Raw genomic sequence first — 55,725 nt, 5'->3', positions numbered from 1 at the left:
GATCACCCATTGCGTGAAGCGCTCGCAGACTATCGCGGCTTCATCGCGTAGTCCGAGGCGCTGCTGCGCCCAGTTCAGCGAACCTGGCGTTGCGGCCGGAACAATGCGGTCAACCATGGTGTTCGGCAACGCCACCTCATCGTGGATGCGCCGGGCCAGCGCCGGATCGACCTGCGACGCGTACTGAGTCAGCAGCTTGCGCAGCGTATCGCCGTTGTCGGCCATGTTGTCGCAGCAGACAACGCTCAGCGGCGCACTGGAAGGCCGGCGGCGTATCCCTGCCGCCAGCACGCCGAGCGTACTGCGCGGCGCGTCGGGATGGGCCAGGTCGTGCCGGATATCCGGATCGCTGGTGTCGAGGTCGGATGTCGACGGATGCCGGCTATAGCCCTTTTCAGTGACGGTGCAGGTCACGACCGAGGCGGCGGGATCGGCGATGGCGTCGATCACCTGCTGCAGGGCATGCGGCGCATACAGGGCCTGCACCAAGGCACCCACGATGCGCGCCGTGGCCTCGGCGTCCTGCCGCTCGATGAGCGCGAACAGGCAATCCTGCGCGGTCAGCACGCGCGCCATGCGCGGTTCCCGCAAGCTGACGCCCACGATGCCCCAACGCGCGTCGCCATCTTGGATCGCCGCCTCGGTGTACAGCGCCTGGTGCGCGCGGTGAAAGGCGCCAAGCCCGATATGCACCACGCCGCGCGACAAGCGGCTGCGGTTGTAGTCGGGCCGTTGCACTGCAGTGTCGGCGCTGCAAACGGTACGCTGCGCCAGCCTCATGCCCTGCCCCTTGATCGTTTGTGTTGCGACATCGTGCGTGACATCCGTGCTGTGGACGATGACAAAACGTACCATCGGGGAATGCTGCAGACGTGCGGCCGTTTCGCAAGATTTGTGCAGCACATGCGCTTTCCCGCTGCAGAATCCACTCATATCCGCCCTGCCCTTCGCGAGGTAACCTGCTTCGCATCCCTTCCCATGACGTCAGACCCATGCGAGCCCCGCATGCGATGACGCAGAAGTAGAAGCGCGCAACCGCCGGAGCACGTCTTGAAGATCGAACGGATACAAACCATCGTCACCTGCCCGGGCCGCAACTTTGTCACGGTCAAGGTGATGACGGACCAGGGCGTCTACGGACTTGGCGATGCCACGCTCAATGGCCGCGAGCTTGCGGTCAGCGCTTACCTCGACGCACATGTCATTCCCTGCCTGATCGGCCGCGACCCGCGCTGCATCGAAGACATCTGGCAGTACCTGTATCGCGGCGCCTACTGGCGGCGCGGGCCGGTCACGATGACCGCGATCGCCGCGATGGACATGGCGCTGTGGGATATCCTCGGCAAGCTGGCAAACATGCCGGTGTACCAGCTGCTGGGCGGCAAGAGCCGGCAACGGCTGCTGGTCTACGGGCACGCCAACGGGCGCGACCACGAGGAAGCCATTGATGCCGTCCACCGGCTTATCGCGGATGGCTGCAAGGCGATCCGTGTGCAATCCGGTGTGCCGGGGCTCTCGAAGGTGTATGGCGTTGGCAAGCAACCCGGCCACTATGAACCCGCGGAAAAGGGTCTCCCTCCGGAAGAGCCGTGGGACACCGCCCTCTACCTGCGCCACACGCCGGAACTGTTCCGCAAGGTGCGCGATGCCATCGGCTTCGGGCCACACCTGCTGCATGACGCGCATCACCGGCTGACGCCGATCGAAGCGGCCCGACTTGGCAAGGCACTCGAACCGTTCAGCCTGTTCTGGCTGGAAGACGCCACGCCGGCCGAGAACCAGGACGCCTTCCGCCTGATCCGCCAGCACACCACGACGCCGCTGGCGGTGGGAGAAGTCTTCAATTCGATCTGGGATTGCAAGGACCTGATCGGCAACCAGCTGATCGACTTCATCCGCACCACCATCGTCCATGCCGGCGGCATCACGCATGTGCGGCGCATTGCGGACTTCGCCGCGATGCACCAGGTGCGCACGGGCTTCCATGGCGCCACCGACTTGTCGCCGGTGTGCATGGCGGCAGCGGTCAACTTCGGACTGTGGGCGCCGAATTTCGGCATCCAGGAACTGATGCCCCACAACGCGCTGAGCGACGAGGTGTTCCCGCACAAGTATCGCCTTGAAGACGGCCATCTGGTCATGGATGAAGTGCCCGGGCTTGGCGTCGACATCGACGAAGCGCTGGCTGCCAGGTACCCCTATGAGCGTGCCTACCTGCCCGTGGCAAGGCTGCACGATGGATCGATGTGGAACTGGTAGCCCGGCACGCCATAGATGACGTTCACTTCCACACAACGCCGTCCCTCATGCCACCTGCACCCCACATGTTGAGCATTGCCGTCAACCAACCCCACAGCCTGGCCTTATGCACAAGGCCCATCCCCACCCCCGCTCCCGGCGAAGTCCGCCTGCGTGTGCACTATGCCGGCATCTGCGGCTCCGACCTGCACATCTTCCAGGGAAAGAATCCGTTCGCGGCGTACCCTCGCGTTATTGGCCATGAATTCGTGGGTAGTATCGACGCCGTGGGCGCAGGCGTCAGCGCGCAGCGCATCGGCGAACGCGTGGTGGTGGATCCGGTCATCAGTTGCGGCCAATGCCACGCCTGCCGCATCGGGCGGCGCAACGTCTGCAGCCGCATGCAGGTAATCGGCGTGCACCGCGATGGCGGTTTCAGCGAATACACCTGCGTGCCTGCGTGCAATGCCTACGCCGTGCCGGCTGGCCTGCCGGCGACGAGCGCGGCAGTGATCGAGCCCTTCGCCGTCGCGGCAAACATTACCCACCGCACCGGCGTGCTGCGCGAAGACATTGCGTTGGTCTATGGCGCAGGTCCGATCGGACTGAACCTGATGCAGGTACTCAAGCGCGTCTACGGTGTACGGGTTCTTATTACCGACCAGCTCGACGAACGCCTGGCGCTGGCCCGCCATTGCGGCGCCGATGCGGAAGACGTCATCAACACCTCGCATGAGGACATCGAGCAGGCCCTGGCAAAGCGCGGCGTGGCGGAGGGCGCGACCCTAATCTATGATGCGGTCTGCCACCCGTCGATCCTGGAGGAAGCCGTGCGCATTGCCGCGCCGGCGGGACGCATCGGCATACTGGGTTTTTCCGCGACACCCTCGGCCGTTCCGCAACTGGAGCTGACCCGGAAGGAACTCACGCTCTATGCCTCCCGCCTGAGCTGCGACATGTTTCCCACCGTGATCGACTGGATCTCCCAGGGGTTGGTCGACCCCGGCTGCATCGTCACGCACCGGATCGATTTCCACGATGTCGCCGATGCACTGGACCTTGCCGAACACAAGCCACGAGAAAGCTGCAAGATACTGCTCGACTTTGGCGAGCCTGCCTGATATGCCACCAATCTTCGATATCGTCGCCCTCGGCGAGGCGATGGTGGAATTCAACCAGACCGGCCGTGACGGCGGCCGCAGCTACCTGCAGGGCTTCGGCGGCGACACCTCCAATGCCGTGATCGCGGCCGCACGCCAGGGCGCCCGTTGCGCCTATGTCACGCGTCTCGGCAATGACGATTTCGGTCGTATGTGCCTGGACCTATGGCGCCGCGAAGGCATCGATACCAGCGGCGTCGCGCTCGATTCGTCCGCGCATACCGGCGTCTACTTCGTCCGGCACAGTAACGCTGGGCATGCGTTCAGCTATCTGCGCGCAGGCTCGGCAGCCAGCCGCATGCGGCCTTCCGACCTTCCCCTTGGCTTGCTGCGGTCGACCCGGTATCTCCACGTCTCCGGCATCAGCCAGGCCATCGGCGCCTCGGCGACCGATGCAGTCAGTACCGCCATCGAAATCGCCGCCAAGGCTGGCGCCAGAGTAGCCTATGACCCCAACCTTCGACTCAAGCTGTTGCCTCTCGAGCGCGCGCGCGAAGTCATTCTCGCAACGATACCGTACTGCGATCACTTCCTGCCGAGCCTGGACGACGTGCGCTTGCTTTCCGGACGCAATGCGCCCGCCGATATCGTTGCGTGGTGCCATCACATGGGCGCACGTCAGGTGGTGTTGAAGCTGGGTAGCCAGGGTTGCGTAGTGTCGGATGGCGCGCAATTGTCCTTCGTACCGCCCTTCCCCGTGACGGCCGTTGATGCGACCGGAGCTGGCGACTGCTTTGATGGCGCTTTCCTGGCGCGGCTGGCTGCAGGCAAGGATCCTGTATCAGCGGCCCGATGGGCTGGCGTGGCGGCGGCGTTGGCAACGAAGGGATATGGCGCGGTCGAGCCGTTGCCAACCCTCGAGGCAGTGCGGGATGCTATGGGTGACTGGGAAGCGGGATGACGGCGGCGCGGGCATCGCTCTGGATGCACTACCCCAAATGAAAATGGCCTCCCGAATCGGGAGGCCATTTGTATTCCTGGTGCCGGCTGCAGGACTCGAACCCGCCACCTGATGATTACAAATCAACTGCTCTACCTGATGAGCTAAGCCGGCATGTCTGGTGCAGACCGCGATTCTACTGCATCGCGGCCCAGTTTGGGGTGGCTTACTTCACCACCTTCAATGCAGGCTTCTTGCCGCCGATACGAGGCACCGGAGGCGGTGTTTCGTCATCGCCCGGGCCGGAGTCGGCAGTGGTGGCCGGCGTTTCGGCTTCCACCGGTGCCAGCTTGGGGGGCGGGTTGTTTTCGCGTTCGGTGGCAGCTTGCGTTTCCGGCAGGCTGCGCTCGACCGGGAAGGCCATGCCCTGCCCGTTTTCGCGGGCGTAGATAGCCAGCACGTTCTCGACGGGAACGTCGATCTTGCGCGAGACACCGCCGAAGCGTGCGCTGAAGGTGATCCACTCATTGCCCATATCCAGGCCGCTGGTGGCATCGAAGCTCACGTTGAGCACGATCTCGTTGTTCTTCACGAACTCGCGCGGCACGTTGGTGTTGGCATCGACGAACACGGCGACGTATGGCGTGAAGCCGTTATCCGTGCACCACTCATAAATGGCGCGGATCAGGTAAGGCTTGGTGGAGGTTTCAGGCATTGTGCTTCCAGTGGCGCCGTGTGGCCCGACGGCGGGATGCCTTCGGGCCGGTGCCGATTAGCGGCGCATCACCTTCTCGGAGGGAGTGAGCGCTTCGATGTACGCGGGACGGCTGAAAATGCGTTCAGCATACTTCAGCAGCGGCGCGGCGTTTTTCGACAGCTCGATGCCGTAGTGGTCCAGGCGCCACAGCAGCGGTGCGATGGCGACGTCGAGCATCGAGAACTCTTCGCCCAGCATGTACTTGTTCTTGACGAAGATCGGCGCGAGCTGCGTCAAACGGTCGCGGATCGCGGCACGGGCGCGTTCGTGGTTCTTCTCCGCAGCCTTGCCCTTTTCATTCTCGAGCGTATACACGTGCGTGAACAGTTCCTTTTCGAAGTTGAACAGGAACAGTCGGGCGCGGGCGCGCTGGACCGGGTCGGCCGGCATCAGCTGCGGGTGCGGGAAGCGCTCGTCGATGTATTCGTTGATGATGTTCGACTCATACAGGATGAGGTCGCGCTCGACCAGGATGGGCACCTGGCCGTAGGGGTTCATCACCGAAATATCTTCGGGCTTGTTGAACAGGTCGACGTCGCGGATTTCAAAATCCATGCCCTTTTCGAACAGGACAAGGCGGCAACGTTGGGAAAACGGGCAAGTCGTACCCGAATACAACACCATCATGGTTGGATTCCTTGGGCTTAGCCGGAGCTGGGTCGGACGGTAAGGTCTGCTATTCTGCCAAAAGCGAACACCGAAAAGCAAATAAGTGGCACTTGATCCACTTATCAAGTCATATTTCGTCACTCCGGCCCAATGAAAAAGGCCAGAGCGATGCTGCTTCCGCAACGTCCGCATCTGGCCTTCGGCGTGGCTGCCCGCCTCCGGGCCGCCACCAGCAAGACTTACTTCACATCCTTCCAGTAGGCCGCGTTCAGGCGCCAGGCGAAGACGGTGAACATGCCCAGGAACAGCAGCACCCACACGCCAAGGCGCTTGCGGTGATTCTGAGCGGGCTCTGCCATCCAGTCCAGGAAGCCGACCAGATCAGCAGTGGCCTGGTCATATTCGACCTTGCTCATCTTGCCCGGGCTCAGTTGCTCGAAGCCGGCGAACTTATGCACCTTCTGGCCATGCTCTTCCACTTCCGTGAACTTGGCGGCGCGCTGGCCTTGCAGTTCCCACAGCACGTGCGGCATGCCGACGCTCGGGAACACCAGGTTGTTCCAGCCCGTGGCGCGGCTGTCGTCACGGTAGAAGGTGCGCAGGTAGGTATAGAGCCAGTCGTCGCCGCGGGCACGCGCAATCACCGACAGGTCCGGCGGCTGCGCGCCGAAGAAGGCCTTGGCTTCCTTCGACTGCATGGCGATGGTCATGGTCTCGCCGACCTTGTCAGCGGTGAACAGCAGGTTCTGGCGGATCTGGTCGTCGGTGAGGCCAATGTCCTTGAGCCGGTTGTAGCGCATCATCGATGCGCCATGGCAGTTCAGGCAGTAGTTGACGAACAGCTTGGCGCCGCGCTGCAGCGACGACAGGTCGGCAGTGTTCACCGGTGCCGGCTCCAGCGGGAAGCCTCCCTCTGAAGCCATGGCAGGCGCGCCGGCAAAGCAGGCGCCGGCCAGCGCGATGATCGAAAGCAGCTTTTTCATCTTGTGTCCTTGTGCTCTTGTCGGGGTTCGCGTCGCTCAGTGCGGATGGAACGTGACACGCTCAGGCACCGGCTTGAACTCGCCGGCACGGCTCCACAGCGGCATGGTCAGGAAGAAGGCGAAGTACAGCAGCGTACCGAGCTGCGACACCTTCTCGCCGACCGGCGACGGCGGTTGCACGCCGAGATAGCCGAGCACCAGGAACACCACCACAAAGACGATCAGGATGGTCTTGTGGAAAGCGGGACGATAGCGCATGGACTTGACCGGCGAGCAGTCCAGCCACGGCAGGAAAAACAGGATCACGACCGAGCCGCCCATCACCAGAACGCCCCAGAACTTGGCGTCGATGAAGTAGAAGCCCACGGCCAGGATCACGGCGGTGGCGATCGCACCGATCTTGACGCGCGCATCCTTGCTGCGCACGAACACCATGCCGAGCAGCAGCGCGAAGAACACCCACAGGATCGGCAGGAAGTTCGACGTGGTGGCACGCAGCATCGAATAGAACGGCGTGAAGTACCAGACCGGCGCGATATGCGGCGGCGTCTTCAGCGGATCGGCCGGGAAGAAGTTGTTGTGCTCCAGGAAATAGCCGCCCACTTCCGGGAAGAAGAAGATCACGGCCGAGAAGATGAGCAGGAAGCCAGCCACGCCGAGCGTGTCATGCACGGAGTAGTACGGATGGAACGGGATGCCGTCCAGCGGAATCCCGTTCTCATCCTTCTTCGCCTTGATCTCGACGCCGTCGGGGTTGTTCGAGCCCACTTCGTGCAGCGCGATGATGTGCGCGATCACCAGGGCCAGCAGCACCAGCGGCACCGCGATGACGTGGAACGAGAAGAAGCGGTTCAGCGTGGCATCGCTCACCACGTAGTCGCCGCGAATGAACAGCGACAGGTCCTGACCGATCACCGGAATCGCCGAGAACAGGTTCACGATCACCTGCGCGCCCCAGTACGACATCTGGCCCCACGGCAGCAGGTAGCCCATGAAGGCTTCCGCCATCAGGCACAGGAAGATCAGGCAGCCGAAGATCCAGACCAGTTCACGCGGCTTGCGGTACGAACCGTACAGCAGCCCGCGGAACATATGCAGGTAGACCACGACAAAGAAGGCCGAGGCGCCGGTCGAATGCATGTAGCGCACCAGCCAGCCCCACGGGACTTCGCGCATGATGTATTCCACGCTGGCGAAGGCCACGGGAATGCCGGCGGCGTTGAGCGTGCCATCCGGCTTGTAGTTCATCACCAGGAAAATGCCCGTGACGATCTGGATCACCAGCACCAGCAGCGCGAGCGAACCGAAGAAGTACCAGAAGTTGAAGTTCTTCGGCGCGTAGTACTTGGAAAGGTGATCTTCCCACAGTTGCGTTGCCGGGAAGCGGGCGTCGATCCAGCCCATCAGGCCGGTCGTCTTGACTTGTTTTTCGGCCGCCATGATCAGGCTTCTCCTTTCTCATCCTTGCCGATCACGATCTTGGTGTCAGTCAGGAACTGGTAGGGGGGAACATCGAGATTTTGCGGGGCCGGCTTGTTCTTGAAAACGCGCCCGGCCAGGTCGAACGTAGAGCCGTGGCAAGGGCAAAGGAAACCGGGATCGGCGCCGAGTTGGGGATTGGCACCGGAAGCGAAGGGGCCGGAAGGCGAGCAGCCAAGGTGGGAGCAGATGCCGACCACGACCAGGACGTCCTTGTGTTCTGCGCGCGAACGGGTTTCGTTCCTGCAGTAGTCCGGCGTCTGCATGGTGAAAGGAATCTCGGAATTCGGATCGGCCACCTCGCCGTCCGTCTTCTTCAGCGATGCCAGCTGTTCCTCGGTCCGCTTCATGATCCAGACCGGTTTGCCGCGCCATTCGACAGTCATCATCTCGCCCGGCTTCAGCGCACCGATATCTGCTTCGACTGGCGCACCCGCGGCCTTGGCTTTCTCCGATGGTGCAAAGGTACTGACGAAAGGAACCGCTACCGCTACGCCTCCGACGCCGCCGGCGACGGATGTCGCGATCAACCAATTGCGGCGACCTTTATCCACGCTCTTCACGTCTTGCTGGTCACTCATTCCAAACCCCAGGGGAAGTCAATTTAGATTTTGCGTCAACCATAAAGTGTACCTTAGACATCTGCGCACTAGATAGGCGCAAATTGCCTTGTTCATGCTCGATAATCGGACATGCGAGCCGGAAATCCGCCACCAGACTTGCTTTCCGGGCAGCGATGCGGCAGGCTGACAGCTTGATACCGTTCATCGCTAGCAACAAGAAGGAGAACCCCCCATGGGCATGATCTCGGAATTCAGGACCTTCGCAATGCGCGGCAACGTCATCGACCTCGCGGTCGGTGTGATCATTGGCGCTGCATTCGGAAAAATTGTGGATTCAGTGGTCAATGACCTGATCATGCCGGTAGTGGGCCGCGTTGTCGGCAAGCTGGACTTCTCTAGTATGTTTGTCATGCTGGCCGATCCACCGCCCGGAACGCCGTTGACGCTGGATGCATTGAAGAAGGCTGGTGTACCCGTATTTGCCTATGGCAATTTCCTGACTATTGTTGTCAACTTTCTGATCCTGGCCTTCATCATCTTCATGATGGTGCGTGCGTTCAACAAGATGCGCGAGAAAGAACCGGCTCCGCCGCCGGCGGCACCGCCTGAGGAAGTGGCGCTGCTGCGCGAGATCCGCGACGCCCTCAAGGCGCGCTGAGTCCAGAACGATAAAACGGCCCCGATGGGGCCGTATTGTTTTGCGTCAGACTGGATTGGGAACATCGATGAACGTATGCCGCAAGCCGAAGCGTTGCGCCACATGTTCGCCCAGTGAGCGGATGCCATAGCGTTCGGTGGCGTGATGGCCGGCGGCCAGATACGCCACGCCGCTCTCGCGCGCGAGGTGCGTGGTCTGCTCCGAGACCTCGCCGCTGAGATAGGCATCGACGCCCGCGGCCACTGCCGCATCGAAATAACCTTGCGCCCCACCAGTGCACCAGCCGATCGTGCGGATCATCTGCTCCGGCTCGCCAATTGCCAACGGCTCGCGCCCGAGCACGCCGCCGACGTGTGCCGCCAGCGCGGACAGCGGCATTGGCGCGGGCAAGGTGCCGGTCCAGCCGAGCTGGTCATCGCTGAAACGCCCGGTCGGCGTGAAGCCGAGTTGCAGCCCGAGCTGCGCGTTGTTGCCGAATTCCGGATGGTTGTCCAGCGGCAGGTGAAAGGCGAACAGGTTGATGTCTGCGCCGAGCAGCCGCTTCAAACGCGCGTGCTTCTGCCCGACCACACGCGCATCTTCGTTTTTCCAGAAATAGCCATGATGGACCAGGATGGCATCGGCGTCGGCTTCGGCCGCGGCCTCGACCAGTGCCAGGCTCGCCGTGACACCAGTGACGACGTGAGTGATTTCCGGGCGACCTTGCACTTGCAGCCCGTTGGGACAATAGTCCTTGTAACGGGAAACCTCCAACAGGTCGTTCAAGTACAATTCAAGCTCTTTTGTTTTCATTTTCTGCTCAAAACTCCAATATGTTGCGGCGCTTTTGGCTGTTCTTTGCCCAGGCTGTCACCGTCGTGCTGGCGGTCTGGTTCGTCGTGGCAACGCTCAAGCCTGATTGGCTCCAGCGGGGGCGCGTCGCGGTCCAGTCCGGGTCGCCCATCGTGGCGCTCAAGGAGGTGGTGCCGAACGTGTCCGGCCCTGCCGCCGAAGGGTCTTACAGTGAAGCCGCACAGTCCGCCATGCCGGCGGTGGTGAATATCTTTACCAGCAAGAACGGCAACAAGCGCTCGCCCAACCCGCAGGCCGAGGATCCGTGGTTCCGCTTCTTCTTTGGCGACCGCCTGCCTGAACGGCAGGAGCCGGTGTCGAGCCTGGGCTCAGGCGTAATTGTCAGTTCCGAGGGTTACATTCTAACCAACCACCACGTGGTGGATGGCGCCGACGAGATCGAGATTGCGCTGACCGATGGTCGCAAGGCCAACGCCAAGGTGGTCGGCTCCGACCCCGAGACCGACCTGGCCGTGCTGAAGGTGACGCTGAAGGACTTGCCCGCGATCACGCTGGGCCGGCTGGAGAACGTCAAGGTGGGCGATGTGGTGCTGGCGATCGGCAACCCGTTCGGCGTGGGCCAGACGGTGACCATGGGCATCGTGTCGGCGCTGGGGCGCAGCCATCTCGGCATCAACACCTTCGAAAATTTCATCCAGACCGACGCGGCGATCAACCCGGGCAACTCGGGCGGTGCGCTGGTTGATGCACAGGGCAACCTGCTGGGCATCAACACGGCGATCTACTCCCGTTCCGGCGGTTCGCTCGGGATTGGCTTTGCGATCCCGGTATCGACGGCCAAGCAAGTAATGGAGTCGATTATTTCTACCGGCAGCGTCACGCGCGGCTGGATCGGCGTCGAGCCGCAGGACATGACGCCGGAAATCGCCGAATCGTTCGGCCTCGATGCCAAGGAAGGCGCACTGATCGCCGCGGTAGTCCAGGGCGGCCCGGCGGACAAGGCCGGCGTGAAGCCGGGCGATGTGCTGACCAAGGTGGATGGCTCGTCGATCACCGACACGACAGCACTGCTGAATGCCATCGCCCAGCTCAAGCCGGGCGTCGACATCAAGATGACGGTGATCCGGCGCGGCAAGCCGACCGAACTGATGGTAACGATCGGCAAGCGGCCGCCTCCGCCGCGCCGGGCGCTGCCGTTCGATGAGGAGGAGTGAGGCCGAGTCGTCTACGGCCCGCATGCAAAACCCCGCCAGCGATGGCGGGGTTTTTTGTTGGGCTCCGGGGGAGGAACCGACCGGACCGGAACTGACGGACAGCGGCCACTAGCCACTGGGCAAGGCTATGGAACAAATACGCCAAAGCCAATGCCATGCGCTTTCCCGATGCACGCAGCGGAGCCGGCGGACACTCAACCGGTTCGGAGCCCGGAGCCCGGAGCTCTGTGCCAGGTGCCAGGTGCCAGGTGCCAGGTGCCAGGTGCCAGGTGCCAGGTGCCAGGTGCCAGGTGCCAGGTGCCAGGTGCCACCGTACCTTGCCCTGCGACCCTGCCCGCGCAATAGTACAAGTCGCAACGCTGCACAGACAGCCCAGCTGGCTTCACCCGGCATCCTCGCCAGCCCGGCCCCGGCGCCGAGGCTCCAGACAAGACAAAAGGCCGGCATCCTTGCGGACACCGGCCTTCTGCAAGCCAATCTCAAGCGAGCTTACGCCCGCATCAGATTAGAACTTGTGGCGCAGACCAACCACAGCACCGAACTGATCCTTGTTCGGCTGAACGTTGGTGGTCGTGGCGGTGTTGAAGCCGTTCACGCCCAGGGCCGAGCCCTTGTCGTTCAGAGCGTACGACAGCGAGGTGTACACGTCGGTACGCTTCGACAGCGCGTAGTCGGCCGTGATCACGAACTGCCACGGATCCGCGTCGCTCTTGCGGAAGTCCTGGTAGTAAGCAGCGCCCGACAGCGAGAACGCCGGGGTCAGCTGGTAGCCCAGACCCAGCCAGTACAGGTTCGACGAGGTCGACGTGGTGACAACACCGTTGTCAACCGTCGTGCCGCCCGTCAGAGCGGCGCCGTCAAAGGCCTTGGCCCAGCGATAGCCAGCGTAGACCTTGGCCGGACCGAAGGCGTAGTTAGCGCCAACCGTAGCACGGCGGGTGCGCTGACCGCTCTGGTCAACACCAGCGGCCGACACGGTGCCGTGGATTTCGTCGTAGGCAGCACCAACCGAGAACGGGCCGGCTGCGTAGTTCAGCAGCGCGCCGTACTGTTGGCCGCGGCGGAACGCACCAGCGGTTTCCTGGCCGTTGTTGTTGAAGCTGTAGAAAGCGTTAGCGGTCAGGCCACCGAACGTGCCGATGTACTTGACGGTGTTGTCAGCGCGCGCGGCGAACTGGGAGTCTTGCGCCAGAATGCCATAACGCGACGAGATGGCCATCGGGTCATAGATCAGACCGAAGTCATAGAACGAGGTCTGTTGACGGCCCAGCAGCAGCGAACCGTACTGGCTTTGCACGCCGACGTAGGCTTGACGACCGAACAGACGACCGCCTTGGGCCGAAGTACCGTTGTCCAGTTCGAAACCGCTTTCCAGAACGAACACGCCCTTCAGACCGCCGCCCAGATCTTCTACGCCACGCAGGCCCCAGCGCGAACCGGACTGGTTGCCCGACGCCATACGGAACAGGTCGTCGCCAGCGGCGTTAGCATTGGTGTTGTACTCGAGGCCGACGTCAGCCACGCCGTACAGGGTCACGCTCGATTGGGCATACGCGCCACCAGCGGCCAGAGCGGCGACGGCAGCAGCAAACAGTTTCATCTTCATATCGACACTTTCCTTGTCAACTGATTGGGAAATCTTGGTTGCCCAAGTGCTTGGGCGACGTATTTACATTCACGTCTGCTGCGTATTATGTGCCAGCCCCCCCAGCCCTCAGAAGGCTTTTTCGGCGTAAACCACGCTTACCGGCGGTTTTTGTTGTGATCGAACAACACGATCAGGCAAAAAAATCCCCGTTTTGGTGCAAAAACGGGGCGATTGGCTCGGGATACCTACCTCAGCGGCATTAGTCCGTCTGCGTTTCCCCTGAAGCCTCGGCTTGCGCTGCCGGGCGGCCGACGAAGCGCGCCATGATCAGCCCGAGTTCATAGAGCAGCACCAGCGGCACAGCCAGCAACAACTGCGACAGCACATCCGGCGGCGTCACGATGGCGGCAATGATAAAAGCCCCGACGATCACATATGGGCGGATCTGCTTAAGCTTTTCCAGTTCGACCACGCCGAATCGAACGAGCACGATCACCACCACTGGCACCTCGAAGGTGATGCCGAATGCCAGGAAGGTGGTCATGGCAAAGCTGAGGTACTTGTCGATATCGGTGGACATGTCCGCACCCAGTGGCGCGTTGTAATGCGCCATGAAATGGAACACTGTCGGGAACACCAGGAAGTACGCAAACGCCACGCCGCACAGGAACAGGATGTAGCTGCTCGATACCAGCGGCAGGATCAGCCGCTTCTCATGCTGATACAGCCCGGGGGCGACGAACTGCCAGACCTGGTAGAGCACCCATGGCAGCGCGATCAGGAACGCCACCAGCAACGTGACCTTCATCGGCACGAAGAACGAGCCGGTGACATCGGTCACGATCATCTTGCCGCCCTTTGGCAGCGACTCCATCAGCGGCGCCGCGAACAGGTTGAAGATGACCGGCGCCCAGTAGACCAGGCAAACGAAGACCAGGATGATCCCGGCCACCGCCTTGACCAGGCGCTGGCGCAGCTCGATCAGGTGGGAAATAAAGGTTTCCTGCTGCGACTCGTCTTGCGGGTCTTGGGGATCTGGGGACCGGGTGTCGCTCATGGCGTGGACCGCTCAGCCGCGCAGGCTGGCAAGGTGGGATCGATGATGCCGCTCGGCGCGGCGCGGTTGGACGGGCATGGCGATGACGGCGGCAGACCTGGCATGGGCCGGCAACCCGCCGCCGCGCACCGTGCTCACTCGAAGAAGGAACGGGACGGCCGGCTGGCCGGGCGGTGGCGCTTCACGCGCGCGGCGCCCGACTGCACCCAGACCCGGACATTGTGCTGGCGCTTGAACCACAGCGGCCGCGCGCCCTGCTTCACGCGCCAGCTCTTGCGGCCGTTGTGCGCCTTGTGCGCCGCGTCCCAGCTGGGCACGAAGCTGTCGCCGCCGGCGCTGACGCCCCCGGCGTTCGCTTCGGTGCCGCCGAGCGCTTCGTTCAGCGCCTGAGTCTGCTCGCTGACTTCCTTGTGGATCGTGCGCTCGACGTCGCGCGCTGCATCCTCGAACTCAGAGCGCATCTTGCGCAATTCTTCCAGCTCGACTTCGCGGCTGACCTCGGCCTTGACGTCATTGATATAGCGTTGCGCGCGGCCGACCAGGGCGCCAACGGTACGGGCGACCTTGGGCAGCCGCTCGGGACCGATCACGATCAGTGCCACGGCACCGATCAGCGCCAGCTTGGAAATGCCGAGATCAATCATGCGGACATCATGCGGAAGACAGCGGAAACGCGGGGCTGCGCACAGGCAGCCACGATCGCGGGATGGGGATGGCGCACCGCCGGCTTACTGCTGCTGGCGCGACTTTTCCTTGGCCTCGACGTCGATGGTGGTGGAGTCGCGCAGTTCCTTGGATTGGGCGGCCTGGGCCGACTTTTCCTTGTCTTCGCCGTCCTTCATGCCATCCTTGAAACCCTTGACCGCGCCGCCCAGGTCCTGGCCGATATTGCGCAGTTTCTTGGTGCCGAACACAAGCATGACGATCACCAGCACGATCAGCCAGTGCCAAATGCTAAACGAACCCATCTCTTGCTCCTGGTGAAGCCTCGGGCGTAGTCATAGTCGCCCAGACCCGTTGTTCCGTCCCGTTATGGCCGCGCCGGGCGACGGTTGCCGGCGCAGCATTTGCCCCGGCGTTGCCGCCGCGGGCGCTCCCATGCCAAGGCTGCCCGTTCAGGGCAGCGGTCCCTTCCACTCGTGGCGCGGCCCACCAAGCACATGCAGGTGCAAGTGGTAGATTTCCTGACCGCCGTCCGGCCCGGTATTGATCACCGTCCGGAAACCGTTGCCACAGCCTGCCGCGCGCGCCAGTTCAGGCACCTTCAGCATCATTCTAGCAAGCACCTCCCCTTCGCCGGCGCCGCAATCGGCCAGCGAGTCGACATGCGACTTGGGGATGACCAGCAAGTGTACCGGGGCCTTGGGATGGATATCGTGGAAGGCCACCATGTCGTCGTCTTCGTACACCTTGCGCGACGGTATCCGGCCGGCCACGATCTTGCAGAAGATGCAATTATCCTGAGCGTTCATGAACATTTCATTGCGGCGAACCCTGCACCCTGGGCCGGGTCCTTCCCGGCATCAGAACTGCTGATCCGGGTACATCGGCTTGCTGTCGTTGAGGTACAGCCAGCCCTTGACGATACGATACAGCATCCACAGCGACAGCACGCCCCAGACCGCGAACGCCAGGGGCATCAGCACCACGGTGGCGAACAGCACGCCGCCCAGGACCGCCCACACCACCGACCACCAGAACGAGCGGATCTGCCATGCAAAGTGGGACGCGTACAGCGAACCGCGCGCGTCGTCGCGCTTGACGTAGTCAATGACGATGGCGATCAGCGCGGTGATGCCGCCGGTCAGCCAGAAGATCGCGTACAGCGCGTACAGGATATGCAGCAGCTTGCGCAGGCTGCTCTGCTGTTCGCCGCTGGGACCGGTAACCTGCGCGGTGTAGTCGTTCGCCATGTTTGCCCTTGTTCTGCGATGGCCTGCCTCGCGGCAGACGGGAGACTGGCCAGCACAGCGACTGGTCAGCCGGTCAGCCCTCTTCCTTGCGCCGGGCCTTTTCTTCCAGACCGGAGAGCCCTTCGCGCCGTGCCAGTTCGTTGACCACGTCGTCCGGCCCCAGCCCGAAGTTTGCCAGCAACACCAGGGTGTGGAACCACAGGTCCGCCACTTCATAGACCAGCTTGCCGGCCTCGCTGCCGGTCTGGCCGGCGGCGCGTGCGTCCTTGGCCGCCATCACGGTCTCGGTGGCTTCCTCGCCGATCTTCTTCAGGATGGCGTCGTCGCCCTTGCTGTACAGCTTGGCAACATAGGATTTGGCGGGGTCGCCGCCATTGGCTGGCTTGCGCGATTCGAGCACTTCGGCCACGCGTGCCAGCACATCGCTGCCGCTCGGTTGGGAGTCGCTCATGGCTTGGTATAGATCTGTGCAGGGTCCTTCAGCACGGGTTCGACGGTCTGCCAGTCGCCCGCTTCCGCGTCGCCCTCGAATTTCTGGAAGAAGCAGGAATGGCGCCCGGTATGGCAGGCGATGCTGTCGACCTGCGTGACCTTGAGCAGCACCACGTCCTCGTCGCAGTCGAGGCGGATCTCATGCACCTTCTGCACGTGGCCGGATTCTTCGCCCTTGTGCCACAGGCGCTTGCGCGAACGCGACCAGAACACGGCCTCGCCCAGTTCCACCGTGCGCTGCAGCGCGTCGCGGTTCATGAACGCGAACATCAGCACGTCGTTCGAACCGACTTCCTGCACGATCACCGGTACCAGCCCGTTATCGTCCCACTTGACCTTGTTGAGCCACTTCTTTGCCATGATCAGATCCGCACGGGAATGCCCTCGCGGGCCATGAATGCCTTGGCTTCGCCCACGGTATGCTGGCCGTAGTGGAAGATGCTGGCGGCCAGCACCGCGTCGGCGCGGCCCTTGGTGATGCCGTCGGCGAGGTCCTGCAGCCCGCCGACGCCACCCGAGGCGATCACCGGCACCGGCACCGCGTCGCTGACGGCGCGGGTCAGTTCCAGGTCGAACCCGCTCTTGGTGCCGTCGCGGTCCATGCTGGTCAGCAGGATCTCGCCGGCGCCGCGCGCGGCCATTTCACGCGCCCATTCGACAGCGTCCAGGCCGGTAGCCTTGCGCCCGCCGTGGGTGAAGACTTCCCATCGCGACGGCTCGCCCGGGGCGGAGCTGCGCTTGGCGTCGATCGCCACTACGATGCACTGAGAACCATACTTGGCCGTGGCGTCGGATACCAGCTGCGGATTGGCAATGGCCGAGGAGTTGACGCTGATCTTGTCCGCGCCGGCATTGAGCAGGCGGCGCACGTCTTCGACCGTGCGCACGCCGCCACCCACCGTCAGCGGGATGAAAACCTGCGAAGCGACGTCCTCGATGATGTGCAGCATCAGGTCGCGCCCGTCGCTGGTGGCGGTGATGTCGAGGAATGTGATTTCGTCGGCGCCCTGCTCGTCATAGCGGCGCGCGATTTCCACGGGATCGCCCGCATCGCGCAGCTCGACGAAATTGACGCCCTTGACCACCCGCCCGTTGGTCACGTCCAGGCAGGGGATGATACGTTTGGCTAGCATGAGAGTCCTTGTCCGCCGACGCGCCGGCATGGCACCGGCGCGACAGCGGCTGCGCCCGAGGCGCGTTGGCTTGCGTTGGGCTCGCGTTGGCCTTATTGGCCGTCGCGCAGCTTGTCGGCACGGGCCTGCGCATCGGCAAAGTTCAGGTCACCGGAGTAGATCGCGCGGCCGCAGATGACGCCTTCCACACCCTCGCCCTCGACCGCGCACAGGTTGTCGATATCCGCCAGGTTGGACAGGCCGCCGCTTGCGATCACCGGGATCGACATCGACTGCGCCAGCTTGACGGTGGCGTCGATATTGATCCCCTGCAGCATGCCGTCGCGGCCAATGTCGGTATAGATGATGGCTTCGACACCGTAGTCTTCGTACTTGCGCGCCAGGTCCCCCACTTCATGCCCGGTCAGCTTGCTCCAGCCGTCGGTGGCGACCTTGCCGTCCTTGGCATCGAGGCCCACGATGATGTGGCCACCGAAGGCCGAGCAGGCGTCCTTCAGGAAGCCGGGGTTCTTCACCGCCGCGGTGCCGATGATGACGTACGACAAGCCATCGTCCAGCCAGCGTTCGATAGTGTTCAGGTCGCGGATGCCGCCCCCCAGTTGCACCGGGATCTCATCGCCGACCTCGGCGATGATGGCCTTGATGGCCGCCTCGTTGCGGGGCTTGCCCACGAACGCGCCGTTCAGGTCCACCAGGTGCAGGCGCCGCGCGCCCTGCTCCACCCAGTGGCGTGCCATGGCGGCGGGATCTTCGGAAAAGACGGTGGCCTGGTCCATGTCGCCTTGTTTGAGGCGTACACACTGACCGTCCTTCAGGTCGATGGCCGGAATGAGCAACATATGCGTGACGAGCGTGGTTGAGTAAGTGAGGTTGAGCGAGACCGGCTAGGCCGGTCAGGTCGGGTCGATGTTCTATCGGGAACTGGTCGCTTGACGGGTTGCGTGAAGGGTCCGGTGACGGGTCTGTCTGGTTCTCGGTTGAACAATCGTCAAACTAGCGATTCGGGGTGTCCGGTGCGCCTTATGGATTCCAGTGGACGAAGTTCCGGTACAGCTGCAGGCCCAAGGCCGCGCTCTTCTCGGGGTGGAACTGCGTCGCGAAAATATTATCGCGGGCTACCGCGCTGGTAAACACGACTCCATACTCCGTTTCGCCGGCGATATGGGCCGGATCCTGCGCCTGCACATAGTAGCTGTGGACGAAATAGAACCAGCTGTCGTCGGGAATCCCGGCCCACAGCGGGTGCGGCTTCGCCTGGCGCACCCGGTTCCAGCCCATCTGCGGCACCTTGAAACGCGAGCCGTCGGGCTGCGTCATGCCGTCCAGCGCAAAGCGCACCACCTGGCCGGGCATCAGGCCCAGCGCCGGTGTGCGGTCCGCGCCAGCACGACTTTCGGTGCTGAACTCGAACAGCATCTGTTCGCCGACGCACACACCCAGCATCGGCTTGCTGCCGGCGGCCTCGACCACCGCTTCCTGCAGGCCCGAGGCGCCCAGCGCCGACATGCAGTCCGGCATCGCACCCTGGCCGGGCAGCACCACGCGATCCGCGCCGCGGATGCCTTCAGGGGCATCCACCACCCGCACGTCCGCTTCCGGAGCCGCGGCACGCAGCGCCTGCGCCACCGAGCGCAGATTGCCCATGCCGTAATCCACAATTGCTATGGTAGTCATGATTTCAAAACAGGCAACAATGTCTTCAGCCCGTCCACAATGAATTCAACGGCCAGCGCCGACAGGATCAGCCCCATCAGGCGCGTGCCGATATTGATGCCGGTGCGGCCGATGACCCGGGCGATCGGGTCGGCCGCGCGGAACACCAGGTACACCACCGAGCCCAGCAGCGCGCCGATGCCGACCAGGATCAGCAACTGGTACCAGTGCTGGGTCTTGCCGGCATAGACGATCACTGTGCTGATCGAGCCCGGCCCGGTCAGCAGCGGCAGCGCCAGCGGCACCACCGCGATGCTGGACTTTACCTCGGCCTCATCCTCTTCTTCCGGCGTGGCCTTGGTACGGCTGGTCTGCGCGTTCAGCATGTTCATGGCCATCATGATCATGATCAGACCGCCACCCACCTGCAGCGATGCCACCGAGATATTGAAGAACTCGATGATCTGCTGCCCCAGCAATGCCGACACCGCCACCACGATCGCCACCGAGATCGACGCGATCTTGATGGTACGCAGCTTTTCCGCTTCGGTCTGCTGGCTGGTCAGGCTGATGAAGAACGGGATCGCCCCGATCGGGTTGATCAGCGCCAGCAGCGAGATAAACGACTTGAGCGTATCCATCGGTTGCGGGTTGCCAGCATCGCTGGCCGTATTCAGGCTGAAGAGGTGGGCGGGCGCCGCAACCAGCCGGCACGCCTACGGATTAAGGAAGCTCAGAGCGTACCCTTGGTCGACGGGATCGTGTTGGCCGCGCGCGGATCCAGTTCGACCGCCATGCGCAGTGCCCGGCCAAAAGCCTTGAACACGGTTTCACACTGATGGTGGGCATTGATGCCGCGCAGGTTGTCGATATGCAGGGTCACGCCCGCATGGTTGACAAAGCCGCGGAAGAACTCGATGGTCAGGTCGACGTCGAAGCTGCCCACGCGCGCACGCGTGAACGGCACGTGGAACTCCAGGCCGGGGCGGCCCGAGAAGTCGATCACCACGCGCGACAGGCATTCGTCCAGCGGCACGTAGCTGTGGCCATAGCGGGTGATGCCTTTCTTGTCGCCAATGGCCCTGGCGACGGCCTGGCCGAGCGTGATGCCGACGTCTTCCACCGTATGGTGGTCGTCGATATGCGTGTCGCCGGTGGCTTCGACCTCCAGGTCGAACATGCCATGCCGGGCGATCTGGTCGAGCATGTGGTCGAGGAACGGCACGCCCGACGCCAGCTTCTGGCGGCCGGTGCCGTCGAGATTCAGGGAAACGCGGATTTGCGTTTCCGAAGTATTGCGGGTGACCTCTGCAACACGCATGGTGTTAATCCTGCAGCGACGCTGCGAATGCCTCAAGGAACTGCGCGTTTTCTTCGGGCGTGCTGACCGTGACGCGCAGACAATTGGCCAGCAACGGGTGCATTTTACTCACGTTCTTGATCAACACCTTCCGCGCCAGCAGGCGGTCGAAGGTCTGTGCCGCATTCGGCACGCGCACCAGCAGGAAGTTGGCGGCGCTGGGGAACACCGTGACGCCTGCATGCGCGGCCATGCCGTCGGCCACGCGGGTACGCTCGGCGCGCAGCTGCGCGGCCTGTTCGTCCAGCACCGACACATGCTCGAGCGCGAACAGCGCCGCGGCCTCGGTCAGCACGTTGACGTTGTAGGGCGGACGCACCTTGTCGATCTGCGCCAGCCACTCCGGCGCGCCGGCCAGGTAGCCCAGGCGGATGCCGGCCAGGCCGAGCTTGGACACGGTGCGCATCACCAGCAGGTTGCCGAAGTCGGTCAGGCGCGGCATCCAGCTTTGCTGCGCGAATGGCTGGTAGGCCTCGTCGACCACCACCAGGCTGTTGCAGACATCGCCTTGCGCGGCACGGAGGATGGCCTCCATGTCGGCCGCGTCGAACAGATTGCCGGTGGGATTGTTCGGATAGGCCAGGTAAACGATGGCGGGCTGATGCTGGGCCATCGCCGCCAGCATGGCATCGCGGTCGAGCGTGAAATCCGCGCGCAGCGGCACGCCGACGAACTCGAGGCCGGCAAACTGCGCCGACATCGCATACATGACAAAGCCCGGCACCGGCGCCATCACCTTGGCGCCCGGCTTGGCCGCCGCCAGCGCCAGCATGCTGATGATCTCGTCCGAGCCGTTGCCCAGCAGCACGTCCATGCCGACGGGCACCTGCATCACATCCTTCAGACTGGCGCGCAGCGCTTCGCTGCTGGGCACCGGATAGCGGTTCAGCGCCACCTCGCCCAGCCGCGCGGCGAGTTGCTGGCGCAGCTCCTGCGGCAGGCGGTATGGGTTCTCCATCGCGTCGAGCTTGACCAGACCGTGCGAATCCGGCACGTGGTAGGCGCCCATGGCGCGCACGTCGTCACGGATAATGCGTTCGATCAGGGAGGGCTCTACGGCTGACATGGAAGCTCCAGGTTTGACTGCGTTGGTTCAGTAGATCAACTGCGCTTGAAACGGTATTCCGCGCTGCGGGCGTGGGCCTGCAGGCCTTCCCCGTACGCCAGCTCGGCGGCGATCTGGCCGAGCATCTGCGCCCCGCCCTCGCTGACCTCGATCAGGCTCGAGCGCTTCAGGAAGTCATAGACGCCCAGCGGCGACGAGAAGCGCGCGGTGCGCGAGGTCGGCAGCACGTGGTTGGGGCCGGCGCAGTAGTCGCCCAGCGACTCGCTGGTATAGCGGCCGAGGAAGATGGCGCCGGCGTGGCGGATCTTCTCGCTCCACTGGCGCGGGTTCTCGGCGGAGACTTCCAGGTGCTCCGGCGCGATCGCGTTGGCGATCTCGCAGGCTTCTTCCATGTCGCGCACCTTGACCAGCGCGCCACGGCCGGAGATCGACGCGGCGATCACATCGCGGCGCGGCATGGTCGGCAGCTGGCGCTGGATGCTGGCTTCGACGCGGGCGATGTATTCGGCGTCCGGGCACAGCAGGATCGATTGCGCCAGTTCGTCGTGCTCGGCCTGCGAGAACAGGTCCATCGCCACCCAGTCGGGATCCGTGGTGCCGTCGCAGATCACCAGGATCTCGGACGGCCCGGCGATCATGTCGATGCCGACGGTCCCGAATACGCGGCGCTTGGCCGCGGCCACGTAGGCATTGCCCGGGCCGACGATCTTGTCGACCTGCGGCAGCGTCGCGGTGCCGTAGGCCAGCGCGCCCACGGCCTGCGCGCCGCCGATGGTGAAGACGCGATCGACGCCGGCGATCTGCGCGGCGGCCAGCACCAGCTCGTTGCGCACGCCGCCGGGCGTGGGCACTACCATGATGATTTCCTTCACGCCGGCCACGCGCGCCGGAATCGCGTTCATCAGCACCGACGACGGGTAGGCGGCCTTGCCGCCCGGCACGTAGATGCCGACGCGGTCCAGCGGCGTCACCTTCTGGCCCAGCATGGTGCCGTCGGCCTCGGTGTACTCCCAGCTGTGGCTGCCGCACTCGATCTTCTGCTTTTCGTGGTAGGCGCGCACGCGCGCGGCGGCGGCTTCCAGCGCGGCGCGGCGCTTGGGTTCGAGGTCTTCGAGCGCGGCCTCGAGCTCGGCCTGCGACAGTTCCAGCGCCGCGATCGACGGCGCTTCCATGCGATCGAAGCGTTTGGTGTATTCCAGCACCGCGGCGTCGCCGCGTGCCTTCACGTCGGCCAGGATCTGTGCCGCGGCGCGGTCGATGGCTTCGTCCTCGCCGGCCTCAAAGGCCAGCACCTGGCGCAGCGCCTCGGCAAAGCCCGGCTCTCTGGAATCAAGCCGGCGGATCGGCAGGTTTTCCATTTCGGATGCGGTTGCGTTCATGACTACTTTTCCTTCTCAGTCGGCACCGGCCTGGTGTGGCCCGATCTGGCCTTACACCAGCGCCGCCGAAGCGCGTTCGAAAGCATCGAGGATCGGCGCCAGCCGCTCGCGCTTGAGTTTGAGCGCGGCCTGGTTCACCACCAGCCGCGACGAAATTTCCACGATCTCTTCCACTTCGACCAGGTTGTTGGCGCGCAGCGTGCTGCCGGTGCTGACCAGGTCGACGATGGCATCGGACAGGCCCACCAGCGGGCCCAGCTCCATCGAACCGTACAGCTTGATCAGGTCGACGTGAACGCCCTTTTTCGCAAAGTGCTCGCGCGCGGTCTGCACGTACTTGGTGGCCACCGCCAGGCGCGCGCCCTGGCGCACCGCGCTGGCGTAGTCAAACCCGGCCGGCACCGCCACCGACATGCGGCAGCGGGCGATGTTGAGGTCGATCGGCGCGTACAGGCCGGCCATGCCGTGCTCCATCAGCACGTCCTTGCCGGCCACCCCGAAGTCGGCGGCGCCGTACTGCACGTAGGTCGGCACGTCCGAGGCGCGCACGATCACCACGCGCACGGCGGGGTCCGAGGTCGGCAGGATCAGCTTGCGCGAGGTCTCGGGATCCTCGGTCACCTGGATGCCGGCGGCTTCGAGCAGGGGCAGCGTTTCGGTAAAGATGCGGCCCTTGGACAGCGCCAGCGTCAGCTGGTTGGGCGAAGCATTGAAAGTGGGGCTCATCGGCGTCAGTCCTCGTGCTCAGGCAATGCGGCGGATCTTGGCGCCCACTGCAGACAGCTTGTCTTCCATGCGGTCGTAGCCGCGGTCCAGGTGATAGATACGGTCGATCACGGTGTCGCCCTCGGCGACCAGGCCGGCGATGACCAGGCTGGCGGAGGCGCGCAGGTCGGTGGCCATCACGCTGGCGCCGGACAGGCGCGGCACGCCGCTGACCACCGCGGTATTGCCTTCGACGGCAATGTCGGCGCCGAGGCGGTTCAGTTCCTGCACGTGCATGAACCGGTTCTCGAAGATGGTCTCGGTCACGCGCGCGGTGCCTTCGGCCACGGCATTCAGCGCCATGAACTGCGCCTGCATGTCGGTCGGGAAGGCGGGGTATTCCGAGGTGCGGAAGCTCACCGCCTTCGCGCGGCGCGGCATCGCCAGGCGGATCCAGTCGGTGCCCGTCTCGATGCGGGCGCCGGCTTCGCGCAGCTTGTCGAGTACGGCGTCGAGCAGGTCCGGGCGCACGTCGCGCAGCACCAGCTCGCCCAGCGTCGCGGCCGCGGCGCATAGGAAGGTGCCGGCCTCGATGCGGTCGGCGATCACGCCATGGCGGGCGCCGTGCAGCTTGTCGACGCCCTGCACCACCAGCCGGTCGGTGCCGATGCCGTCGATCTTCGCGCCCATCTTGACCAGCAGGTGGGCCAGGTCGCTGACTTCGGGCTCGCGCGCGGCGTTTTCCAGCACGGTCTCGCCCTCGGCCAGCGTGGCAGCCATCAGCAGGTTCTCGGTGCCGGTCACGGTGATCATGTCGGTGACCACGCGCGCGCCCTTCAGGCGGCGGGCGCGGGCATGGATAAAGCCATGCTCGATGCTGATCTCGGCGCCCATCGCCTGCAGGCCCTTGATGTGCTGGTCGACCGGCCGCGCGCCGATGCCGCAGCCGCCGGGCAGCGAGACCCGGGCCTCGCCGAAGCGCGCCACCAGCGGACCCAGCACCAGGATCGACGCGCGCATGGTCTTGACCAGCTCGTACGGCGCCTCGAGCGAGTTGACGTCGGCGCCGTTGAGCGCGACGGTGGCGCCGTCCTGCTCGGCGCGCATGCCCATCAGGCGCAGCAGCTTGAGGGTGGTGCGCACGTCCTGCAGGTTGGGCACGTTATCCAGCGTGACGGTATCCGCCGTGAGCAAGCCCGCGCACAGGATCGGCAGCGCGGCATTCTTGGCGCCCGAAACGCGGACTTCGCCCCGTAGCGGACCGTTGCCCTGGATCTGGAATTTGTCCATGTTGTGTCGGTTCTGGCCGGGCCTGGGCCCGGCGTCGTTGTTTTCAACCGCGCATGCAGCGCGGTGCGGCACGGCCAGCTACTTGCCCTCGCCCGCCTGCCACTCGGCGGGCGTCAGCGTCTTCATCGACAGCGCATGGATCTCGGCGCGCATGCGGTCGCCCAGCGCGGCGTAGACCCGCTGGTGGCGCTGGATCAGCCGCTTGCCTTCGAACTCGGCGCTGACGATGGTGGCAAAGAAGTGCTGGCCGTCGCCCTCGACTTCCAGATGTTCGCAGGGCAATCCTTGGGCAATGTATTCCCTGACTTGTTCCGGTGTAGGCAGCATGGGGTTCTCTTCAGCGTATTCAGTAAGTGCGCAGTGTCGGTGCGGCCGCGCTCAGTGGCGCAGCTTGTAGCCGGACTTCAGCAGCCGCAGCGCCAGCGCCGCCAGCACCACGAAGGCCGATCCCACCACCGCCAGGCTGAACAGCGGCGACACGTCCGAGACGCCGAAGAAGCCATAGCGGAAGCCGTCGATCATGTAGAAGAACGGATTGGCATGGGACACCGCCTGCCAGAAAGCCGGCAGCGAATGGATCGAATAAAACACGCCCGACAGGAAAGTGGCCGGCATGATCAGGAAGTTCTGGAACGCGGCGAGCTGGTCGAACTTCTCCGCCCAGATGCCGGCGATCAGGCCGAGCGTGCCGAGGATGCCCGCGCCCAGCAGCGCGAACACCACGATCCAGCCGATGTTGGCGAAATGCAGGTTGGCAAACCATGCCGTCACCAGCAGCACGCCCAGGCCCACGGTCAGCCCGCGGATCACCGAGGCCAGCACATAGGCGCCGAACATCTCCCAGTGCGACAGCGGCGGCAGCAGCACGAAGACCAGGTTGCCGGTGATCTTGGACTGGATCAGCGACGACGAGCTGTTGGCGAAAGCGTTCTGCAGCACGCTCATCATCACCAGCCCGGGCACCAGGAAGGCGGTGTAGCTGATCTGGTCGTAGATCTTGACGCGGTCTTCCAGCACGTGGCCGAAGATCAGCAGGTACAACACCGCGGTCAGCACCGGCGCGGCCACGGTCTGGAAGCTGACCTTCCAGAAGCGCAGCACTTCCTTGTACAGCAGGGTCCGGAAGCCGACCAGGCCGCCAACGGCCATCGGGCCCAGGCGGGCGTCTTCCACCAGTTCGATTTCGCCAGGCTGCTTCATGCCGCGGCCTCCATGGCGGGGTCGGGCAACGCACCGGGCATGTGGCCCTCGCGGCGCATGATCTGGACAAACACGTCTTCGAGGTCGGCCTTGTTGATTTCCATGTCTTCGATGTCACAGCCGGCTTCGCGGCAGGCGGCCAGGATCGGCTCGACCGCCTGGTAGCCGGACAGCCGCAGCCGCACCGCGCGCTCGCCCGGGTTGGCCGGCATGCGCAACGGCTCCAGCGCCTGCGGCAGGGTGCCCTGTGCGAAAGTCAGCACCAGCTGCAGCCCGGCGAACTGCGTCAGCAGGTTGCTGGTGCGATCCAGCGCCACCACTTCGCCGAACTTGAGCATGGCGATGCGGTCGCACAACGCCTCGGCCTCTTCCAGGTAGTGCGTGGTGAGGATGATGGTGTGGCCTTCCCGGTTCAGCCGCGAGATGAATTTCCACAGCGTCTGGCGCAGCTCGACGTCGACGCCGGCAGTGGGCTCGTCCAGCACGATTACCGGCGGGCGGTGTACCAGCGCCTGCGCCACCAGCACGCGGCGCTTCATCCCCCCCGACAGCTGGCGCATATTGGAATCGGCCTTGCTGGTCAGGTCCAGGTTGGCCATGATCTCGTCGATCCAGTCGTCGTTGCTGGTCAGGCCGAAATAGCCGGACTGCAGCCGCAACGTCTCGCGCACCGTGAAGAACGGGTCGAACACCAGCTCCTGCGGCACCACGCCAAGCATACGCCGCGCCATCCGGTAGTCGGATACGACATCGTGACCCAGCACACGGACGCGGCCGGAGTCGGCGCGGTTCAGGCCGGCGAGGATCGAGATCAGCGTGGTCTTGCCGGCGCCGTTCGGCCCGAGCAGGCCGAAGAATTCGCCGCGTTCGACGGTGAAGCTGACGCCCTTGAGCGCCTGCAGGTTGCTGTAGCGCTTGCGAACGTCGTGGATTTCAATGGCTTTCATGGCCGATTGTGTGTGGCGTGTCCGGCCTTTATTGGGGGCCAGCCGCCTGAAATGGGGGAGCTGCTGAGTGCCCGGATTTCCTGGGCCGGCTTTGCATGCACCGGAATCAGGCGGGGGGAGGGCGAATAACCCGGGATTATAGGGGATGCGGGGTAGGTCCCGCTTGATCCCCCACCGGACCGCCCGCTGGGCTCGGCGACCGCACCAGGCCGTCGCCGGGGCATCGCGTTCGGACGCAATCGCTGCGCCCGGCGATGCCGGATCAATGTCGGTGGTGGTGGTCCGGACGGGAGAGCGGGTCGTCGCCGTTTGCCAGGCCCAGCAGGCCGTCGACACCGTACAGGTTGGCCAGCTGCGACAGTTGCGCCGGCACCCCGCGCAGCGACAGCGCCAGGTTGCGCGCGGCTGCGGCACGATGCCACGCCAGCAGCACGGCAACCGCGGAGGAATCTACCTGCGCCAGGTCCGTGCAGTCGACCTGAAGCTTGCCCTGCACCCCGCCCTGCTCTACGCGCGCCAGCCCGTCGCGCAGCACGGCGGCGGCGTTCTGGTTGGTCAGCGAGGTACCCAGCGAAAGCATGGTGGCGTCAGGAAGTCGTCGGTATGAGGAGAAAATGCTGCGGCGGAACGGCGCAAACAAGAACTCCCGCGCTGAGGCGGGAGCCAGTGCCGCGAACGGCCATTGTAGTGCAAGATCGGCGCGCCGTGCTGCATTGCAGCGGCGCGCGCTCGCCGCGGCTTAGCTCTTGGCGTTGGCCAGCTGGCGGTTGCGGTCCTGCAGCGTCTTGATCACGCCCTCGACGCCCTGCTGGCCGACGATGGTGTTGAAGCTGCCCTTGTAGGCCTCGGTCAGCCACGCGCCCAGCACGTTGATGTCGTAGACCTTCCAGCCGTTCGCGGTCTTCTCCAGGCGGTAGTCCATCTGGATCGGCTCGCCCTTGTTGATGACCTGGGTGCGGATGGTGGCATCAGTGTCCTCAGGCGTGCCGCGGTACGGGCGGTATTGCACGGCCTGGTCGCGGATCTGGGCGATGGCGCCGGCGTAGGTGCGGATCAGCAGGGTCTTGAACTCTTCGGTGATCTGCTTCTGCTGCTCGGGCGTCGCCTTCGACCAGTTGCGGCCCATCGCGATCTGCGTGGTCTTCTGGAAGTTGGCGTTTGGGATGATCTTTTGCTCGACCAGCGCGGTGATCTTGGCGATGTTGCCGGCCTGCATGTCCTTGTCGGCCTTGACGGTCGTCATTACGTCGTCGACCACGGCCTTGACCAGCCCGTCCGGGGTGGCCGCGTCCGTGCCCGACACCTGTGCATGGGCAGCGCCGGCAAAGGCTACTACCGTAAGAAAGGGGACCAACAGTCGCTTAATCATGGATTTTTCCTTCTTTCTCAAAGACGTTTGCCGGCGAGGTCCACCGGACGGCCGCCGCCTGGCGGCAGCGGCCTTGCGGTGATTGGAACATAAGCACGGCTCGCGGGTTGCACGCTCCGGCGCCTTCCCCGCCACTTACAAACAAATTGTTTCAGCCCTGACAGGACTTTCACAGCCTGGCGCCAGCCCGTCGGGACTGGCGCAACAAGGCACTCAGCGAATCCGGATCACGCCCGGGACAATACGCTGCATCGGCTCCACCGTTGGCACCGGCAGGCTCTGGCTTTCCGGCTGGATGTCGCCCTTGGGCGGCGTCGCGGCAGGCGCGGAGGCATCGGCCGGCGGCGTGGCCGCGGGCGCGGACGCATCCGCCGCTTGTGCGGCGGGCGCCGGCGCCGCAGGCGTGGTGGCGCCGGCGGGCTTCTCGCCCTCGGCGTCCCCCGGGGCAGTCGGCGCTGCGGGTGCGGCGCCATCGCTGTCCGCGTCGCCGTCGGCAGGAGGATTGCCGTCGTACACCAGGTACTGGCGCCGCTGCAGGTAGGAGTCGCGCAGGAACGAGTACTTGTCCAGCGCAGCCTGCTCCAGCAGGTTGCTGGCGCCCAGCAGCTGCGCGCGGCCCGCGACGATGCGCACTCCGGTCAGCGAATTGCGCAGCGATACCGGGTCAATATAGGCCGACGGGTCGAACTGGCGATCCACCAGCATGCCGCCGGTGTCGCGCACCGAACTCGGGCCGAACAGCGGCAGCACCAGGTACGGGCCTGGCGGCACGCCCCACACACCCAGCGTCTGGCCGAAGTCTTCCTTGTACTTGGGCAGGCCGGCCGGCGTGGCGATGTCGATCAGGCCGCCCAGGCCCAGCACCGAGTTCATCGCGACCCGCATCGAATCCTCGGCGGCGCGCGTGGGCTTGCCCTGCAGCAGGTTGTTCACCGCCGAATACGCATCGCTGACGTTGGAGAAGAAGTTCTCCACCGCGCGCTGCACCGGCGTCGGCATGTAGTCGGCGTACATCTCGGCCACCGGGCGCAGGATGCCCTTGTCGAAGTCCTCGTTGATCTTCGAGACTTCGCGGTTAAAGGGCTCGAGCGGATCCTTCGGGTTGGCCGTGGGGCCGGTGGCACAGCCGGCGAGCAGCGCAGCGGCTGCCGCCGCGGCCATCAGCCCAGCCACCGGGCGGCGCGCGGCGCGGCCCGGCTTGACGGGGGGAACAGCACTCATTTGGCATCCCCACCCAGCGCCGGCGCGCTGGCGCCGGCTGCAGGCGAGCCGCTGGCACCACCGGCATCCGCCGCCTTGTTGTACAGGAACTGTCCGATCAGGTTTTCCAGCACCACCGCGGATTGCGTCATGGTGATGCGGGCGCCATCGGCCAGCATCGCGGTGTCGCCACCGGCTTCCAGGCCGATATATTGCTCGCCCAGCAGGCCCGAGGTCAGGATCTTGGCCGAGGTGTCCTTGGGAAACTGGTAGCGCTTCTCCAGGTTCATCTCGACGGTGGCCTGGTAGGTCTTGTCGTCGAAGCGGATCGCCGCGACGCGGCCGACCACCACGCCGGCGCTCTTGACCGGCGCGCGCGGCTTGAGCCCGCCGATATTGTCGAAGCGGGCCTGCACGCTGTAAGTGTCCTGGAAGGTGAAGGCGCTCATGTTTCCCGCCTTGAGGGCCAGGAACAGCAAGGCCACAAACCCCGCCGCCACGAACAGGCCCACCCAGAAATCGAGTGTGATCTTTTTCATCGGATTCTCTTCTTCAACCCCGTAGTGTCTTGTCGCTGTCTTTTTTATCAGTATTGCCCGCGCCCTGGTCCAGCCTCAGTTGCTGAACATCAGCGCGGTCAGCAGGAAATCCAGCCCCAGTACCGCCAGCGATGCGATCACCACGGTGCGGGTGGTCGCGCGCGAGACGCCCTCGGGCGTCGGCTTGGCCTCGAAGCCCTGGTACAAGGCAATGAACGTCACGGCGATGCCGAAAATAAAGCTCTTGATCACGCCATTGAGCACGTCGGCACGCACGTCGACGCCGCCCTGCATCTGCGACCAGAAAGCGCCGGCGTCGACCCCGATCAGCTGCACGCCGACCACGTAGCCGCCCAGGATGCCCACCGCGCTGAAGATCGCCGCCAGCACCGGCATGGCGATCACGCCCGCCCAGAAACGCGGCGCGACCACGCGCTGCAGCGGATTCACCGCCATCATTTCCATCGCGGTCAGCTGCTCGCCCGCCTTCATCAGGCCGATCTCGGCGGTCAGCGAGGTGCCGGCGCGGCCCGCAAACAGCAGCGCGGTCACCACCGGCCCCAGTTCGCGCACCAGCGACAGCGCCACCAGCAGGCCCAGCGCCTGTTCCGAGCCGTAGCGGTTCAGCGTGTAATAGCCCTGCAGGCCGAGCACGAAGCCGACGAATAGGCCCGACACGGCGATGATCACCAGCGACAGGTTGCCGACGAAGAAAACCTGGTCTGTCACCAGCCGGAAGCGGCGCAGCAGCGCCGGCGACAGGCCCAGCACGGTGAGGAACATGCGCGTGGCATGGCCCAGGCCAGTCACGCTGCGGCGCACGGCCGCGCCGATGGTGGCAAAGAAACCGATCACCGCGCACCTCGGGCAAAGTCCTCGGCCAGCGACGGTCCCGGGTAGTGGAACGGCACCGGGCCGTCGGCCTCGGCGTGGACGAACTGGTGCACGAACGGGTCGGTGGAGGCGCGCAGCGCCTCGGGCTCGCCCTGCGCGGCGATGCGCCCGTCGGCAATGAAATACACGTAGTCGGCGATCTGGAAGGTCTCGTGCACGTCGTGCGAGACGATGATCGTGGTCGCGCCGAGCGCGTCGTTGAGGCTGCGAATCAGGCGGGCGGTCAGGCCGAGCGAGATCGGGTCGAGGCCGGCGAAGGGCTCGTCATACATCAGCAGCGCGGGATCGAGCGCGATCGCGCGCGCCAGCGCCACGCGCCGCGCCATGCCGCCCGAGATCTGCGACGGCATCAGGTCGCGGGCGCCGCGCAGGCCGACCGCGTTCAGCTTCATCAGCACCAGGTCGCGGATCATCGAATCCGGCAGGTCGGTATGCTCGCGCAGCGGAAAGGCCACATTGTCGAAGACCGACAGATCGGTAAACAGCGCGCCGAACTGGAACAGCATCCCCATCTGGCGCCGCACCGCATACAGGCCGCGGGTATCGAGCCGGTGGATATCGGTGCCGTCGAAGCGGACCGTACCCGCCTGCGGCCGCACCTGGCCTCCGATCAGCCGCAGTACCGTGGTCTTGCCGCACCCCGAACCGCCCATCACCGCGATCACCTTGCCACGCGGGAATTGCATGGTGAGGCCGGACAGGATGGGCTTGCCGTGGTCCGCATAAGCGAAATCCACCGCATTGAGTTCGACGAGGTTTTGAGCAGGGTCGGTCACGTTGGCACCGGTCGGGACAGGGGCGCATTATAAGGTGTACTACCTAGCCCTGCTGGTACCCGTGTGTGTCGCGCGCGACATCGCTGCCGACCGACGCAATAGAACAGCGTCTGATTCTGTCAGCGAAAGTTCTCCGTTCAGGGTTCCTGCACCTGGCTGACGTCCCGCAGGATCACCTGCCACTGGATCGATTCTGAGCGGATGGCCGTGGCAAAGGCCTCCGGCGAATCGCGCAACGTCGTCAGGCCGGCGGCCTGAAGCCGTGAGCGCACCTCGCGCTCGGACATCACCGCATCGAGCTCGACGGCCAGCCGCGAAACGATCGCCCGCGGCGTCTTGGCGGGCGCCATCACGCCAAACCAGGCCGCGGCCGCGTACCCTTCCAGCCCGGACTCCTGCAGCGTCGGCACCAGCGGCGCCAGCGGCGAGCGCGCCATGCCGGTCACGCCAACCAGCCGCAGCGCGCCGCTGCGGACCTGGCTCTGCACCGCGGCGAACGAACAGAAGCAGGCGCTGATGCGGCCGGCGAGCATCTCCTGCACCACCGCGGCTTCGCCCTTGGCGGTGACCAGCGGCACGCCGTTGCGGATGCCGCGCACGGCGTACTCGGCGTACAGGTGCGATGGGCTGCCCGGCTGGCCGTAGCCGTAGCTGTAGGAGGCCGGACTGGATTTCACCGCGGTCATCCATTGCTCCGGCGTACGCATCGGCAGCCGGGCGTCGATCACCAGGAACAGCGGCGTGGTGGCGACCCGCGCCACCGGGGTGAAATCGCGCACCACGTCATAGGGCACCGGCTCCAGCCCCGGCTGGATCAGCATATTGGCCTGGTGGAACAGCAGCGTATGGCCGTCCGAACTGGACTTGGCGACGACATCGCCGGCGGTGGTGCCGGCTGCGCCGGGGCGGTTGTCGACTTCCATCGGCACGCCCAGCCGCTCCGACAGGCGCTCTGCCAGCAAGCGGGCGACCGCGTCGGCCACGCCGCCGGCCGGGAACGGCACGATCAGTCGCATCGGGCGGTTCGGGAACGACATGCTGCGCACCAGCTGCGGCCCGGCTACCGCCGGCGTCGCGGGCACGGCGAGCGCGAGCGTGGCACAGCCCAGGACATACAGGCACAGGAAAGTCTTGAGCCAGCGCCGGAGCAATACCCATGTGGATTGCCACGACGCGAACTTTGCTTTACCTCGCCAAAGCTGCGGCATATTGCGCACTTCGGTCATCAATTTCCTCCCACCCATCCCCTGAGGGGACGGCGAGCTGGTTCTGGGGAAAAAGGATTCGCGAGGCGGTTTCCGTGAGTTGTTTTTTGAAAATTGTAAGTACATTGCCCGGACGGCCACAGGCACGTAAACCATAGCCGGGAGAACCCTGAAGGCCTTGTCCAGCCTTGCCAAACGCGACATTGCCCGGTCCGGCGGCAGTCCCGGCTCCACCGCGAACCGGCATGGGCCGCCGGCTATAATCGCGCGATGACGATGTTTCCCCTGCGGCCCATGGTGGCCGCCGACCTGCCCGCCGTGATGGACGTGCAGGCCGCCTGCTATACCGAGGTGCTGCTGGAAAGCCGCGACGCGCTGGCGAGCCGGCTGGCGCTCTCCCCCACCACCTGCTGGGTCGCCGACGATCCGCACCGGCCCGGCACCCTGGCCGCCTACCTGTTCACCCACGCCTGGCCGGAGACCAGCCTGCCCCCGCTCGATGGCGTGCTCGACGACGGCTGGCGCCAGGCGCCAGCGCCCCTGACATGGTTCGTCCACGACATGGCCGTGGCGCCCGCCGGCCGCAGCGGCGGGCTGGCGCCACGCCTGTACACGGCAGCGCAGGCGGCCGCGTTGGCGGCCGGGCTGAAGCATTCGCGGCTGATCGCCGTACAGGCGGCGGCGCCCTGGTGGCGCCGGTTCGGGTACGCACCGGTGGCAGCGGAGACCGCGGCGCGGCATGTGGACAAGCTGGCGGACTATGGTGCCGCCGCGGTCCTGATGGAAAAGACGCTGGCCGGCTGAGGCCCGCCGCCGCGCCGCTGCCGCAACGAAAAAAAGCCCGCCGGCTTGCGCCAGGCGGGCTTTTTGTTGCGGCAGTGACCTGCGGATCAGCGCGGCAGGTCGGTATGCCCCATCAGGAACGAATCGACCGAACGCGCGGCCTGGCGGCCTTCGCGGATGGCCCACACCACCAACGACTGGCCACGGCGCACGTCGCCGGCGGCGAATACCTTGGGCACGTTGGTGTGGTAGGCGCGCTCGCCTTCCGTCGATGCCTTGGCGTTCTTGCGCGCATCGGTGTCGACGCCGAAGGCTTCCAGCATCGAGCCCACGGGGTTGGTGAAGCCCATCGCCAGCAGCACGAGGTCGGCCGGCAGGATGAACTCGCTGCCTTCCACTTCCTGCATGCGGCCATCCTTCCACTCGACGCGGCAGGCCTTCAGTGCGGTGACCTTGCCGTTCTCGCCGATGAATTCCTTGGTGGCGACCGACCAGTCGCGCTCGCAGCCTTCGTCGTGCGACGACGAGGTGCGCAGCTTGATCGGCCAGTACGGCCACACCAGCGGCTTGTTCTCTTCCTCCGGCGGCTGCGGCAGCAGTTCGAACTGGGTCACCGAGGTGGCGCCGTGGCGGTTGGACGTGCCCACACAGTCGGAACCGGTATCCCCGCCACCGATCACGATCACGTTCTTGCCTTCGGCGCGGATGTCGTTGGCGCCATCGCCAGCCACTTCCTTGTTCTGCGGAATCAGCATTTCCAGCGCGAAGTGGATGCCGTTCAGGTCGCGGCCCGGCACCGGCAGGTCGCGCGGCACTTCCGCACCGCCCGCCAGCACCACGGCGTCGAACTGGTCCATCAGGGCCTGGGCCGAGATGGTTTCACGCGCATAGTTCTTGATGCCGGCCGGCAGCTCGCCATCGGTCACCATCACGCCGGCACGGAAGGTCACGCCTTCTGCCTGCATCTGTTCCATGCGGCGGTCGATCAGCGACTTCTCCATCTTGAAGTCGGGGATGCCGTAGCGCAGCAGGCCGCCGATGCGGTCGTTCTTCTCGAATACGGTCACGTCATGGCCGGCGCGTGCCAGCTGCTGCGCGGCAGCCATGCCGGCGGGGCCGGAGCCGACCACGGCGACGGTCTTGCCGGTCTTGTGGCGCGGCAGTTGCGGTGCAACCCAGCCTTCTTCCCAGGCCTTGTCGATGATGGCGTGCTCGATCGACTTGATGCCCACGGGCAGCTCGTTGATGCCCAGCGTGCAGGCGGCCTCGCACGGTGCCGGGCAGATGCGGCCGGTAAACTCGGGGAAGTTGTTGGTCTGGTGCAGCACCTCGATCGCCGACTTCCAGTCCTGGCGGTACACCAGGTCGTTGAAGTCGGGGATGATGTTGTTGACCGGGCAGCCGTTGTTGCAGAACGGGATGCCGCAGTCCATGCAGCGCGCACCCTGGAGCTTCGCTTCGCTGTCGGACAGCGCGAACACGAATTCCTTGTAGTGCTTCACGCGCTTGACTACCGGTTCGTAGCCCTCATTCTGGCGCGGAAATTCGAGAAAGCCAGTCGCCTTACCCATGTTGCGTCCTTGGTCATGCTGCGCGGGACCGGCGGCTTCGCCGGCCCTGCGGTGGGGTCAGTATCTTGTCAGGGCCGCCGCGGCTTGCCGCGACCCGTCGCTACGTTGGTTTGCTGCTGCGCTCAGGCCGCGATGGCTTCGCGGTCGCTGTCGCGGGCTGCCTGTTCCTTGGCGTACATCTCGCCCAGCGCGCGCTTGTACTCGGTCGGGAAGACCTTGACGAACTTGCGGCGTGCCGTGGTCCAGTCAGCCAGCAGCGCCTTGGCGCGCTCGGAACCGGTGTAGCGGAAGTGCTGCTCGATCAGGTTGCGCAGGATGACTTCATCCAGCACGCGCTTGCCGTCAACCTTGTGCCACGAAGCCTGGGGCTGGCCCTTCTCCTGGTCGGCCGAGGCCAGCACGGCTTCCAGCGCCACCATCGAGGTGTTGCAGCGCTTGTCGAACAGGCCGTCCTCGTCATAGACGTAGGCCACGCCGCCCGACATGCCGGCCGCGAAATTGCGGCCGGTACCGCCCAGCACCACCACCGTGCCGCCGGTCATGTACTCGCAACCGTGGTCGCCGGTACCTTCCACCACCGCCACGGCGCCGGAGTTGCGCACCGCGAAGCGCTCGCCGGCGACGCCGTTGAAGAACGCTTCACCGGCAATGGCACCGTACAGCACGGTGTTGCCGACGATGATGTTGCGGGTCGGATCGCCGCGGAACTCGTGCGGGGCACGCACGATCACGCGGCCACCCGACAGGCCCTTGCCGACATAGTCGTTGCCGTCGCCCACCAGGTCCAGCGTGATGCCGTGCGCCAGGAACGCGCCGAACGACTGGCCGGCGGTGCCTTGCAGCTGGATGTGGATGGTGTCGTCGGGCAGCCCCTCGTGGCCGTGCTGCTTGGCGACCACGCCGGACAGCATCGCACCGACGGTACGGTTGACGTTCTTGACCGGCTGGATGAACGACACGCGCTCGCCCTTTTCGATCGCCGGACGGGCCTTGGCGATCAGCACGTGGTCCAGCGCCTTGCCGGCTTCCACCGACAGGCCGTGGTCCTGCACGTCGGTGTGGTACAGCGGCACGTCCGCGCCCAGCGACACCTGGTGGAAGATGCGGCTGAAGTCCAGCCCGCGTGCCTTCCAGTGCTCGATGCCGGCCTTGGTGTCGAGCAGGTCGGCCCGGCCGATCAGCTCGTCGAAGGTGCGGATGCCCAGCTGGGCCATGATCTCGCGGGCTTCCTCGGCAACGAAGAAGAAGAAGTTGACCACGTGCTCCGGCTTGCCCTGGAACTTCTTGCGCAGTTGCGGATCCTGCGTGGCCACGCCCACCGGGCAGGTGTTCAGGTGGCACTTGCGCATCATGATGCAGCCCTCGGCAACCAGCGGTGCCGTGGCGAAGCCGAATTCGTCGGCACCCAGCAGCGCGCCGATGACGACGTCGCGGCCGGTCTTCATCTGGCCGTCGGCCTGCACGCGGATGCGGTTGCGCAGGCCGTTGAGCAGCAGGGTCTGCTGCGTTTCGGCCAGGCCCAGCTCCCACGGCGTGCCGGCGTGCTTGATCGACGACCACGGCGAGGCGCCGGTGCCGCCGTCATGGCCGGCGATCACGACGTGGTCGGCCTTGGCCTTGGACACGCCCGCGGCCACGGTGCCGACGCCCACTTCGGACACCAGCTTGACCGAGATATCCGACGACGGGTTGACGTTCTTCAGGTCGTGGATCAGCTGCGCCAGATCCTCGATCGAGTAGATGTCGTGGTGCGGGGGCGGCGAGATCAGGCCCACGCCCGGCACCGAGTAACGCAGCTTGCCGATGTAGTCCGAGACCTTGTGGCCCGGCAGCTGGCCGCCTTCGCCCGGCTTGGCGCCCTGCGCCATCTTGATCTGGATCTGGTCGGCGGAAGCCAGGTACTCGGCGGTCACGCCGAAGCGGCCCGACGCCACCTGCTTGATCTTCGAGCGCAGCGAGTCGCCATCCTGCAGCGGCAGGTCGGCCTCGATCACATCGCCCAGCAGGCTCTTCAGGCTGTCGCCCTGCTTGATGGGGATACCGCGCAGTTCATTGCGGTAGCGCTTCTCGTCTTCGCCGCCTTCGCCGGTGTTCGACTTGCCGCCGATGCGGTTCATGGCGACAGCCAGCGTGGCATGGGCTTCGGTCGAGATCGAGCCGAGCGACATCGCGCCGGTGGCGAAGCGCCGCACGATCTCCTTGGCGGGCTCGACTTCTTCCAGCGGAATCGCCTTGGCCGGATCGACCTTGAACTCGAACAGACCGCGCAGCGTCATGTGACGCTTGCTCTGGTCGTTGATGATGTTGGCGTATTCCTTGTACGTCTGGTAGGCGCCCTTGCCGTCGTCGGCGCGCACCGAGTGCTGCAGCTTGGCAATCGAGTCCGGGGTCCACATGTGCTCTTCGCCGCGGATGCGGTAGGCGTACTCGCCGCCGGCGTCCAGCATGTTCTCCAGCACCGGGCTGTTGCCAAAGGCGTCCGTGTGCAGGCGCAGCGCTTCCTCGGCCACCTCGAAGATGCCGATGCCCTCGACGTTCGACGGCGTGCCGTGGAAGTACTTCTGCACCAGCTCGCGCGACAGGCCGATGGCTTCGAAGATCTGCGCGCCGGTGTACGACATGTAGGTGGAGATGCCCATCTTGGACATCACCTTGAACAGGCCCTTGCCGACCGCCTTGACGAAGTTCTTGACCGCCTTCTCGGGCGACAGGTCGCCCGACAGGCCGCTGGCCATATCGGCCAGGGTTTCCATCGCCAGGTACGGGTGCACGGCTTCGGCGCCGTAGCCGGCCAGCAGCGCGAAGTGGTGCACTTCACGCGCGGTGCCGGTCTCGACCACCAGGCCGGTGGACGTGCGCAGGCCCTTCTCCACCAGGTGGTGGTGGATGGCGGAGGTGGCCAGCAGCGCGGGGATGGCGACATGGTCGGCATCCACCGGGCGGTCGGTCACGATCAGGATGTTGTAGCCCGAACGCACCGCATCCACGGCTTCCGCGCACAGCGAGGCCAGGCGCGCTTCGATGCCTTCCTTGCCCCAGGCGGTCGGATAGCAGATGTTCAGTTCGTACGAACGGAACTTGCCGCCGGTGTAGTGCTCGATGTTGCGGATCTTGGCGATGTCCTTGAAGTCCAGCACCGGCTGGGACACTTCGAGACGCATCGGCGGGTTGATGTTGTTCAGCTCGAGCAGGTTCGGCTTCGGGCCGATGAACGACACCAGCGACATCACCATGTTCTCGCGGATCGGGTCGATCGGCGGGTTGGTGACCTGCGCGAACAGCTGCTTGAAGTAGTGGTACAGCGTCTTGTTCTTGGACGACAGGATCGCCAGCGGCGAGTCGTTGCCCATCGAGCCGGTGGCTTCTTCGCCGGCAAGCGCCATCGGCGCCATCAGGAACTTGACGTCTTCCTGGGTGTAGCCGAAGGCCTGCTGGCGGTCCAGCAGCTTGGCCACCGGCTTCTTCTCGGCGGCAACGTCTTCCGGCTTGGCATCGATCTCGTCCAGCTTGATGCGGACGGCGTCGATCCAGCTCTTGTACGGCTTGGCGTTGGCCAGGTTGTCCTTGAGCTCCTTGTCGTCGATGATGCGGCCCTGTTCCATGTCGATCAGGAACATCTTGCCCGGCTGCAGGCGCCACTTCTCGACGATGCGCGACTCGGGGAACGGCAGCACGCCGGCTTCGGACGCCAGCACCACGACGTCGTCCTCGGTCACGTAGAAACGTGCCGGGCGCAGGCCGTTGCGGTCCAGCGTGGCGCCGATCTGGCGGCCGTCGGTGAAGCAGATCGCGGCGGGGCCGTCCCACGGCTCCATCATGGCGGCGTGGTACTCGTAGAAGGCGCGACGGTTGTCGTCCATCAGCGTGTGCTGTTCCCAGGCTTCCGGGATCATCATCATCATCGCGTGGACGAGCGGGTAGCCGGCCATCGTCAGCAGTTCGAGGCAGTTGTCGAACGATGCCGTATCGGACTGGCCCGGGTAGATCAGCGGCCACAGCTTGGGCAGGTCATCGCCCAGCACCGGCGACGAGATCGCGCCGGTACGCGCGTTGATCCAGTTGACGTTGCCCTTGACCGTGTTGATTTCGCCGTTGTGGGCGACCATGCGGTACGGGTGGGCCAGCTCCCAGGCCGGGAAGGTGTTGGTCGAGAAGCGCTGGTGCACCAGGGCCAGGGCCGACACGGCGCGCTGGTCCTGCAGGTCCAGGTAGTACTCGCCGACCTGGTTGGCCAGCAGCAGGCCCTTGTACACCACGGTACGGGCCGACATCGACGGCACGAAGTATTCCTTGCCGTGCTTGAGCTTGAGCGCCTGGATGGCGTGGCTGGCGGTCTTGCGGATGACGTAGAGCTTACGTTCCAGCGCGTCCGTGGTCATGATGTCGCGGCCGCGACCGATGAAGATCTGGCGGATCACCGGCTCGGTCTTGCGCACCGTCGGCGACATCGGCATGTTGCAGTCCACCGGCACGTCGCGCCAGCCCAGCACGACTTGGCCTTCCAGGCGGACCGTGCGCTCGAGTTCCTGCTCGCAGGCCAGGCGCGACGCGTGTTCCTTCGGCAGGAAGATCATGCCGACGCCGTATTCGCCGGCGGGCGGCAGGCTCACGCCCTGCGCGGCCATTTCTTCGCGGTAGAACTGGTCCGGAATCTGGATCAGGATACCGGCACCGTCGCCCATCAGCGCGTCCGCGCCGACCGCGCCCCGGTGGTCCAGGTTCTCCAGGATCTTCAGGCCCTGGGAAATGATCTCGTGGGACTTCTTGCCCTTGATGTGCGCGACCATGCCGACGCCGCAGGCATCATGCTCGTTGGTCGGGTCGTACATGCCTTGGGCCTGCGGACGCAGGTCGAGGGCGGAGGAAGACTCGCTGATTTGCTCGCTGGTCTGCGCTTGGGCCGAAAGGTTCTTCATTTGGTCCACGGGCTGAATTCCGGTGAAGGCTGCGCGAACTGCTGGACTACCGGAACGGGGACCGCGCGCTTTCTTTATATCCACCCAAACCGGTGGACCGGCGGGAAGGGAAATGGGGACGAAGCTGTCTGCGGGCCGCAGCGGCGTACACGAGCGTGACGCGCCGCACAATGACTGTGGGTGGAGCAACTATATGGGAATCCTGAAAACCCCGCAAAAATTTTAAATGGGGTCAGAACACATTTAATATCGCACCGTTTCGGTGATCATCTTAAATGGGGACACATTATTTCTGCGTGGCCGGCATCACGTCGACCAGCTTGGATTGCACCTTTTTGGGGCGTCCTTTCGGCAACGGCTGAACCCGTCGCGTGGCACCACGCTCAAGTTGCGCCAGGAATGCCTCCTCGCCAAGAGGCCATCCGCTGTGGGCATGGCTTCGAAGGCTCTGGAGCGTGCGGCCGGAAAGCCCTTCGGCGGTCAGCATGCGGTAGTTGGACTGGCGCTCGAACGGGGTATTGCCCAGTTCCCAATACGCGGAGTGGTCGCTCACAAATGGGCTGGCCTCGATACCGGCGTGATGGCGGTAGCTGCTCCAGCGGTCCGCCTCGGGGGTAGACACCTCTCCCGCGCGCAGCGCGTTGCCTTCGACATACAGCATGGCCGGCAGCATCCATGGCGCCGGCTCGAATACGGCCGAGCGGAAGCGCCCTTCCCACAGCGTGCCGGTGCGATTGGCGACGCGATTGAAGTAGCGCGCATAGCGGCGGCCGACCGCCTGCATGGTCAGGCTGAGCGAATCCGGACCCTTGGGAGTGGCCACAAGATGGACATGATTGGGCCGCAGCGCATAGGCATGGACCGCCAGGTCATGCTCTCGCGCGGCCATGCGCAGGCAGTCGAGGTAGTGCAGGTAGTCGTCCGGGCCGAGGAAGACGTCCTGGCGATTGTTGCCTCGCTGCAACACCAGGGTGGGAAATCCGGCGGGGGAGAAACGGGGAAGGCGGGCCATGGCGGGTCATGCGAGCGTCGATGCCCGCATGATAGCCTGATCCGTCCCCAATTATCCGAAAGGCCCAGGCCCTTCCTTGCGTGTCAGTTGCCCTCGCTGACCGCAAAGATGCGCCGGTGCTCGCGGATCGCATAGCGGTCCGTCATGCCAGCGATGTAATGTGCGATCAGCCGCGACTGGTCGGCGCCGTGGCCCGCCTGGTACTGAGGCGGCAGCAGGCGCGGATCGGACATGAAGGCCCCGAACAGGTCGCCGACAATGCGCTGGGCCTTGGCCGACATCCGCATGACCAGGTAATGGCGGTACAGGTGCCGGAACAGGAAGCGCTTCAATGCCGCGGCTTCCTCATGCAGCTGGGGACTGAAGCCCACCAGGGGGCCGGCGGCCCGCACCGCGTCGATATTGCGCGGGTTGGCTGCGGCGATATTGCGGCTGGTGGTCTCGATCAGGTCGACGATCAGCGTATTGATCATGCGCCGGACCGTTTCGTTGATCGCGCGCCGGCCATTCACGCCGGGGAAGGCATCGGCCACCTCGGCGCGGTGGCGCGCCCACATCGGGACTTCGTCGAGCTGTTCCAGCGTCAGCAGGCCGGAGCGCAGGCCATCGTCGATATCGTGGTTGTTGTAGGCGATCTCGTCGGCCAGGTTGGCCAGCTGCGCCTCCAGCGACGGCTGCGTGCCCTCCAGGAAGCGCCGGCCCAGTTCGCCCAGCGCCGCGGCATTGACGCGCGAGCAATGCTTCAGGATGCCCTCGCGGGTCTCGAAGGTCAGGTTCAGACCGTTGAAGCCGCCATAGCGCTCCTCCAGCTCGTCCACCACAAGCAGACTCTGCAGGTTGTGCTCGAAGCCGCCATGATTCTTCATGCAGGCGTTGAGCGCATCCTGCCCGGCGTGGCCGAAGGGAGTATGCCCAAGGTCGTGCGCCAACGAGATGGCTTCGACCAGGTCTTCGTTGAGGCGCAGGTTGCGCGCGATCGAGCGGGCGATCTGCGCCACCTCCAGGCTATGGGTCAGCCGGGTGCGGAACAGGTCCCCTTCATGGTTGACGAAGACCTGGGTCTTGTACTCGAGCCGCCGGAACGCGGTGCTGTGGATGACCCGGTCCCGGTCGCGCTGGAATTCGCTGCGCGACTGCGACGCGGGTTCAGCATGCACCCGCCCGCGCGTCTGCGCGGAGCGGGCGGCGTACGGGGCGAGGTGGCTTTCAAAGTCGGTCATGCGGCAATCCGTTGGCTGGAGGTTTGGGGGCCTGGGTTGCGAGGCATAACCGGTCAGTCAAGCGACCGTGGCCTCGGTGGGAGGTTTAAGCACCGCGTGCTGCAGTGTGGCACGCAGGTCGGCGTCCGGCACCGTGGTGATGAACGCCTCGCCGAGCTTCTTCAGCAGGATGAACTTGATACTGCCGGCCTCGGCCTTCTTGTCGACCTTCATCATTTCGATATAGCGGTCGGTGCCCAGGTCCGGCGCCACCACCGGCAGGTTGGCTGCCAGCGTCAGTTCGCGGATGCGGGCGCGGGTCTCGGTGTCGATGAAGCCCAGCCGGTGCGACAGGTCGGCGGCCATCACCATGCCGCAGCCCACCGCCTCGCCGTGCAGCCAGGCACCGTAGCCCATGCCAGCCTCGATCGCATGGCCGAAGGTGTGGCCAAAGTTGAGGATGGCACGCAGGCCGCCCTCGCGCTCGTCCTGCGCCACCACGCCGGCCTTGATTTCACACGAACGTTGCACCGCCACCGCCATCAGCTCAGGGTCGCAGTCGTTCAGCGCCTTGATATTGCGCTCGATCCAGGCAAAGTACTCGGCGTCGGCGATGGCCCCGTGCTTGATCACCTCGGCCATGCCGGCGGCCAGTTCGCGCGGGGGCAGCGTGCGCAGCGTGTCGATATCGGCGATCACCGCGTTGGGCTGGTGGAACGCGCCGATCATGTTCTTGCCGAGCGGATGGTTGATGCCGGTCTTGCCGCCCACCGACGAATCCACCTGCGACAGCAGCGTCGTCGGCACCTGGATGAACGGCACGCCGCGCATATAGCAGGCGGCGGCAAACCCGGTCATGTCGCCCACCACCCCGCCGCCCAGCGCGACCAGCGTGGTCTTGCGGTCGGCGCCGGCCTGCAGCAGCGCGTCGAAGATCAGGTTCAGCGTTTCCCACTGCTTGAAGGCCTCGCCGTCGGGCAGCGTGACCGTGCGCACGGTCTTGCCGAGCGACTTCAGGCTGGCCTCGACGCGCGCCCCATAGAGCGGCCCCACGGTCTCGTTGGTAACGATGACGGCGTGCTGGCCGCGCACGTGCGGGCGCAGCAGCTCGGCATTGTCGAGCAGGCCGGTACCGATATGGATGGGGTAGCTGCGCGCTCCCAGGTCGACTTCAAGCGTGATCATGGATGGGTGGGGTCCTGCGGCGCCGGTTGCGCGGGGTCGATCGCAAAGCCGGCCATTTCGAGTTGCATCAACACCATATTAGCAAGCTGCGCCACCGAAGGCTTGCCGGTTTCGATAATGAAATCCGCCACTTCGCGGTAGAGCGGGTCGCGCTGGGCGTATAGCGCCTCGAGCTTGCCCTTGGGGTCTTCGGTCTGCAGCAGCGGGCGGTTGCGGTCATGCCGGGTACGCAGCCACAGGTCGTGGGGACTCGCGCGCAGGTAGACCACGGTGCCGCGGGCTTTCAGCACCTCGCGGTTTTCGGCGCGCAGCACCGCGCCGCCGCCGGTAGCCAGCACGATGCCCTGGCGCCCGGCCAGTTCGCGGATCATCGCTGCCTCGCGGTCGCGGAAGCCGGCTTCGCCCTCGACCTCGAAGATCACCGGGATGCGCACGCCGCAGTGCGCCTCGATCTCGTGATCGGAATCGAAAAACGGATAATGCAGACGCCGCGCCACCGTGCGGCCCACGGTAGTCTTGCCGGCGCCCATCAGGCCGACGAAAAAGAGATTGGGTCGATCGGATTCCGGTCGGTCGGATTCTTGTCGATCGGGGTGCAGGCGCGATGCCGACCCTGTCGCAGAGGCTGTCACGGGGCTGTCGTTCGGGAGCGCGGCGCCTGGGCCGCCCTCCCCGGTTAGGAACTGCATCATCTTCTTATGTTGTGGTGCGCACGGCAAGTGCCGGATGCAGCATCAGCCACATCCCCGCCTCCCCTGCCGCGCATGCCGGCCTCCTCCTGGCCCTGGCTGGCCACCAGCCTCGGCCGGCGGCAACAAAAAAGGCCGCATCGGTCGATGCGGCCTGCCAGTCTACTGTATCCGGCGTCGAACCCCCGGTGCGATCACCGCAATGACACGTTGTCGTTCAGGATCCGCGGCGTCAGGAACACCAGCAGCTCGGTCCGGTTGCGGACCTTGGCGTTGTTCTTGAACAGGTAGCCCAGCACCGGGATATCACCCAGCAGCGGCACCTTGTCGGTGTCGTTGGACTCGGTCTGCGTGTAGATGCCGCCAATCACCACGGTGCCGCCGTTTTCCACCAGCACCTGAGTCTGCACATGCTTGGTGTCGATGGCAAAGCCCGACGTGGTCTGGATACCGACGCTGTCCTTGTTCACGTCCACGTCCAGCAACACATTGCCTTCGGGCGTGATCTGTGGCGTCACTTCCAGCTTCAGGTTGGCCTTGCGGAACTGCACCGAGGTGGCGCCGCTGGAGGTGGCGGCCTGGTATGGCAGCTCGGTGCCCTGCTCGATCAGCGCCTTGATGTTGTTGGCCGTGACCACGCGCGGGCTCGAAATGATCTTGCCCTTGCCGTCCGCCTCGAGCGCCGACAGCTCCAGCGCCAGGAAACGGGTGGCCGCGCTGTTGAACAGGCTGACCGCGATGTTGGCCGGATTGGTGCCGTTGATCGAGGCGGCCGGCAGGCTCAGGAACGGGCCGTTGTCCGAGGTCGCGCCCGGCAGCACGTTGTTATAGGTGTTGCCGACTTTCGCGTTGTTGTACTGCCCGGCAAAGCCCAGCTTCACGCCGAGGTTGCGGCTGAAGGAATCGGTGGCCTCGACGATGCGCGCCTCGATGATGACCTGGCGCACCGGGATGTCGATCTTGCCGATAAAGCCCTGCACCTCTTCCAGCTTGCTGGCGATATCCGACACGAACAGCTGGTTGGTGCGCGCATCGGCGGTCAGCGAGCCGCGCTTGGACAACATGCGCGCACTCGCGCCCGCGCCGCCCGCCGCGCCGGCCGGGGCCGCCGCGCCGCCGCCGGCACTCACGCCCAGCAGCATCCGGCGCACGTCTTCGGCGCGCTGGTAGTTGAGCTGGAACACCTGACTGCGGATCGGCTCGAGGTCATTGATCTGCTGCTGCGACTCCAGCTCGAGCTTTTCCTTGGTCTGGAGTTCCGCCTTGGGCGCCACCCACAGCACATTGCCATTGCGGCGCGATGCCAGCCCCTTGGCGTCCATCACGATCTGCAGGGCCTGGTCCCACGGCACATCCTTCAGCCGCAGCGTGATATTGCCCTGCACGCTTTCGCTGGTGATGATGTTCAGGTTGGTGAAGTCCGCGAACACTTGCAGCAGCGAACGGATGTCGATGTTCTGGAAGTTGAGCGACAGGCGCTCGCCACGGTAGCCCGGCCCGCTGATCAGCTTGGTCGGGTCTTCCTTGACGGGCCGCACCTCCACCACGAACTGCGTGTCGGTCTGGTAGGAACTGTATTCCCAGTGACCGCGCGGCTCGATTGTCAGGCGCGCGTTGCCGTTGGTGTCCGAGGCAAGCATGTTCTGCACCGGCGAGCCGAAGTCGCTGACATCGAAGCGCCGCCGCAGGTGGTCAGGCAGCGTGGTGCCGAGGAAATCGACCACCACGTTCTTGCCCTGCTGCGCGATATTGATGCCCGAATCGCGCGAGGACAGGTCCACCACAACGCGCCCGGCGCCGTCCGCGCCGCGCCGGAAGTCGATATGGCGCACCGACGGCCGCGCCGCCGCGGCCGCAGTCGTCGTCGCAGCCGGGGCGAACGTGGGCGCCGCGTTCTTGACCGCCGGCGCCACATTGTCCAGCGCAACCACGAAGACATTGCCGCGCTGGTCGGTGCGATAGGTGGCGTTGCGGGTGAGCTCGAGGATCACGCGGGTGCGGTTGCCGATCTGCAGCACGTTGGCCGCCTTGACCAGCTTGCCGCCGTAGTCATACTGCGCGCGCCCGTTGGCAACGCCGGTATCGGCAAAATCGATCGCGAGCCGTGCCGGATTCTGCGTGGTGAAATCGATCGGCTTCTGCGCCAGCGGCCGTTCGAGCTCGACCGTGAACACGGTCTGCTCGCCGACCGTACTGACGTCCACCGCCTTGATCCGGTTGCTTTGTGCCAGTGCTGTCGGTGCGGCGATCAGCAGCAACAGCGCCAACGTCGCGCTTGCGGCGCCCGCGAGCGCACGATACCAGCGCGCGGGGGTCATGCCGACACCTCCAGCTTGAGGCTGGTCATTTTCTCTTTCCACTCGGATACCCCCTCCCGGACTAATTCGCGCAACACGATCTCCTGATCGCTGATGCGGACCACCCGGCCGTAACTCTGGCCGAGATACTGACCCACCTTCACGTGGTGGATCTTGTTATCGACGCGTACGATGCCGAAGGTCTCCCCCTGCTTCTTCAGCATCCCGAGCATCTTGAAATTCTCGAGGGGGTAGTCTTCGAGCGGCTGGCGCGGCCGCCCGGCTTCGGGCGAATCCGACAGCGTCTTGTTCAGTTCGCCGATCTTCGCCTGGGCAAAGGGCTCCGGCGCGTTGGCCGCGGCGTATTCCCGCGCCACGTAGGGCTTGGCTTCGGGCAACGGCTCGGGCGGCTTGGCGCGGGCGTTGCGCGTGGCATCCATCCACTGGCGCAGCGCGTCTTCGTCGCTGGCGCCGCAGGCGCCGAGCAGGCCCACGGCAAGCGCCGCGGCCGCCATCACGCGTGGTGATGCCTGCAGGCGCCGCAATGCCGAGCCCCGAGTAGTAGAGGTGCGATGGGTGCGGCTCATTTGGCGCCTCCCGTCTTGGCGGCGGCGGCAGCCGCAGCGGCCTTGCGTTGCGCGGCCTGCTCGTCAGGATCGAGCGCACGGTACGCCATTGCGACCGCCTCCATGGAAAGTCCGCCCTCTTTGGTATGGGCAAGCTGCAGGCTCTGCATCGACACGATCCGTGACAACCCGGCCACGTCGGCGTTGAATTGCGCCACCTCGTGGTAACGGCCGGTCACGCGCAGGTTCACCGGGATCTCGGCGAAGTAGGGCTTGAGCACTGCCGCCTGCGGCTTGAACAGCTCGAACTGCAGGCCGCGCGCTACGCCGGCATGGTTGACGTCAGCCAGCAGTGCGTCCATCTCGGTCTTGTTGGGCAGCTGCCGCTCCAGCAGGGCAACGCGTTGCTCGACCTGCTTCTTCTGTTCACGCAATGCGTCGAGGTTGGCCACCTGCGCCACCTTGGACTGGTACGCCTGCTTCAGGTTTTCCTGTTCCAGCCGCTGGCGGTCGAGCTCGTCGAACTTGCCGCTCCAGTAGAACTGCCAGCCCAGCAGCAGCACCAGCGCCGCGGCCATCACGGCGAACAGCACGCGCGGCGCGGCCGGCCACGTTTCCGGCTCGCTGAGGTTGAGCCCGCGGAACTGGCTCGTCAGGTCGGCCAGGTTGATTTCGGTATTGAGCGCCATGGTCAGGCTGCCTTTCCGGATGCGGATGCGGCTGCGGGTGCGGGAGCTGAAGCGGGTGCGGCGGCGGGATTGCCCGACGTGCCCTTCTTGCCATTGGCGCCCGGCGTCTCCGGCGCGCGGTACGCGAAGCGCATCGAGAAATCGAACAGCCGGCGCTGCTCGCGCAGGTTGTTGGTCATCGTGACCGCCTTGGACTCGACCAGTTCGGCCTTGTCCAGCCACGGCACCTCGCCAAGGTTGCGCAGCAGTTCGGAAATGCGCTCGTTGGACTGCGCCACGCCGGCGATGGTGAAGGCCTCGCCCGTTTGCTTCAGGCTGGTCAGGTAGACGCCTTCCGGCACCTGGCGCACCAGTTCTTCCAGCAGCTGGACCGGGCGGTTGCGCTCGGTCTGCAGGCTTTCCACCGCCTTCTGGCGCTGCAGCAGCGCGTCGATATCCTTCTTGAGGTTGTTGACCTCGCGGATCTGACCATCGAGCCTGGCGTTCTCCGCGCTCAGCACCTGGTTCAGCGCGGCCACGGAGTCGATACGACCGTCGATATAGAGTCCGCCCAGCAGCACGACCGCGGCACCGGCCGTGGCCGCGCCGCCGAGCATGGAATAGACCTTCTTGCGCCGCGCCGCCTTGCGGGCTTCGTGGTAAGGCAGCAGGTTGACCGAAGGCAGCGTGTTCGTGGACATTCGAATGCCTCCGGTGCGTTATTGCAGGCCGCGCAGGGCCAGGCCCGCACTGACGATATACGCCGGCAGGTCGCGCTGCAGGTAGCGCTCGTTGACCTTGGCGTTGGTCGCCATGTTGGCGAATGGATTCGCCAGCGTGGTGGTGATCTTGGTCTGCTGCTGGATCGCCGCCTGCACGCCCAGCAGCGAGGCATGGCCACCCGACAGCAGGATCTCGTCGACGCGTCCCAGGCTGGAACTGGCGATGAAGTTGCCGATCGCGGCCTGCACTTCCAGCGCCAGCGCATCGAGCGACGGCTTGAGCAGTTGCGCGCGCCAAGCTTCGGGCAGCGTGTTCTTGCGCTTCTTGATCTCGGCCTTGAGCGCGTCGAGCGTAAACATGCGGGCCGCGCTCTGCGTGAGCTGGTCGCCGTAGCTGTTCAGCGGCTGTTCGTAGAGCTCTTTCCAGCCCTGGTAGAAGATCGCCTTCGAGCGGCTGCCGCCCAGGTGGACCACCGCCACCACGGGCAGCGCGCGGGCATCGGCTTCCGACATCTCCTGGGGCACGCCCAGCATCTGCACGATCGAGCGCTGCACCGCGTATTCTTCGACGTCCATCACCTGCGGCTTGAGCCCGGCCATCTCGGCTGCGGTCACGCGCTCCTGCACGCGGTCGCTGTTGGCCGCGGTGACGCGCACGCCGATGCCGCCCTCGGTCTCGCTGGGACCGATCACGGCGAAGTCGAAGTTGACCGCCTGCGATGGCGGATAGAGCCGGTGTGCCTCGGACTCGACCTGCGAATACAGTTCGTCCTCGGACAGGTTGTCCGGCAGGCTGACGGTCTGCGACTCGGTCAGCATGGACGGCACGCCCAGCACCACCTCTTTCGAGCGGATGCCGGCCTTGCCGAGCGCACGCCTGAGCGCGATCCCGACGGCTTCAATGTTGATGACGTTGCCATCGGCAACGGCATTGCGGTCCAGCAGTTCGCTGGCGCACTTTTCCAGCCGATAGTCGTGCTTGCCGCCACCGACGGACAACTCGACTACCTTGATACTGGACGACCCGATATCCACGCCGACCGTAGTCCGACGCAGAAGCCCCGACAAAATGCCCCGTCGCAAGGTGACCCCCCTGACTTTGAACTCGCCCCCGGCATGTACGCTCTAATCGGGCGAGCCTTGTTTCTTGACCGAAACACTGCTCTTTTATGTTGGCCGATTCTCACAAAAACCAGCATCGGTGGCAATGTGCCGGTCTGACCACGCTTCCTTTTTCAGAGGGCTCTCGCCAATCCGTTGCCAAAACCCCACGGTCGTCGGGTTCCCTTCCGCCTAAGCTTGCTGCATGCAACTTCGCCCTGCATGTCGCCTTTCGCCTCTTTACATCTTGTAACAGCGCGGTAGCGGCGCGCGGGGCACTGCGCGAGCGGCGCGCCCGATGCCGGAAGATATAATGCCCGGCACCCCTGACTAGGTATTTTCCTTATGGCCACAGCACAACAGAAGCATCCTGCCCGCCGCCCGATCTGGGCGCGTTTCATGTTCTGGGCGGTGGGGCTGGTTGTTGCCGGTGCCGTCATGATCGCGCTGCTGCTTGGCTATGCGCTGCTGGTGGCCGCGCCAAATCTGCCCTCGCTGGACACCATCACCGACTACCGGCCCAAGATCCCGTTGCGGATCTACACGGCGGACAATGTGCTGATCGGCGAGTTCGGCGAGGAGCGCCGCAACTTCGTGCCGATCGCCGAGATCCCCGATGTGATGAAAAAGGCCGTCCTTGCGATCGAGGACGACCGCTTCTACGAACACGGCGGCGTCGACTTCGTCGGCGTGATGCGCGCGGGGCTGGCCAACCTGCGCGGGGGCCTGTCGCAAGGTGCGTCGACCATCACCATGCAGGTGGCGCGCAACTTCTTTTTGTCGAGCGAGAAGACCTACACCCGCAAGATCTACGAGATGCTGCTGGCGTACAAGATCGAGGCCAACCTGAACAAGGACCAGATCCTCGAGCTGTACATGAACCAGATCTACCTTGGCCAGCGCGCATACGGCTTCGACAGCGCCGCGCGCGTGTACTTCGGCAAGTCGGTACGCGACGTGACGCCGGCCGAGGCCGCGATGCTGGCCGGCCTGCCCAAGGCGCCGTCGGCGTACAACCCGGTGGTCAACCCGCGCCGCGCCAAGGTGCGCCAGGAATACATCCTGCAGCGCATGCGCGACCTGCGCTACATCACCCCCGAGCAATATGACGCAGCGGTGCGCGAGGAACTGAAGGTGCGCACCGAGGGCAACGAGTTCTCGACCCACGCCGAGTATGTCGCCGAAATCGTGCGCCAGCTGATGTACGCGCAGTACCGCGAAGAAACCTATACGCGCGGCCTGACGGTCTACACCACGCTGACCAAGCCCGACCAGGATGCCGCGTACGAAGCCGTGCGCTCCGGCATCATGAACTACGAGCGCAAGCACGGCTACCGCGGCCCCGAGGCCTTTATCGACCTGCCTTCCGATCCGGCCGAGCGGGAGCAGGCGATCGACGATGCACTGGTCGAGCACCCGGGCAGCGGCGACCTGCGCTCGGCCGTGGTCACCAGCGTGTCGTCCAAGCAGGTCAAGGCCACGCTGCTGTCGGGCGAGGTCGCGACCATCGAAGGCACGGCGCTGCGCTTTATCTCGCCGTCGATGTCGGCGAACGCGCAGCCCAAGGTGAAGATGCGCCCCGGCGCAATCATCCGCGTGACGCAGGATGACAAGGGCAACTGGTCGGTCACGCAGCTGCCGGAAGTCGCCGCAGCGTTCGTGTCGCTGAACCCGCAGGACGGCGAGATCCGCTCGATGGTGGGCGGCTTTGACTTCAACCGCAACAAGTTCAACCACGTGACGCAGGCCTGGCGCCAGCCGGGTTCGAGCTTCAAGCCGTTCATCTATTCGGCGGCGCTGGAGAAGGGCTTCTCGCCGGCCACGGTGATCAACGACGCGCCGCTGACGATCGGCCCCGATACCGGCGGCCAGGTGTGGGAGCCGAAGAACTACGACGGCCGCTTCGAAGGCCCGATGACCATGCGCCGGGCGCTGGCCAAGTCCAAGAACCTGGTTTCGGTGCGGATCCTGCGCGCGATCGGCACGCAGTATGCGCAGGACTACATCACCCGCTTCGGCTTCGAGGCCGACAAGCACCCTGCCTACCTGCCGATGGCGCTGGGTTCGGGCAGCGTCACGCCGTTGCAGATGGCGGGCGCGTATTCGGTGTTCGCCAACGGCGGCTACCGCGTCAATCCGTACCTGATCCAGAAGGTGGTGGACGCGCGCGGCAACGTGATCTCCGAAACCCATCCGCAACGCGCCGGCAGCGATGCCGTGCGCGTGCTCGACGCACGCACCGCGTTTATCGCCGACACCATGCTGCGCGACGTGGTCCGCTTCGGCACCGCCAACCCGGCCAAACAACGCCTGGGCCGCAACGACCTGGCCGGCAAGACCGGTACCACCAATGATGCGGTCGATGCCTGGTTCGCCGGCTACACGCCCAACCTGGTGGCAATCGCCTGGATGGGCTACGACCAGCCCAAGAGCCTGGGCGTGCGCGAGACCGGCGGCGGGCTGGCCCTGCCGATCTGGGTTGGCTACATGAGCAAGGCGCTTAAGGGCGTGCCCGACTCGCCTGAGCGCCCGGCGCCGGAAGGCGTGCTGATGGTGGGCGGCGACTGGACCTTCGAGGAAAACGCGGGCGGTGCCGGCGTGGCCTCGGTCGGCCTGGGCGATCCGTGGCCGGGCAAGCCGGACGAATCCACGACGACACCGTCGCCGGATACCGAGCAAGAGAAGAAGAAGATCCTGGAAATGTTCGGCGGCGCCTGATCGATCCGCCAGCATCTCCGGAAAGCGAAAAAGCCGGCCCATGGCCGGCTTTTTCTTTGCGTAACGCGTGCTGGCCTCAGCCCAGCCTGAGCGCGGTGCCGGCCTGCTCGCTCACATAGCCCGACAGTGCCGCGTACAGTTCGCCGCCGTTGCGCGTGTCGACCCAGCGCTCGCCGTCGCGGCGGAAGTGGAATCCGCCGGAGCGCGCCGCCACCCACAGTTCCTGCATCGGCGCCTGGCTGTTGATGATGATCTTGGAGCCGTTCTCGAACTCCAGTTCCATCACGTTGCCGGTGCGGCTGATTTCCACATCGGCATCGGCCGCGTCGGCGGCCGCTTCGACCGCGGCTTCGATGCGGTCCAGCTCCTGCGTGGCCAGGGCCAGGAACTCGCTTTCGCTCAAGGGGGGCATGCTAAACTCCGAGACCGCCGTTGCCGCCGCTGCCCGAACCGGGCGTACGTGGCGCGAACGGCGTTTTTTTGTTGAGAATTCATGTAGCGCAGAGCTTGGACGACCCGGCCAGATATGCGTCATTGCGCCGGAATCCGCCAACGCCATGCCAACAGCCTAAAGGACGACCGATGCTGCGTCGTGTTGCGATTGTATCGGCGTTTGCCGCCACCCTTGCGATGCCCCTGCTGGGCGGATGCGGCATCCGCGGGCCGCTGACCATGCCCAAGGTACCGCCCGAGCCGACTGCGCCCACCGTGACCGATCCCGGCCTGGGCCGCACCGATGTGGTGCCGCTTCCGGCGCCTGCGTCAGCTCCTGCCAGCCAGCCGGCATCGTCGCCCGCCGCCCCCACTACCCGATAACCATGACCGCTTTTTTCCATCGCCAGGACGGTGCGCTTGCCGTCGAGCAGGTGCCGCTGGCGCAGATCGCCGCTGAATTTGGCACGCCCACCTATGTCTATTCGCGTGCGGCGCTGACCGCCGCGTACCAGGCCTACGCCGCTGCCTGCCAGGGCCGCAAGGCGCAGGTCCAGTACGCCATGAAGGCCAACTCCAACCTGGCGGTGCTGCAGGTGTTCGCCAGGCTGGGCGCGGGCTTCGACATCGTTTCGGGTGGCGAACTCAAGCGCGTGCTGGCCGCCGGCGGCGACGCGCGCAAGGTGGTGTTCTCGGGCGTGGGCAAGAGCGCGGCGGAGATGGAACTGGCGCTGGCGCACGACGTGCGCTGCTTCAATGTCGAGTCGATTCCCGAGCTGGACCGGCTGAACGAGGTTGCCGGCCGTGTCGGCAAGCGCGCCCGGGTGTCGCTGCGCATCAACCCGGATGTCGACGCCAAGACCCATCCGTACATCTCCACCGGCCTGAAGGGCAACAAGTTCGGCATCGCCTTCGAGGACGTGCTGCCGACCTACCGTGCCGCGGCCGCGCTGCCGCACCTGGAAGTGACCGGCATCGACTGCCATATCGGCTCGCAGATCACCGAGGTCGAGCCCTACCTGGAAGCGCTGGACAAGGTGCTGGACGTGGTCGAGGCGCTCGAGCGCGAGGGCATCAACCTGGAACACATCGACGTGGGCGGCGGCCTGGGCATCACCTATACCGATGAGACCCCGCCGGACATCACCGGCTTTGCCAGCACGCTGCTGGAACGCGTGGCCGCGCGTGGCCATGATCACCGCGAGGTGCTGTTCGAGCCGGGCCGTTCGCTGGTGGGCAATGCCGGCGTGCTGCTGACGCAGGTGGAATTCCTCAAGCCCGGCGAAGCCAAGAATTTCTGCATCGTCGATGCGGCCATGAACGACCTGGCCCGACCGGCGATGTACGAGGCGTACCACCGCATCGAGCCGGTCGCGCTGCGCGACGCTGCGCCGGTGACCTACGACATCGTCGGCCCGGTGTGCGAGTCTGGCGACTGGCTTGGCCGCGACCGCGCGCTGTCGGTGCAGCCGGGCGACCTGCTGGCGGTCATGTCTGCGGGTGCGTACGGCTTCACCATGAGCTCGAACTACAATACCCGCCCGCGCGCCGCCGAAGTGATGGTGGACGGCGCCCGCGTGCACCTGGTGCGCGAGCGCGAGCTGGTAGAAGACCTGTTCCGCGACGAGCGCCTGCTGCAGGACTGATCGCCACCACGCAGCCGGCTACGCGGCCGGCTGCGGCGAATCAGGCAGCCCTGCCCTTGCGCGCCCACCACCAGACCCGCATCCCCAGCAGCACGAACACCACCGCGGCATAGATCGAGACTTCGCTGAAGTCGTTCTTGCCCGCCTTGTGCCACCAGTAGTGCAGGATCGCCAGCACCGCGGTCGCATAGACCAGCCTGTGCAGCGCCTGCCAGCGCTTGCCGCCCAGGCGGCGCACCATGCCGTTGGTCGACGTCAGCGCCAGCGGCACCATCAGCACGAAGGCCGTGAACCCCACCGTGATAAAGGGACGCTTGTACACGTCCTTGATCATGTAGGCCAGGTCAAAGCCGCGATCCACGCCGATCCACAGCAGGAAGTGCTGCAACCCATAGAAGAACGCAAACAAACCCAGCATGCGGCGCAGCCTGATCAGCCAGTTCCAGCCGGTCAGCCGGCGCAACGGCGTGATCGCCAGCGTCAGGCACAGCATCACCAGTGTCCAGGTGCCGGTCGAGCGGGTGACGAATTCCAGCGGGTTGGCGCCGTATTGCCCGGTTGCGCCAAGGTAAAGCAGCCGGATGAACGGCAACAGCGCCAGCAGCCACAAGACGATCTTGACGGCGTGCACTCGCTGCGGCGACAGGGCAGCCAGGCCGGCCGGTTTGCGCGCGACGCGGCCCGCGGTGGCTGCCGCGTTGGAAGTGGAAGCCATGCGTTCACTCGGCATCAGAAGTTCTTCTTCAGGTCCATGCCCTGGTACAGCGATGCCACCTGCTGGCCGTAGCCGTTGAACGGCAGCGTCTTGCGCTTGGGCGCGAACAGCGCGCCGAAACCGCCGCCGCGCTCCTCGCCGATGCGGCGCTCGGTCGCCTGGCTCCAGCGCGGGTGGTCGACGTCGGGGTTCACGTTGGAATAGAAACCGTATTCCTGCGGCGCCGCCAGGTTCCAGCTGGTGGGCGGCTGCTTGTCGACAAAGCGGATCCTGACGATCGACTTGGCGCTCTTGAAGCCGTATTTCCACGGCAGCACCATCCGCACCGGCGCGCCGTTCTGGTTGGGCAGCACCTCGCCGTACAGGCCGAAGGTCAGCAGCGCCAGCGGGTGCATCGCCTCGTCCA

The 55,725-nt window shown here is 65.2% G+C and carries 57 protein-coding genes and 1 tRNA gene (2 of these 58 running past the window's edge); 9 read left to right on the top strand and 49 right to left on the bottom strand.

What is annotated here, in order from left to right; all coding sequences use genetic code 11:
• Window positions 1-780, bottom strand: the 5' portion of a protein-coding gene (locus VSR71_RS22420; protein WP_342916054.1) for a mannitol dehydrogenase family protein. It extends 684 nt beyond the left edge of the window; the window shows 780 of its 1,464 coding nt (coding positions 1-780); its start codon is at window positions 778-780; its stop codon lies beyond the left edge, outside the window.
• A gap of 270 nt (window positions 781-1,050) precedes the next feature.
• On the opposite strand from VSR71_RS22420, the gene manD reads away from it, so the two are divergent.
• The 3 genes from manD to VSR71_RS22405 all read left to right on the top strand — a co-directional run bounded on the left by manD (window position 1,051) and on the right by VSR71_RS22405 (window position 4,299).
• Entirely contained in the window at window positions 1,051-2,259 is a 1,209-nt protein-coding gene (gene manD, locus VSR71_RS22415; RefSeq protein ID WP_342915994.1) for a D-mannonate dehydratase ManD, read from the top strand.
• 65 nt (window positions 2,260-2,324) lie between these two features.
• Window positions 2,325-3,359, top strand: a complete 1,035-nt coding sequence (locus VSR71_RS22410) for a Zn-dependent oxidoreductase (RefSeq protein WP_342916053.1) — start codon at window positions 2,325-2,327, stop codon at window positions 3,357-3,359.
• A 1-nt stretch (window position 3,360) separates the two neighbouring features.
• The gene (locus tag VSR71_RS22405; protein WP_342915993.1) at window positions 3,361-4,299 is read left to right on the top strand and encodes a sugar kinase; all 939 of its coding nucleotides are present in this window, start codon (window positions 3,361-3,363) and stop codon (window positions 4,297-4,299) included.
• 77 nt (window positions 4,300-4,376) lie between these two features.
• Here the strand turns inward: VSR71_RS22405 and VSR71_RS22400 are convergent.
• The 6 genes from VSR71_RS22400 to petA form a co-directional block, all read right to left on the bottom strand.
• A tRNA-Thr gene (locus VSR71_RS22400) sits at window positions 4,377-4,452 on the bottom strand.
• A gap of 52 nt (window positions 4,453-4,504) precedes the next feature.
• Window positions 4,505-4,993, bottom strand: a complete 489-nt coding sequence (locus VSR71_RS22395) for a ClpXP protease specificity-enhancing factor (RefSeq protein ID WP_029047651.1) — start codon at window positions 4,991-4,993, stop codon at window positions 4,505-4,507.
• 57 nt (window positions 4,994-5,050) lie between these two features.
• Complete coding sequence (locus VSR71_RS22390; protein WP_010812311.1) at window positions 5,051-5,662, bottom strand: glutathione S-transferase N-terminal domain-containing protein; 612 nt, start codon at window positions 5,660-5,662, stop codon at window positions 5,051-5,053.
• Between the two features lie 221 nt (window positions 5,663-5,883).
• Window positions 5,884-6,627 (bottom strand): cytochrome c1, encoded by a 744-nt coding sequence (locus tag VSR71_RS22385; RefSeq protein WP_342915992.1) that lies wholly within the window; start codon window positions 6,625-6,627, stop codon window positions 5,884-5,886.
• A 36-nt stretch (window positions 6,628-6,663) separates the two neighbouring features.
• Window positions 6,664-8,067, bottom strand: coding sequence for a cytochrome bc complex cytochrome b subunit (locus VSR71_RS22380; RefSeq protein WP_342915991.1), 1,404 nt, complete (start codon window positions 8,065-8,067; stop codon window positions 6,664-6,666).
• A gap of 2 nt (window positions 8,068-8,069) precedes the next feature.
• Entirely contained in the window at window positions 8,070-8,687 is a 618-nt protein-coding gene (gene petA, locus VSR71_RS22375; protein WP_342915990.1) for a ubiquinol-cytochrome c reductase iron-sulfur subunit, read from the bottom strand.
• A 214-nt stretch (window positions 8,688-8,901) separates the two neighbouring features.
• Here petA and mscL point away from each other — a divergent pair, with 214 nt between their 5' ends.
• The gene (mscL, locus tag VSR71_RS22370; RefSeq protein WP_342915989.1) at window positions 8,902-9,327 is read left to right on the top strand and encodes a large conductance mechanosensitive channel protein MscL; all 426 of its coding nucleotides are present in this window, start codon (window positions 8,902-8,904) and stop codon (window positions 9,325-9,327) included.
• A 45-nt stretch (window positions 9,328-9,372) separates the two neighbouring features.
• Here the strand turns inward: mscL and VSR71_RS22365 are convergent, their stop codons facing one another.
• Window positions 9,373-10,119, bottom strand: coding sequence for a Nif3-like dinuclear metal center hexameric protein (locus tag VSR71_RS22365; protein WP_342915988.1), 747 nt, complete (start codon window positions 10,117-10,119; stop codon window positions 9,373-9,375).
• Between the two features lie 20 nt (window positions 10,120-10,139).
• On the opposite strand from VSR71_RS22365, the gene VSR71_RS22360 reads away from it, so the two are divergent.
• On the top strand, window positions 10,140-11,333 hold the full coding sequence (locus tag VSR71_RS22360; protein WP_342915987.1) for a Do family serine endopeptidase: 1,194 nt from the start codon (window positions 10,140-10,142) through the stop codon (window positions 11,331-11,333).
• A 505-nt stretch (window positions 11,334-11,838) separates the two neighbouring features.
• On the opposite strand, the gene VSR71_RS22355 is transcribed toward VSR71_RS22360, so the two are convergent.
• The 27 genes from VSR71_RS22355 to VSR71_RS22225 form a co-directional block, all read right to left on the bottom strand.
• Entirely contained in the window at window positions 11,839-12,939 is a 1,101-nt protein-coding gene (locus VSR71_RS22355) for a porin (RefSeq protein ID WP_342915986.1), read from the bottom strand.
• A 241-nt stretch (window positions 12,940-13,180) separates the two neighbouring features.
• On the bottom strand, window positions 13,181-13,978 hold the full coding sequence (gene tatC / locus VSR71_RS22350; RefSeq protein WP_342915985.1) for a twin-arginine translocase subunit TatC: 798 nt from the start codon (window positions 13,976-13,978) through the stop codon (window positions 13,181-13,183).
• A 134-nt stretch (window positions 13,979-14,112) separates the two neighbouring features.
• Window positions 14,113-14,622 (bottom strand): Sec-independent protein translocase protein TatB, encoded by a 510-nt coding sequence (tatB, locus tag VSR71_RS22345; protein ID WP_342915984.1) that lies wholly within the window; start codon window positions 14,620-14,622, stop codon window positions 14,113-14,115.
• Between the two features lie 84 nt (window positions 14,623-14,706).
• The gene (tatA, locus tag VSR71_RS22340) at window positions 14,707-14,946 is read right to left on the bottom strand and encodes a Sec-independent protein translocase subunit TatA (RefSeq protein ID WP_133093470.1); all 240 of its coding nucleotides are present in this window, start codon (window positions 14,944-14,946) and stop codon (window positions 14,707-14,709) included.
• Between the two features lie 147 nt (window positions 14,947-15,093).
• Window positions 15,094-15,450 carry a histidine triad nucleotide-binding protein gene (locus VSR71_RS22335; protein ID WP_342915983.1) on the bottom strand — a complete coding sequence of 119 codons (357 nt, stop codon included), beginning with the start codon at window positions 15,448-15,450 and terminating at the stop codon, window positions 15,094-15,096.
• Window positions 15,451-15,501: 51 nt separating this feature from the next.
• Window positions 15,502-15,891 carry a hypothetical protein gene (locus tag VSR71_RS22330; protein ID WP_342915982.1) on the bottom strand — a complete coding sequence of 130 codons (390 nt, stop codon included), beginning with the start codon at window positions 15,889-15,891 and terminating at the stop codon, window positions 15,502-15,504.
• 73 nt (window positions 15,892-15,964) lie between these two features.
• Window positions 15,965-16,342, bottom strand: a complete 378-nt coding sequence (locus VSR71_RS22325) for a phosphoribosyl-ATP diphosphatase (protein WP_342915981.1) — start codon at window positions 16,340-16,342, stop codon at window positions 15,965-15,967.
• Window positions 16,339-16,743: a phosphoribosyl-AMP cyclohydrolase gene (gene hisI, locus VSR71_RS22320; protein ID WP_063241227.1), complete on the bottom strand. Its 405-nt coding sequence runs from the start codon at window positions 16,741-16,743 to the stop codon at window positions 16,339-16,341. The genes VSR71_RS22325 and hisI overlap by 4 nt, the downstream gene beginning before the upstream one ends.
• 2 nt (window positions 16,744-16,745) lie before the next feature.
• Entirely contained in the window at window positions 16,746-17,516 is a 771-nt protein-coding gene (gene hisF / locus VSR71_RS22315) for an imidazole glycerol phosphate synthase subunit HisF (RefSeq protein ID WP_063241228.1), read from the bottom strand.
• Between the two features lie 92 nt (window positions 17,517-17,608).
• Window positions 17,609-18,355, bottom strand: coding sequence for a 1-(5-phosphoribosyl)-5-[(5-phosphoribosylamino)methylideneamino]imidazole-4-carboxamide isomerase (gene hisA, locus VSR71_RS22310; RefSeq protein ID WP_342915980.1), 747 nt, complete (start codon window positions 18,353-18,355; stop codon window positions 17,609-17,611).
• A 181-nt stretch (window positions 18,356-18,536) separates the two neighbouring features.
• Window positions 18,537-19,190 carry an imidazole glycerol phosphate synthase subunit HisH gene (gene hisH, locus VSR71_RS22305; protein WP_342915979.1) on the bottom strand — a complete coding sequence of 218 codons (654 nt, stop codon included), beginning with the start codon at window positions 19,188-19,190 and terminating at the stop codon, window positions 18,537-18,539.
• Window positions 19,187-19,810 carry a YchE family NAAT transporter gene (locus VSR71_RS22300; RefSeq protein ID WP_018004934.1) on the bottom strand — a complete coding sequence of 208 codons (624 nt, stop codon included), beginning with the start codon at window positions 19,808-19,810 and terminating at the stop codon, window positions 19,187-19,189. The genes hisH and VSR71_RS22300 overlap by 4 nt, the downstream gene beginning before the upstream one ends.
• 92 nt (window positions 19,811-19,902) lie before the next feature.
• The gene (gene hisB / locus VSR71_RS22295; RefSeq protein ID WP_019451384.1) at window positions 19,903-20,490 is read right to left on the bottom strand and encodes an imidazoleglycerol-phosphate dehydratase HisB; all 588 of its coding nucleotides are present in this window, start codon (window positions 20,488-20,490) and stop codon (window positions 19,903-19,905) included.
• A gap of 4 nt (window positions 20,491-20,494) precedes the next feature.
• Window positions 20,495-21,595 carry a histidinol-phosphate transaminase gene (gene hisC, locus VSR71_RS22290; RefSeq protein WP_342915978.1) on the bottom strand — a complete coding sequence of 367 codons (1,101 nt, stop codon included), beginning with the start codon at window positions 21,593-21,595 and terminating at the stop codon, window positions 20,495-20,497.
• A gap of 35 nt (window positions 21,596-21,630) precedes the next feature.
• Window positions 21,631-22,974 (bottom strand): histidinol dehydrogenase, encoded by a 1,344-nt coding sequence (gene hisD / locus VSR71_RS22285; RefSeq protein ID WP_342915977.1) that lies wholly within the window; start codon window positions 22,972-22,974, stop codon window positions 21,631-21,633.
• A 51-nt stretch (window positions 22,975-23,025) separates the two neighbouring features.
• Window positions 23,026-23,700 carry an ATP phosphoribosyltransferase gene (gene hisG, locus VSR71_RS22280; protein WP_342915976.1) on the bottom strand — a complete coding sequence of 225 codons (675 nt, stop codon included), beginning with the start codon at window positions 23,698-23,700 and terminating at the stop codon, window positions 23,026-23,028.
• Between the two features lie 18 nt (window positions 23,701-23,718).
• Entirely contained in the window at window positions 23,719-24,969 is a 1,251-nt protein-coding gene (gene murA, locus VSR71_RS22275; protein ID WP_342915975.1) for a UDP-N-acetylglucosamine 1-carboxyvinyltransferase, read from the bottom strand.
• Between the two features lie 78 nt (window positions 24,970-25,047).
• Window positions 25,048-25,296 (bottom strand): BolA family protein, encoded by a 249-nt coding sequence (locus tag VSR71_RS22270; protein ID WP_209761017.1) that lies wholly within the window; start codon window positions 25,294-25,296, stop codon window positions 25,048-25,050.
• A 51-nt stretch (window positions 25,297-25,347) separates the two neighbouring features.
• The gene (locus VSR71_RS22265) at window positions 25,348-26,169 is read right to left on the bottom strand and encodes an ABC transporter permease (protein WP_133093460.1); all 822 of its coding nucleotides are present in this window, start codon (window positions 26,167-26,169) and stop codon (window positions 25,348-25,350) included.
• Entirely contained in the window at window positions 26,166-27,116 is a 951-nt protein-coding gene (locus VSR71_RS22260; RefSeq protein ID WP_342915974.1) for an ABC transporter ATP-binding protein, read from the bottom strand. The genes VSR71_RS22265 and VSR71_RS22260 overlap by 4 nt, the downstream gene beginning before the upstream one ends.
• A 262-nt stretch (window positions 27,117-27,378) precedes the next feature.
• Window positions 27,379-27,732, bottom strand: coding sequence for an STAS domain-containing protein (locus VSR71_RS22255; protein ID WP_342916052.1), 354 nt, complete (start codon window positions 27,730-27,732; stop codon window positions 27,379-27,381).
• Window positions 27,733-27,855: 123 nt separating this feature from the next.
• A complete protein-coding gene (locus VSR71_RS22250; RefSeq protein ID WP_342915973.1) occupies window positions 27,856-28,485 on the bottom strand; it encodes an ABC transporter substrate-binding protein in 630 nt (209 codons plus the stop codon).
• Between the two features lie 213 nt (window positions 28,486-28,698).
• Complete coding sequence (locus tag VSR71_RS22245; protein ID WP_428979451.1) at window positions 28,699-29,706, bottom strand: MlaA family lipoprotein; 1,008 nt, start codon at window positions 29,704-29,706, stop codon at window positions 28,699-28,701.
• Window positions 29,703-30,224: an outer membrane lipid asymmetry maintenance protein MlaD gene (gene mlaD / locus VSR71_RS22240; protein ID WP_133093456.1), complete on the bottom strand. Its 522-nt coding sequence runs from the start codon at window positions 30,222-30,224 to the stop codon at window positions 29,703-29,705. The genes VSR71_RS22245 and mlaD overlap by 4 nt, the downstream gene beginning before the upstream one ends.
• Window positions 30,225-30,299: 75 nt before the next feature.
• Window positions 30,300-31,079: a lipid asymmetry maintenance ABC transporter permease subunit MlaE gene (gene mlaE / locus VSR71_RS22235; RefSeq protein ID WP_342915972.1), complete on the bottom strand. Its 780-nt coding sequence runs from the start codon at window positions 31,077-31,079 to the stop codon at window positions 30,300-30,302.
• Window positions 31,076-31,894, bottom strand: a complete 819-nt coding sequence (locus VSR71_RS22230) for an ABC transporter ATP-binding protein (protein ID WP_342915971.1) — start codon at window positions 31,892-31,894, stop codon at window positions 31,076-31,078. The genes mlaE and VSR71_RS22230 overlap by 4 nt, the downstream gene beginning before the upstream one ends.
• Before the next feature lie 137 nt (window positions 31,895-32,031).
• Window positions 32,032-33,120: a tripartite tricarboxylate transporter substrate binding protein gene (locus VSR71_RS22225; RefSeq protein ID WP_342915970.1), complete on the bottom strand. Its 1,089-nt coding sequence runs from the start codon at window positions 33,118-33,120 to the stop codon at window positions 32,032-32,034.
• A gap of 249 nt (window positions 33,121-33,369) precedes the next feature.
• Between VSR71_RS22225 and VSR71_RS22220 the strand changes: the two genes are divergently transcribed.
• Window positions 33,370-33,903, top strand: coding sequence for a GNAT family N-acetyltransferase (locus tag VSR71_RS22220; protein ID WP_342915969.1), 534 nt, complete (start codon window positions 33,370-33,372; stop codon window positions 33,901-33,903).
• Window positions 33,904-33,989: 86 nt separating this feature from the next.
• On the opposite strand, the gene VSR71_RS22215 is transcribed toward VSR71_RS22220, so the two are convergent.
• The 11 genes from VSR71_RS22215 to pilM all read right to left on the bottom strand — a co-directional run bounded on the left by VSR71_RS22215 (window position 33,990) and on the right by pilM (window position 49,775).
• The gene (locus VSR71_RS22215) at window positions 33,990-35,453 is read right to left on the bottom strand and encodes a glutamate synthase subunit beta (RefSeq protein ID WP_342915968.1); all 1,464 of its coding nucleotides are present in this window, start codon (window positions 35,451-35,453) and stop codon (window positions 33,990-33,992) included.
• A 122-nt stretch (window positions 35,454-35,575) separates the two neighbouring features.
• On the bottom strand, window positions 35,576-40,369 hold the full coding sequence (locus VSR71_RS22210; RefSeq protein ID WP_428979450.1) for a glutamate synthase-related protein: 4,794 nt from the start codon (window positions 40,367-40,369) through the stop codon (window positions 35,576-35,578).
• A 286-nt stretch (window positions 40,370-40,655) separates the two neighbouring features.
• Complete coding sequence (locus VSR71_RS22205; protein ID WP_342915967.1) at window positions 40,656-41,381, bottom strand: transposase; 726 nt, start codon at window positions 41,379-41,381, stop codon at window positions 40,656-40,658.
• Between the two features lie 83 nt (window positions 41,382-41,464).
• Entirely contained in the window at window positions 41,465-42,601 is a 1,137-nt protein-coding gene (locus tag VSR71_RS22200) for a deoxyguanosinetriphosphate triphosphohydrolase (protein ID WP_342915966.1), read from the bottom strand.
• Window positions 42,602-42,658: 57 nt separating this feature from the next.
• Window positions 42,659-43,765, bottom strand: coding sequence for a 3-dehydroquinate synthase (gene aroB, locus VSR71_RS22195; protein ID WP_342915965.1), 1,107 nt, complete (start codon window positions 43,763-43,765; stop codon window positions 42,659-42,661).
• A complete protein-coding gene (locus VSR71_RS22190) occupies window positions 43,762-44,295 on the bottom strand; it encodes a shikimate kinase (RefSeq protein WP_035877764.1) in 534 nt (177 codons plus the stop codon). Before VSR71_RS22190 ends, aroB begins: the two co-directional genes overlap by 4 nt.
• Window positions 44,296-44,648: 353 nt before the next feature.
• Window positions 44,649-46,772, bottom strand: a complete 2,124-nt coding sequence (gene pilQ, locus VSR71_RS22185) for a type IV pilus secretin PilQ (RefSeq protein WP_342915964.1) — start codon at window positions 46,770-46,772, stop codon at window positions 44,649-44,651.
• Entirely contained in the window at window positions 46,769-47,338 is a 570-nt protein-coding gene (locus VSR71_RS22180) for a pilus assembly protein PilP (RefSeq protein WP_428979449.1), read from the bottom strand. Before VSR71_RS22180 ends, pilQ begins: the two co-directional genes overlap by 4 nt.
• Window positions 47,335-48,006: a type 4a pilus biogenesis protein PilO gene (locus tag VSR71_RS22175; RefSeq protein WP_342915963.1), complete on the bottom strand. Its 672-nt coding sequence runs from the start codon at window positions 48,004-48,006 to the stop codon at window positions 47,335-47,337. The genes VSR71_RS22180 and VSR71_RS22175 overlap by 4 nt, the downstream gene beginning before the upstream one ends.
• Before the next feature lie 2 nt (window positions 48,007-48,008).
• Window positions 48,009-48,686, bottom strand: coding sequence for a PilN domain-containing protein (locus tag VSR71_RS22170; RefSeq protein ID WP_342915962.1), 678 nt, complete (start codon window positions 48,684-48,686; stop codon window positions 48,009-48,011).
• Window positions 48,687-48,704: 18 nt separating this feature from the next.
• Window positions 48,705-49,775, bottom strand: a complete 1,071-nt coding sequence (gene pilM / locus VSR71_RS22165; RefSeq protein ID WP_342916048.1) for a type IV pilus assembly protein PilM — start codon at window positions 49,773-49,775, stop codon at window positions 48,705-48,707.
• 378 nt (window positions 49,776-50,153) lie between these two features.
• Between pilM and VSR71_RS22160 the strand changes: the two genes are divergently transcribed.
• Window positions 50,154-52,526: a penicillin-binding protein 1A gene (locus tag VSR71_RS22160; protein ID WP_342915961.1), complete on the top strand. Its 2,373-nt coding sequence runs from the start codon at window positions 50,154-50,156 to the stop codon at window positions 52,524-52,526.
• 76 nt (window positions 52,527-52,602) lie between these two features.
• Here VSR71_RS22160 and cyaY read toward each other — a convergent pair whose 3' ends face one another.
• Window positions 52,603-52,938 (bottom strand): iron donor protein CyaY, encoded by a 336-nt coding sequence (gene cyaY, locus VSR71_RS22155; protein WP_209761038.1) that lies wholly within the window; start codon window positions 52,936-52,938, stop codon window positions 52,603-52,605.
• Between the two features lie 170 nt (window positions 52,939-53,108).
• On the opposite strand from cyaY, the gene VSR71_RS22150 reads away from it, so the two are divergent.
• Both VSR71_RS22150 and lysA read left to right on the top strand, forming a co-directional pair.
• A complete protein-coding gene (locus tag VSR71_RS22150) occupies window positions 53,109-53,342 on the top strand; it encodes a hypothetical protein (RefSeq protein ID WP_342915960.1) in 234 nt (77 codons plus the stop codon).
• 2 nt (window positions 53,343-53,344) lie between these two features.
• Window positions 53,345-54,604 carry a diaminopimelate decarboxylase gene (gene lysA, locus VSR71_RS22145; protein WP_342915959.1) on the top strand — a complete coding sequence of 420 codons (1,260 nt, stop codon included), beginning with the start codon at window positions 53,345-53,347 and terminating at the stop codon, window positions 54,602-54,604.
• Between the two features lie 40 nt (window positions 54,605-54,644).
• Here lysA and msrQ read toward each other — a convergent pair whose 3' ends face one another.
• The gene (gene msrQ, locus VSR71_RS22140) at window positions 54,645-55,334 is read right to left on the bottom strand and encodes a protein-methionine-sulfoxide reductase heme-binding subunit MsrQ (RefSeq protein ID WP_342915958.1); all 690 of its coding nucleotides are present in this window, start codon (window positions 55,332-55,334) and stop codon (window positions 54,645-54,647) included.
• Window positions 55,334-55,725, bottom strand: the end of a protein-coding gene (gene msrP / locus VSR71_RS22135; RefSeq protein WP_342915957.1) for a protein-methionine-sulfoxide reductase catalytic subunit MsrP. It continues 610 nt past the right edge of the window; 392 of the gene's 1,002 nt are visible here — the last part of the coding sequence; the start codon falls outside the window, past its right edge; its stop codon occupies window positions 55,334-55,336. The genes msrQ and msrP overlap by 1 nt, the downstream gene beginning before the upstream one ends.

Source organism: Cupriavidus oxalaticus, from assembly GCF_038900635.1.
GTDB classification, from domain to species: domain Bacteria; phylum Pseudomonadota; class Gammaproteobacteria; order Burkholderiales; family Burkholderiaceae; genus Cupriavidus; species Cupriavidus oxalaticus_B.
Note: the sequence above shows the minus strand (reverse complement) of the source record. Positions and strands in the feature narration are given on the sequence as shown.

Bases quoted from the DNA above. Each gene is read 5' to 3' on its own strand.
- VSR71_RS22410 (WP_342916053.1), top strand. From the start codon at position 2,325: ATGTTGAGCATTGCCGTCAACCAACCCCACAGCCTGGCCTTATGCACA.
- VSR71_RS22405 (WP_342915993.1), top strand. From the start codon at position 3,361: ATGCCACCAATCTTCGATATCGTCGCCCTCGGCGAGGCGATGGTGGAA.
- VSR71_RS22395 (WP_029047651.1), bottom strand. From the start codon at position 4,993: ATGCCTGAAACCTCCACCAAGCCTTACCTGATCCGCGCCATTTATGAG.
- VSR71_RS22390 (WP_010812311.1), bottom strand. From the start codon at position 5,662: ATGATGGTGTTGTATTCGGGTACGACTTGCCCGTTTTCCCAACGTTGC.
- VSR71_RS22385 (WP_342915992.1), bottom strand. From the start codon at position 6,627: ATGAAAAAGCTGCTTTCGATCATCGCGCTGGCCGGCGCCTGCTTTGCC.
- VSR71_RS22380 (WP_342915991.1), bottom strand. From the start codon at position 8,067: ATGGCGGCCGAAAAACAAGTCAAGACGACCGGCCTGATGGGCTGGATC.
- petA (WP_342915990.1), bottom strand. From the start codon at position 8,687: ATGAGTGACCAGCAAGACGTGAAGAGCGTGGATAAAGGTCGCCGCAAT.
- mscL (WP_342915989.1), top strand. From the start codon at position 8,902: ATGGGCATGATCTCGGAATTCAGGACCTTCGCAATGCGCGGCAACGTC.
- VSR71_RS22365 (WP_342915988.1), bottom strand. From the start codon at position 10,119: ATGAAAACAAAAGAGCTTGAATTGTACTTGAACGACCTGTTGGAGGTT.
- VSR71_RS22360 (WP_342915987.1), top strand. From the start codon at position 10,140: ATGTTGCGGCGCTTTTGGCTGTTCTTTGCCCAGGCTGTCACCGTCGTG.
- VSR71_RS22355 (WP_342915986.1), bottom strand. From the start codon at position 12,939: ATGAAGATGAAACTGTTTGCTGCTGCCGTCGCCGCTCTGGCCGCTGGT.
- tatC (WP_342915985.1), bottom strand. From the start codon at position 13,978: ATGAGCGACACCCGGTCCCCAGATCCCCAAGACCCGCAAGACGAGTCG.
- tatB (WP_342915984.1), bottom strand. From the start codon at position 14,622: ATGATTGATCTCGGCATTTCCAAGCTGGCGCTGATCGGTGCCGTGGCA.
- tatA (WP_133093470.1), bottom strand. From the start codon at position 14,946: ATGGGTTCGTTTAGCATTTGGCACTGGCTGATCGTGCTGGTGATCGTC.
- VSR71_RS22335 (WP_342915983.1), bottom strand. From the start codon at position 15,450: ATGAACGCTCAGGATAATTGCATCTTCTGCAAGATCGTGGCCGGCCGG.
- VSR71_RS22330 (WP_342915982.1), bottom strand. From the start codon at position 15,891: ATGGCGAACGACTACACCGCGCAGGTTACCGGTCCCAGCGGCGAACAG.
- VSR71_RS22325 (WP_342915981.1), bottom strand. From the start codon at position 16,342: ATGAGCGACTCCCAACCGAGCGGCAGCGATGTGCTGGCACGCGTGGCC.
- hisI (WP_063241227.1), bottom strand. From the start codon at position 16,743: ATGGCAAAGAAGTGGCTCAACAAGGTCAAGTGGGACGATAACGGGCTG.
- hisF (WP_063241228.1), bottom strand. From the start codon at position 17,516: ATGCTAGCCAAACGTATCATCCCCTGCCTGGACGTGACCAACGGGCGG.
- hisA (WP_342915980.1), bottom strand. From the start codon at position 18,355: ATGTTGCTCATTCCGGCCATCGACCTGAAGGACGGTCAGTGTGTACGC.
- hisH (WP_342915979.1), bottom strand. From the start codon at position 19,190: ATGACTACCATAGCAATTGTGGATTACGGCATGGGCAATCTGCGCTCG.
- VSR71_RS22300 (WP_018004934.1), bottom strand. From the start codon at position 19,810: ATGGATACGCTCAAGTCGTTTATCTCGCTGCTGGCGCTGATCAACCCG.
- hisB (WP_019451384.1), bottom strand. From the start codon at position 20,490: ATGCGTGTTGCAGAGGTCACCCGCAATACTTCGGAAACGCAAATCCGC.
- hisC (WP_342915978.1), bottom strand. From the start codon at position 21,595: ATGTCAGCCGTAGAGCCCTCCCTGATCGAACGCATTATCCGTGACGAC.
- hisD (WP_342915977.1), bottom strand. From the start codon at position 22,974: ATGAACGCAACCGCATCCGAAATGGAAAACCTGCCGATCCGCCGGCTT.
- hisG (WP_342915976.1), bottom strand. From the start codon at position 23,700: ATGAGCCCCACTTTCAATGCTTCGCCCAACCAGCTGACGCTGGCGCTG.
- murA (WP_342915975.1), bottom strand. From the start codon at position 24,969: ATGGACAAATTCCAGATCCAGGGCAACGGTCCGCTACGGGGCGAAGTC.
- VSR71_RS22270 (WP_209761017.1), bottom strand. From the start codon at position 25,296: ATGCTGCCTACACCGGAACAAGTCAGGGAATACATTGCCCAAGGATTG.
- VSR71_RS22265 (WP_133093460.1), bottom strand. From the start codon at position 26,169: ATGAAGCAGCCTGGCGAAATCGAACTGGTGGAAGACGCCCGCCTGGGC.
- VSR71_RS22260 (WP_342915974.1), bottom strand. From the start codon at position 27,116: ATGAAAGCCATTGAAATCCACGACGTTCGCAAGCGCTACAGCAACCTG.
- VSR71_RS22250 (WP_342915973.1), bottom strand. From the start codon at position 28,485: ATGATTAAGCGACTGTTGGTCCCCTTTCTTACGGTAGTAGCCTTTGCC.
- VSR71_RS22245 (WP_428979451.1), bottom strand. From the start codon at position 29,706: ATGAGTGCTGTTCCCCCCGTCAAGCCGGGCCGCGCCGCGCGCCGCCCG.
- mlaD (WP_133093456.1), bottom strand. From the start codon at position 30,224: ATGAAAAAGATCACACTCGATTTCTGGGTGGGCCTGTTCGTGGCGGCG.
- VSR71_RS22225 (WP_342915970.1), bottom strand. From the start codon at position 33,120: ATGACCGAAGTGCGCAATATGCCGCAGCTTTGGCGAGGTAAAGCAAAG.
- VSR71_RS22220 (WP_342915969.1), top strand. From the start codon at position 33,370: ATGACGATGTTTCCCCTGCGGCCCATGGTGGCCGCCGACCTGCCCGCC.
- VSR71_RS22215 (WP_342915968.1), bottom strand. From the start codon at position 35,453: ATGGGTAAGGCGACTGGCTTTCTCGAATTTCCGCGCCAGAATGAGGGC.
- VSR71_RS22210 (WP_428979450.1), bottom strand. From the start codon at position 40,369: ATGAAGAACCTTTCGGCCCAAGCGCAGACCAGCGAGCAAATCAGCGAG.
- VSR71_RS22205 (WP_342915967.1), bottom strand. From the start codon at position 41,381: ATGGCCCGCCTTCCCCGTTTCTCCCCCGCCGGATTTCCCACCCTGGTG.
- VSR71_RS22200 (WP_342915966.1), bottom strand. From the start codon at position 42,601: ATGACCGACTTTGAAAGCCACCTCGCCCCGTACGCCGCCCGCTCCGCG.
- aroB (WP_342915965.1), bottom strand. From the start codon at position 43,765: ATGATCACGCTTGAAGTCGACCTGGGAGCGCGCAGCTACCCCATCCAT.
- VSR71_RS22190 (WP_035877764.1), bottom strand. From the start codon at position 44,295: ATGGGCGCCGGCAAGACTACCGTGGGCCGCACGGTGGCGCGGCGTCTG.
- pilQ (WP_342915964.1), bottom strand. From the start codon at position 46,772: ATGACCCCCGCGCGCTGGTATCGTGCGCTCGCGGGCGCCGCAAGCGCG.
- VSR71_RS22180 (WP_428979449.1), bottom strand. From the start codon at position 47,338: ATGAGCCGCACCCATCGCACCTCTACTACTCGGGGCTCGGCATTGCGG.
- VSR71_RS22175 (WP_342915963.1), bottom strand. From the start codon at position 48,006: ATGGCGCTCAATACCGAAATCAACCTGGCCGACCTGACGAGCCAGTTC.
- VSR71_RS22170 (WP_342915962.1), bottom strand. From the start codon at position 48,686: ATGTCCACGAACACGCTGCCTTCGGTCAACCTGCTGCCTTACCACGAA.
- VSR71_RS22160 (WP_342915961.1), top strand. From the start codon at position 50,154: ATGGCCACAGCACAACAGAAGCATCCTGCCCGCCGCCCGATCTGGGCG.
- cyaY (WP_209761038.1), bottom strand. From the start codon at position 52,938: ATGCCCCCCTTGAGCGAAAGCGAGTTCCTGGCCCTGGCCACGCAGGAG.
- VSR71_RS22150 (WP_342915960.1), top strand. From the start codon at position 53,109: ATGCTGCGTCGTGTTGCGATTGTATCGGCGTTTGCCGCCACCCTTGCG.
- lysA (WP_342915959.1), top strand. From the start codon at position 53,345: ATGACCGCTTTTTTCCATCGCCAGGACGGTGCGCTTGCCGTCGAGCAG.
- msrQ (WP_342915958.1), bottom strand. From the start codon at position 55,334: ATGCCGAGTGAACGCATGGCTTCCACTTCCAACGCGGCAGCCACCGCG.